The organism is Coleofasciculus sp. H7-1 (assembly GCF_057473865.1).
In genome coordinates this window covers 1-57,671 of record NZ_JBYCCT010000070.1, presented here as the reverse complement: position 1 = coordinate 57,671, position 57,671 = coordinate 1, and the positions used below count along the sequence as shown (strand labels likewise).

Annotated in this window: 48 protein-coding genes and 1 pseudogene (1 of these 49 running past the window's edge); 25 read left to right on the top strand and 24 right to left on the bottom strand. The window is 44.9% G+C overall.

Annotated features, from left to right (window positions below; genetic code table 11):
• Together AC2VDX_RS19605 and AC2VDX_RS19600 are read left to right on the top strand one after the other, a co-directional pair.
• Positions 1-3,933: the 3' portion of a trifunctional serine/threonine-protein kinase/ATP-binding protein/sensor histidine kinase gene (locus AC2VDX_RS19605; protein WP_378184734.1), read on the top strand. Its footprint begins 1,602 nt before the window's first position; the window shows 3,933 of its 5,535 coding nt (coding positions 1,603-5,535); its start codon lies off the left edge, out of view; its stop codon occupies positions 3,931-3,933.
• Positions 3,934-4,106: 173 nt separating this feature from the next.
• Positions 4,107-4,835, top strand: a complete 729-nt coding sequence (locus AC2VDX_RS19600) for an iron-containing redox enzyme family protein (protein WP_378184736.1) — start codon at positions 4,107-4,109, stop codon at positions 4,833-4,835.
• A gap of 123 nt (positions 4,836-4,958) precedes the next feature.
• On the opposite strand, the gene AC2VDX_RS19595 is transcribed toward AC2VDX_RS19600, so the two are convergent.
• The 7 genes from AC2VDX_RS19595 to AC2VDX_RS19565 all read right to left on the bottom strand — a co-directional run bounded on the left by AC2VDX_RS19595 (position 4,959) and on the right by AC2VDX_RS19565 (position 17,221).
• Positions 4,959-8,981: a non-ribosomal peptide synthetase gene (locus AC2VDX_RS19595; RefSeq protein WP_378184738.1), complete on the bottom strand. Its 4,023-nt coding sequence runs from the start codon at positions 8,979-8,981 to the stop codon at positions 4,959-4,961.
• 1 nt (position 8,982) lies between these two features.
• On the bottom strand, positions 8,983-9,168 hold the full coding sequence (locus AC2VDX_RS19590; RefSeq protein WP_378184740.1) for a hypothetical protein: 186 nt from the start codon (positions 9,166-9,168) through the stop codon (positions 8,983-8,985).
• Positions 9,169-9,341: 173 nt separating this feature from the next.
• Entirely contained in the window at positions 9,342-10,211 is an 870-nt protein-coding gene (locus tag AC2VDX_RS19585) for a DUF3800 domain-containing protein (RefSeq protein WP_378184742.1), read from the bottom strand.
• A 291-nt stretch (positions 10,212-10,502) separates the two neighbouring features.
• Positions 10,503-10,922, bottom strand: coding sequence for a hypothetical protein (locus AC2VDX_RS19580; protein ID WP_378184744.1), 420 nt, complete (start codon positions 10,920-10,922; stop codon positions 10,503-10,505).
• 12 nt (positions 10,923-10,934) lie between these two features.
• Positions 10,935-11,354: an EndoU domain-containing protein gene (locus AC2VDX_RS19575; RefSeq protein ID WP_378184746.1), complete on the bottom strand. Its 420-nt coding sequence runs from the start codon at positions 11,352-11,354 to the stop codon at positions 10,935-10,937.
• A 115-nt stretch (positions 11,355-11,469) separates the two neighbouring features.
• Entirely contained in the window at positions 11,470-16,431 is a 4,962-nt protein-coding gene (locus AC2VDX_RS19570) for a condensation domain-containing protein (RefSeq protein ID WP_378184748.1), read from the bottom strand.
• 157 nt (positions 16,432-16,588) lie between these two features.
• Positions 16,589-17,221 carry a restriction endonuclease subunit R gene (locus AC2VDX_RS19565; RefSeq protein WP_378184750.1) on the bottom strand — a complete coding sequence of 211 codons (633 nt, stop codon included), beginning with the start codon at positions 17,219-17,221 and terminating at the stop codon, positions 16,589-16,591.
• Positions 17,222-17,378: 157 nt separating this feature from the next.
• On the opposite strand from AC2VDX_RS19565, the gene AC2VDX_RS19560 reads away from it, so the two are divergent.
• A complete protein-coding gene (locus AC2VDX_RS19560; RefSeq protein ID WP_378184752.1) occupies positions 17,379-18,488 on the top strand; it encodes an alpha/beta fold hydrolase in 1,110 nt (369 codons plus the stop codon).
• A 43-nt stretch (positions 18,489-18,531) separates the two neighbouring features.
• Here the strand turns inward: AC2VDX_RS19560 and AC2VDX_RS19555 are convergent, their stop codons facing one another.
• The 4 genes from AC2VDX_RS19555 to AC2VDX_RS19540 all read right to left on the bottom strand — a co-directional run bounded on the left by AC2VDX_RS19555 (position 18,532) and on the right by AC2VDX_RS19540 (position 24,970).
• Positions 18,532-22,062, bottom strand: a complete 3,531-nt coding sequence (locus AC2VDX_RS19555) for a non-ribosomal peptide synthetase (RefSeq protein ID WP_378184754.1) — start codon at positions 22,060-22,062, stop codon at positions 18,532-18,534.
• Between the two features lie 151 nt (positions 22,063-22,213).
• Entirely contained in the window at positions 22,214-22,939 is a 726-nt protein-coding gene (locus tag AC2VDX_RS19550) for a cyclase family protein (RefSeq protein WP_378184756.1), read from the bottom strand.
• A 456-nt stretch (positions 22,940-23,395) separates the two neighbouring features.
• Positions 23,396-24,457, bottom strand: coding sequence for a ribosome small subunit-dependent GTPase A (gene rsgA, locus AC2VDX_RS19545; RefSeq protein WP_378184758.1), 1,062 nt, complete (start codon positions 24,455-24,457; stop codon positions 23,396-23,398).
• 219 nt (positions 24,458-24,676) lie between these two features.
• Positions 24,677-24,970 (bottom strand): hypothetical protein, encoded by a 294-nt coding sequence (locus tag AC2VDX_RS19540; RefSeq protein WP_486928230.1) that lies wholly within the window; start codon positions 24,968-24,970, stop codon positions 24,677-24,679.
• A gap of 210 nt (positions 24,971-25,180) precedes the next feature.
• On the opposite strand from AC2VDX_RS19540, the gene AC2VDX_RS19535 reads away from it, so the two are divergent.
• The 6 genes from AC2VDX_RS19535 to AC2VDX_RS19510 all read left to right on the top strand — a co-directional run bounded on the left by AC2VDX_RS19535 (position 25,181) and on the right by AC2VDX_RS19510 (position 30,179).
• Complete coding sequence (locus tag AC2VDX_RS19535; protein WP_378184762.1) at positions 25,181-25,363, top strand: hypothetical protein; 183 nt, start codon at positions 25,181-25,183, stop codon at positions 25,361-25,363.
• A 217-nt stretch (positions 25,364-25,580) separates the two neighbouring features.
• Positions 25,581-26,141, top strand: a complete 561-nt coding sequence (locus AC2VDX_RS19530) for a CDP-alcohol phosphatidyltransferase family protein (protein ID WP_378184833.1) — start codon at positions 25,581-25,583, stop codon at positions 26,139-26,141.
• Positions 26,142-26,543: 402 nt separating this feature from the next.
• Positions 26,544-27,770, top strand: a complete 1,227-nt coding sequence (locus AC2VDX_RS19525) for a hypothetical protein (RefSeq protein WP_378184764.1) — start codon at positions 26,544-26,546, stop codon at positions 27,768-27,770.
• 180 nt (positions 27,771-27,950) lie between these two features.
• Positions 27,951-28,412: a DUF7980 family protein gene (locus tag AC2VDX_RS19520; protein WP_378184766.1), complete on the top strand. Its 462-nt coding sequence runs from the start codon at positions 27,951-27,953 to the stop codon at positions 28,410-28,412.
• Between the two features lie 108 nt (positions 28,413-28,520).
• Positions 28,521-29,315 carry a sulfite exporter TauE/SafE family protein gene (locus tag AC2VDX_RS19515; RefSeq protein WP_378184768.1) on the top strand — a complete coding sequence of 265 codons (795 nt, stop codon included), beginning with the start codon at positions 28,521-28,523 and terminating at the stop codon, positions 29,313-29,315.
• A 117-nt stretch (positions 29,316-29,432) separates the two neighbouring features.
• Positions 29,433-30,179: a phosphatase PAP2 family protein gene (locus tag AC2VDX_RS19510; RefSeq protein ID WP_378184770.1), complete on the top strand. Its 747-nt coding sequence runs from the start codon at positions 29,433-29,435 to the stop codon at positions 30,177-30,179.
• A gap of 16 nt (positions 30,180-30,195) precedes the next feature.
• On the opposite strand, the gene AC2VDX_RS19505 is transcribed toward AC2VDX_RS19510, so the two are convergent.
• The gene (locus AC2VDX_RS19505) at positions 30,196-31,392 is read right to left on the bottom strand and encodes an AbrB family transcriptional regulator (RefSeq protein WP_378184772.1); all 1,197 of its coding nucleotides are present in this window, start codon (positions 31,390-31,392) and stop codon (positions 30,196-30,198) included.
• Positions 31,393-31,894: 502 nt separating this feature from the next.
• Positions 31,895-32,053, bottom strand: coding sequence for a hypothetical protein (locus tag AC2VDX_RS19500; RefSeq protein WP_378184774.1), 159 nt, complete (start codon positions 32,051-32,053; stop codon positions 31,895-31,897).
• Positions 32,054-32,081: 28 nt separating this feature from the next.
• On the opposite strand from AC2VDX_RS19500, the gene AC2VDX_RS19495 reads away from it, so the two are divergent.
• Positions 32,082-33,254, top strand: a complete 1,173-nt coding sequence (locus tag AC2VDX_RS19495) for an RNA-guided endonuclease InsQ/TnpB family protein (RefSeq protein ID WP_378184776.1) — start codon at positions 32,082-32,084, stop codon at positions 33,252-33,254.
• 107 nt (positions 33,255-33,361) lie between these two features.
• On the opposite strand, the gene AC2VDX_RS19490 is transcribed toward AC2VDX_RS19495, so the two are convergent.
• Together AC2VDX_RS19490 and AC2VDX_RS19485 are read right to left on the bottom strand one after the other, a co-directional pair.
• Complete coding sequence (locus AC2VDX_RS19490; RefSeq protein ID WP_378184835.1) at positions 33,362-33,775, bottom strand: YidH family protein; 414 nt, start codon at positions 33,773-33,775, stop codon at positions 33,362-33,364.
• 372 nt (positions 33,776-34,147) lie between these two features.
• Positions 34,148-34,678 (bottom strand): hypothetical protein, encoded by a 531-nt coding sequence (locus AC2VDX_RS19485; RefSeq protein ID WP_378184778.1) that lies wholly within the window; start codon positions 34,676-34,678, stop codon positions 34,148-34,150.
• A 54-nt stretch (positions 34,679-34,732) separates the two neighbouring features.
• Between AC2VDX_RS19485 and AC2VDX_RS19480 the strand changes: the two are divergent.
• The 4 genes and pseudogenes from AC2VDX_RS19480 to AC2VDX_RS19465 form a co-directional block, all read left to right on the top strand.
• Positions 34,733-35,026, top strand: a pseudogene (locus AC2VDX_RS19480) (LysR substrate-binding domain-containing protein); the annotation flags it as partial.
• Between the two features lie 271 nt (positions 35,027-35,297).
• Positions 35,298-35,990: a pentapeptide repeat-containing protein gene (locus tag AC2VDX_RS19475; RefSeq protein ID WP_378184780.1), complete on the top strand. Its 693-nt coding sequence runs from the start codon at positions 35,298-35,300 to the stop codon at positions 35,988-35,990.
• A gap of 147 nt (positions 35,991-36,137) precedes the next feature.
• Positions 36,138-36,791: a peptide-methionine (S)-S-oxide reductase MsrA gene (gene msrA, locus AC2VDX_RS19470; protein WP_378184782.1), complete on the top strand. Its 654-nt coding sequence runs from the start codon at positions 36,138-36,140 to the stop codon at positions 36,789-36,791.
• A 228-nt stretch (positions 36,792-37,019) separates the two neighbouring features.
• A complete protein-coding gene (locus tag AC2VDX_RS19465) occupies positions 37,020-37,805 on the top strand; it encodes a tryptophan-rich sensory protein (RefSeq protein WP_378184785.1) in 786 nt (261 codons plus the stop codon).
• A gap of 340 nt (positions 37,806-38,145) precedes the next feature.
• Here AC2VDX_RS19465 and AC2VDX_RS19460 read toward each other — a convergent pair whose 3' ends face one another.
• Complete coding sequence (locus AC2VDX_RS19460; RefSeq protein ID WP_378184787.1) at positions 38,146-38,361, bottom strand: hypothetical protein; 216 nt, start codon at positions 38,359-38,361, stop codon at positions 38,146-38,148.
• 3 nt (positions 38,362-38,364) lie between these two features.
• Between AC2VDX_RS19460 and AC2VDX_RS19455 the strand changes: the two genes are divergently transcribed.
• Positions 38,365-38,487: a hypothetical protein gene (locus AC2VDX_RS19455; protein WP_378184789.1), complete on the top strand. Its 123-nt coding sequence runs from the start codon at positions 38,365-38,367 to the stop codon at positions 38,485-38,487.
• Between the two features lie 113 nt (positions 38,488-38,600).
• On the opposite strand, the gene AC2VDX_RS19450 is transcribed toward AC2VDX_RS19455, so the two are convergent.
• The gene (locus tag AC2VDX_RS19450) at positions 38,601-38,756 is read right to left on the bottom strand and encodes a DUF1614 domain-containing protein (protein ID WP_378184791.1); all 156 of its coding nucleotides are present in this window, start codon (positions 38,754-38,756) and stop codon (positions 38,601-38,603) included.
• Positions 38,757-38,967: 211 nt separating this feature from the next.
• Here AC2VDX_RS19450 and AC2VDX_RS19445 point away from each other — a divergent pair, with 211 nt between their 5' ends.
• Positions 38,968-39,210 (top strand): hypothetical protein, encoded by a 243-nt coding sequence (locus tag AC2VDX_RS19445; protein WP_486928229.1) that lies wholly within the window; start codon positions 38,968-38,970, stop codon positions 39,208-39,210.
• Positions 39,211-39,867: 657 nt separating this feature from the next.
• A complete protein-coding gene (locus AC2VDX_RS19440) occupies positions 39,868-40,950 on the top strand; it encodes a glycosyltransferase family 4 protein (RefSeq protein ID WP_378184795.1) in 1,083 nt (360 codons plus the stop codon).
• A gap of 211 nt (positions 40,951-41,161) precedes the next feature.
• On the opposite strand, the gene AC2VDX_RS19435 is transcribed toward AC2VDX_RS19440, so the two are convergent.
• Entirely contained in the window at positions 41,162-41,374 is a 213-nt protein-coding gene (locus AC2VDX_RS19435; protein WP_378184797.1) for a hypothetical protein, read from the bottom strand.
• 466 nt (positions 41,375-41,840) lie between these two features.
• Here AC2VDX_RS19435 and glpK point away from each other — a divergent pair, with 466 nt between their 5' ends.
• The 4 genes from glpK to AC2VDX_RS19415 all read left to right on the top strand — a co-directional run bounded on the left by glpK (position 41,841) and on the right by AC2VDX_RS19415 (position 45,055).
• Positions 41,841-43,361, top strand: a complete 1,521-nt coding sequence (gene glpK / locus AC2VDX_RS19430; RefSeq protein ID WP_378184799.1) for a glycerol kinase GlpK — start codon at positions 41,841-41,843, stop codon at positions 43,359-43,361.
• A 165-nt stretch (positions 43,362-43,526) separates the two neighbouring features.
• Positions 43,527-43,655: a carbohydrate-binding protein gene (locus AC2VDX_RS19425; RefSeq protein WP_378184801.1), complete on the top strand. Its 129-nt coding sequence runs from the start codon at positions 43,527-43,529 to the stop codon at positions 43,653-43,655.
• 96 nt (positions 43,656-43,751) lie between these two features.
• Entirely contained in the window at positions 43,752-44,483 is a 732-nt protein-coding gene (locus AC2VDX_RS19420; RefSeq protein WP_378184803.1) for a pentapeptide repeat-containing protein, read from the top strand.
• 5 nt (positions 44,484-44,488) lie between these two features.
• On the top strand, positions 44,489-45,055 hold the full coding sequence (locus AC2VDX_RS19415; RefSeq protein ID WP_378184805.1) for a DUF4126 domain-containing protein: 567 nt from the start codon (positions 44,489-44,491) through the stop codon (positions 45,053-45,055).
• Between the two features lie 224 nt (positions 45,056-45,279).
• Here the strand turns inward: AC2VDX_RS19415 and AC2VDX_RS19410 are convergent, their stop codons facing one another.
• Complete coding sequence (locus AC2VDX_RS19410; RefSeq protein WP_378184807.1) at positions 45,280-46,257, bottom strand: ARPP-1 family domain-containing protein; 978 nt, start codon at positions 46,255-46,257, stop codon at positions 45,280-45,282.
• Positions 46,239-47,612, bottom strand: coding sequence for a VWA domain-containing protein (locus AC2VDX_RS19405; protein ID WP_378184809.1), 1,374 nt, complete (start codon positions 47,610-47,612; stop codon positions 46,239-46,241). The genes AC2VDX_RS19410 and AC2VDX_RS19405 overlap by 19 nt, the downstream gene beginning before the upstream one ends.
• Positions 47,613-47,996: 384 nt before the next feature.
• Here AC2VDX_RS19405 and AC2VDX_RS19400 point away from each other — a divergent pair, with 384 nt between their 5' ends.
• From AC2VDX_RS19400 to AC2VDX_RS19390, 3 genes are all read left to right on the top strand, one after another.
• On the top strand, positions 47,997-48,779 hold the full coding sequence (locus tag AC2VDX_RS19400; protein WP_378184811.1) for a Mut7-C RNAse domain-containing protein: 783 nt from the start codon (positions 47,997-47,999) through the stop codon (positions 48,777-48,779).
• Between the two features lie 200 nt (positions 48,780-48,979).
• Complete coding sequence (locus AC2VDX_RS19395; protein WP_378184813.1) at positions 48,980-49,450, top strand: regulatory protein RecX; 471 nt, start codon at positions 48,980-48,982, stop codon at positions 49,448-49,450.
• A gap of 86 nt (positions 49,451-49,536) precedes the next feature.
• Positions 49,537-49,809: a hypothetical protein gene (locus AC2VDX_RS19390; RefSeq protein ID WP_378184815.1), complete on the top strand. Its 273-nt coding sequence runs from the start codon at positions 49,537-49,539 to the stop codon at positions 49,807-49,809.
• Between the two features lie 239 nt (positions 49,810-50,048).
• Here AC2VDX_RS19390 and AC2VDX_RS19385 read toward each other — a convergent pair whose 3' ends face one another.
• Both AC2VDX_RS19385 and AC2VDX_RS19380 read right to left on the bottom strand, forming a co-directional pair.
• Positions 50,049-50,597, bottom strand: coding sequence for a GAF domain-containing protein (locus tag AC2VDX_RS19385; RefSeq protein WP_378184817.1), 549 nt, complete (start codon positions 50,595-50,597; stop codon positions 50,049-50,051).
• 12 nt (positions 50,598-50,609) lie between these two features.
• A complete protein-coding gene (locus AC2VDX_RS19380) occupies positions 50,610-54,035 on the bottom strand; it encodes an alpha-mannosidase (RefSeq protein WP_378184819.1) in 3,426 nt (1,141 codons plus the stop codon).
• A gap of 68 nt (positions 54,036-54,103) precedes the next feature.
• Between AC2VDX_RS19380 and AC2VDX_RS19375 the strand changes: the two genes are divergently transcribed.
• Positions 54,104-56,158, top strand: coding sequence for a hypothetical protein (locus AC2VDX_RS19375; RefSeq protein ID WP_378184821.1), 2,055 nt, complete (start codon positions 54,104-54,106; stop codon positions 56,156-56,158).
• Here AC2VDX_RS19375 and AC2VDX_RS19370 read toward each other — a convergent pair.
• Together AC2VDX_RS19370 and AC2VDX_RS19365 are read right to left on the bottom strand one after the other, a co-directional pair.
• Positions 56,120-56,362, bottom strand: a complete 243-nt coding sequence (locus AC2VDX_RS19370; protein WP_378184823.1) for a hypothetical protein — start codon at positions 56,360-56,362, stop codon at positions 56,120-56,122. The genes AC2VDX_RS19375 and AC2VDX_RS19370 overlap by 39 nt on opposite strands.
• Before the next feature lie 56 nt (positions 56,363-56,418).
• Complete coding sequence (locus tag AC2VDX_RS19365; protein WP_378184825.1) at positions 56,419-57,384, bottom strand: tetratricopeptide repeat protein; 966 nt, start codon at positions 57,382-57,384, stop codon at positions 56,419-56,421.
• Positions 57,385-57,671 lie beyond the last annotated feature (287 nt).

The following is a 57,671-nucleotide window of genomic DNA, read 5'->3' as shown; positions in this document are numbered from 1 at the left end:
ATTACCCACTTGATTGCTGATACCTTGCATAAGGATAGGGAATCAGTAAGACCCTTAGCCTCCCTCATCCTGCGTAAAACAGAAGGTAATCCCTTCTTTGTCAATGAATTTCTAAAAACTCTGTATCAGGAAAACCTGCTTACCTTTAACCCCCCTCAGACCCTCCTTACTCAGGGGGAAAAAGAGGGAAGTAAAGCCCTGTGGCAATGGGACATCGCTCAAATTGAAGCGCTGGGCATTACTGATAATGTTGTGGAGTTGATGATAGGAAAATTAAAGAAATTGCCAAATTCAACACAACAGGTTTTACGTTTAGCCGCTTGTGTCGGCAATAGTTTCGATTTAAATACGCTGTCTATCATTTATGAAAAATCAATTTCTGAAACTTTTAAATACCTTTTACCAGCCCTGAAAGAAGAATTAATTAGACCCACTTCTGTGTTGGAAACAACCGAAAATGAAGGGATTAATTCTCAATTGTTAGTTTTTAATTATAAATTTTCACACGACCGCGTGCAACAGGCAGCTTATGCACTGATTGATAACTCGCTCCAAAAAGCAGTTCATCTCAGAATAGGCAATCTCCTGTTAGCAAATACGCCATTGGAAGAACAGATAGAAATAATTTTTAAATTGGTCGATCATCTAAATATTGGTTCAGACTTAATCGCCGATGAAGAGGAAAAAATTGAATTAGTAATATTGAATTTGGAAGCAGCTCGAAAAGCGAAAGATGCGACCGCATACAGCTCAGCACTTCACTATTTGACTGTTTGTATGAAGATTTTACCGAGCGATATTTGGGTAAAACGCTACGAGCTGGCTTTCTCATTGCATAAGAAACGAGCCGAAATTGAGTATTTAAACGGTAATTTTGCTCGTTCTGAAGCCTTACTGGAGCTAACGCTATCTCAAGCGAAATCAGTCCTCGACAAAGCTGAAGTTTATAATATGCTGATTGTGCAGCATACCATGCTTGCCAAATACCAAGAGGCAATTCAAGCAGGGCGTAATGCTCTCAGTCTGCTAGGAATTGACTTACCTGAAGAGGAATTAAAAACAGCAGTTGCTCTAGAACTAGGCGAAGCTAGTAAGAAATTAGAAAACCAAGAAATTGCGTCTTTAATTAATGTAGAAGAAATAAAAGTTCCCGAAATAAAAGCAGCAGTCAAATTATTAGCAAACATGGGGCCACTGTCATATTTTGTTAATTTAGACCTTTGGCAGCTAGTTACTGTTAAAACAATTAATCTTTGTCTCACCTATGGTTATGCATCAGGAGCAGCGTACAGCTACTCTTGTTATGGAATGATACTTAGCGCAATTTTAGGAAATTATCACTCTGGTTATGAGTTTGGGGTGCTAGCAACTAAACTAAGTAATAAGTTTAATAATGTGGCTCAGAAATGTGTAGAACTTGTGGTTCTTGCCAATTACTTGAGTAATTGGGTGAAGCCAATTAAATTTAGTCATGCAATTAATGATGAGGCATACAAAACGGGACTAGATTTTGGAGATTTGCAATGGGCAGGTTATACTCGTCTTCACAAAGTCATTGGTTACTTCCATCAGTGTAAAAGTTTAGAACAAATTTTAAAACAGATACCTCAGTCTTTGCTATTTTGTCAAAAAAGTAAAAATCAATGGGCAATTGATATAATTTTAGGTTATAACCTGGCAGTGTCGAATTTGATAGGCATAACTGCCGGAACATTATCTTTTGAAAATGATGAGATTATCGAATCAAACTTCTTGACAAGTTGCGAACAACATCAAAGTTTGGCGGCAATTTGTGAATTCCATATTTTAAAAGCCCAAATTCTCTATTTATACGAAAAACCGGATTTAGCTCTGAGCAGTAGCTTGTCAGCTTCAAAGCTACTTACTTCTATTTTCGGTCATATCTCAGTATCTACACATAACTTTTATCACTCACTGATTCTGATTGCTCTCTATCCGACTGTTTCAGAATCAGTACAAAAACAATCTTGGGAGACGTTAGCAACGAATCAAAAGCAGATGAAGATTTGGGCAGACAACTGCCCAGAAAATTTTCTACACAAGTACCTGCTGGTAGAAGCTGAAATTAGTCGCATCACTGGCAATGATTTAGAGGCGATAGACTTGTATGAACGCGCCATTGAATCAGCAAAAGAAAATGAGTTTATTCAGAATGAAGCTTTGGCTAATGAACTAGCTGCTAAGTTCTGGTTAGCTAAAGGAAAAGAGAAGTATGCTAAAGCCCATATTATAGAAGCTTATTACGGCTATCAACGTTGGGGATCTAAGCGCAAAGTAGAATATTTAGAAGAAAAATATCCGAACCTTCTTACTAAAATATCTATTTTGCCTCGCGTTAAAGATACTCCAACTACTACTGGACATTCGTCTACGGGTAGTAGTTCTAATGCGCTGGATTTAGCCACTGTGATGAAAGCTAGCCACGCGATCGCTGCTTGTATCGTGCTGGATAAGTTACTGGCTTCTTTAATGAAAATATCCATCGAGAATGCTGGCGCACAAAAAGGTTTACTGCTCTTGGTAAGAGATGAAAAACTGCTGATTGAAGCTCGCTCATCGGTTGAATCTAAAGAAGTAATCGTTCGGCAAGCAACTCCGCTTAAAGATTGTCAAGAATTGCCTCTGACCGTGATTAATTATGTAAGGAGAACTCGCTCGGATGTGGTTCTAAATGATGCGGCTAGCGAGGGAAAGTTTATCAATGACTCCTATATCGATCTAAATAAATTGAAGTCAGTTCTCTGCACCCCCATCATTAATCAAGGCAAATTAATCGGCATTCTTTATTTAGAAAATAATCTAACGATTGGAGCTTTTACTCCCGATAGAATAGAAGTTTTAAAACTGCTTTCGGCTCAGGCAGCTATCTCTCTGGAAAATGCTATACTTTACGCTTCGATGGAACAAAAAGTCCAAGAGAGGACGCAGGAATTAAATGAAAAAAATGTGCGTTTATCGCAAACTCTACAAGAACTTAAACACACTCAGACTCAACTAATTCAGACCGAAAAAATGTCTAGTCTGGGTCAATTAGTGGCTGGTATTGCCCACGAAATTAATAACCCGGTTAACTTTATCTACGGCAATCTTGTCCACGTTAATGAATATACTCAAGACCTACTGAACCTAATGCAGCTATATGCTAAGCATTATCCGAGTCCGGTGTCTGAGATTCAAGACGAAGCGGAGGCGATTGAAGTAGATTTCTTGGTTGAAGATTTGCCAAAAATGCTGTCGTCGATGAAGGTGGGGGCTGACAGAATTCGTCAAATTGTCCTGAGTTTGAGGAATTTTTCGCGCCTTGATGAGGCAGAGATGAAGGAGGTCGATGTTCACTCTGGGCTAGATAGTACGTTGTTAATTCTGCAAAACCGCCTGAAAGCTAAAACAGACATTCCCGCTATTAAGGTGATTAAAGAGTATGGTTCGCTGCCGCTAGTGGAGTGTTATGCGGGTCAGCTCAACCAAGTATTTATGAATCTCCTAGCTAATGCGATTGATACTTTGGAAGAAGTAATGAGTAATGATTCAAAGACGATAGGACATTACCAGGAAGTAGCCCAGGCATCTTGTTTATCTTCCTGGGAACGACGAAAAGAACAAAATTCTCATAACCAATTGCCAATTAGCGATTACCAATTACCTACAATTCGGATTCGCACCTGTGTCGTAGACAAAAGTCGGGTTCTTATTGCCATTGCCGATAATGGCCCTGGGATGACAGAGGAAGTAAAAAAACGTATATTCGACCCTTTCTTTACTACAAAACCGATTGGTAAAGGTACGGGACTAGGGTTAGCAATTAGCTACCAGATTGTGGTGGAAAAACACGGCGGTCAATTGCAGTGTTTTTCAACATCTGGGCAGGGAACTGAATTTATGGTTGAGATTCCCATCCGTCCGCAAAATTAGCCTTTGTCTTAAGAAGTCGATCTCCTTTATTAGATAGAAAACAAGCAGCATTCTCAGTAATTTTGCCGAGGCATTTATTCATACAAAATTCAGAATTACGCAGATTCACGGTGGACTAAGAATTTAGAGAAAGGCTACTACTAAGGCGTAAGGTTAGCGGAAAGAAGTAAGTCATGCAGCTCCTAGACAATTGCTCTATTGCTACCGAGAGAAAAGTAGGACTTCACCAATTGTATGTAGAAGACATCGTGAGATGTACCACACTATCAGAAGCAGTGCTGATGGTAAATAATGCTTATGATTTTCACCGTCATCCTTACTTTATTTGGATGCAGACACCCTCTACCTCACGGTCGCAATTTCTTTGTACACAGCTACCAATTTGTTTTGCAATTGAGTCATTTTCGCAATCATTAGCGGCAGTTTTGGCTCGGACTCCAGTATTAGAACGGCGACTTTCTGTGATGGAAAACGTGGCTGAAGAACATGGTCACGGCAATTTATTAAACTCTCACAAATACACCTTCCGCCAATTTTTGCGTGCTTTAGGTGCCACGCCAGAGGATTTAGAAATACCCTGTCCTGCATCAGTTTTAGCTTTCAATCATTCACTTCTGGGCTACTGTCTGACACAATCAAGTGAAGCGGGTGCAGCCGCTTTGGGGATGCTTGAGCATCTGTATTCCAGTGTTAGTGGGATGATCGGTCGCACGATTAACGAGCGAGCTTGGGCAGCACCGGGTAGCCAGTCACACTATACTGTCCACGAGGAACTTGACGTAGAACACGCACGAGAACTGCTGACTTTGGCAGAACCTAGTTGGGAGGAGCCACGCAACCGCGCTCATGTTGCTCAAGGGCTGGTGCTGGGTGCCCACTACTTATGGGCTTTGTACGAATAGTACGCCACGGTAAGAGCGATCGCTGTACTCTATGATGTAGCGATCGGTCTTGCCGTTCAACATCTTCCGGATTCTACCTATTTTTGGGTTTTTTCTGATTTTCTATGACAAAAGAGGTTTAATTTAACTTCCGACCTGTGCATTCTCAATACAGGTTCTTAACTGTTCGGTGAGAACCTGTATATGGGGTTTCTTTAGCATGGTTAGGTGATTGCCAGGAATGTTATAAATTTCCACTCCTCCAGCTAGATCGCCCCAACCCATACTCGGATCTTGATTCGCAATGATATTTTGTTCGCTATTTTTCAAAAGAGTAATTTTGCTGGGATAGACTTGCGGCACATAGCTGAGAGCGGCTTGACTATTCGCTTTAAAAACTCTAAGGATCGATTTACTTTTTAGCTCTTTTAATATTCGTTTTCTAGACTCTTGAGAGATTAGCTTGCTTTGGTACTTTTCGGTAGCAGCGATAAGATAAAAATAATCCATAAAATAAGGCCATATATATCGCGCTCCTGTGGTCAGGAGAAACTTTAAACCGCCCCAGAAAGAAGGTTTGTTTTTGGAAACTGGTGCTGAAGTATCCAGCACAGCAAGTAGAGCTACTTTATGCCCAGCTTTTTGCAATTGTTGAGCCATTTCAAAAGCAACCAAACCTCCAAAAGACCAACCTCCTAAAAAATAAGGACCATTCGGCTGCACTACACGCAAGGCGTCAATATAATAAGCCGCCATATCCTCAATACGAGTTAATGGGGATTGTTCTCCATCCATACCCAGAGGTTGTAGCCCATAAAATGGTTGCTCTGTCCCCAAATGATATGCGAATTCATAATAAGGAAAGACTACTCCAAAAATGGGATGAACGCAAAAGAAAGGTGGATTTGAACCTTTAGGCTGAATTGCCACCAAGGGCGACCAAGACGGAGAATCGATTTCTGGAGATAGAGTGTTTGCTAGACCTTCAATGGTTGGATTTAAGAAGAGAGTGGACAGCGGTAATTCGCGTTCAAACTGCTTGTGTATCTGCTCCATGAGGGTTATACTCAGCAGCGAATTTCCCCCTAAATCGAAGAAGTTATCGTGAATACTTACACGCTCGATGTTAAGAACTTCAGACCATATTTTTGCGAGGGTTGACTCAGTAAGATTACGAGGCTCAATGTAAGTTTTATCTATGGCTAGGCTAGTCGAATTATCGGGATCGGGTAAGTTACGACGATCGACTTTGCCATTAGGTGTTAAAGGCAGAGATTCTAGCACGACAAAAGCTGAAGGAACCATGTACTCTGGCAACTTCTTCTTTAGAAAATCACGGAGTTCAATGATTGTAGGGGTCAAATTTTGGTGTGGCACAATATAAGCGACTAAACGCTTATTACCAGAAACTTTCTCTGTAGCAATTACCACCGTTTCTCTGACTGTCGGATGCTGAGTCAGTACTGTCTCAATTTCTCCCAATTCGATGCGGAAGCCGCGAATTTTTACCTGGTCATCAAGACGACCTAAAAACTCAATGTTGCCGTCTGGTCGATAACGAGCTAGGTCGCCGGTTTTATAAATTGTAGAGATGTGACAACCTTTGTCTATACAAGAATTAAAAGGATTAGGAATAAACCGTTCAGCAGTTAATTCGGGACGATTCAGATATCCCTGCGCCAGTCCATCCCCACTGATGTACAATTCGCCAGTAATCCCGATGGGTACAGGCTGTAAATGGGTATCTAATATATAAATTTGAGTGTTAAAAATTGGGCGACCAATGGAGGGTTTTTGGCTGTCGTAGCTAATTTCTGCAATCGTAGCCCAAACAGTTGCTTCAGTTGGCCCATAAGCGTTAAAAAATCTGCGACCAGAAGCCCATTTGTTTACAATATCTTTAGAACAAGATTCGCCTGCACAAATTATAGTTTGTAGTGCGGGAAGTTCTTCTGTTAATACTGCTAGTACAGCAGGCGGGAGCGTGAGGTGAGTAATCGCATTATCGCGCAATAACTTTATTAAAGGTTGTCCAGGCAGAAGGGATTCTTTTTTGGCTAAATAGAGGGTTGCTCCCGATCGCAATGCCATGACAATCTCGAAGATTGAGGCATCAAAACTCAAGGATGCAAATTGCAGTATGCGATCGCTTGGCTGTACATTGAAAACTTCAATCTGAGCTTCTGCTAAGTTAGACAGTCCTCTGTGCTGCACTAAAACGCCTTTTGGTTTTCCGGTTGAGCCAGAGGTGTAGATGACATAAGCTAGATTTTCAGGTGTTACGCTGCTGGTTGGGTTGTGTTGGGGATGGTAAGCGATCGCATCCCAGTCCTTATCCAAACAAACTACAGACAAACCGTGTTGGCGATCCCCCCAACCCCCCTTCAAAAGGGGGGCTAATATGGATTGCGTTAGTAAGATGGATATTTGAGCGTCTTCCAGCATGAAATTAAGACGTTCTTGCGGATAGCTTGGATCTAAAGGTAGGTATGCTCCACCTGCTTTGAGGATGCCCAATAGTCCCACTATCATATCTACAGAACGCTCTACACAAATGCCAACTATAACGCCTGTAACTACCCCCAATTGTTGCAGATAGCCTGCAAGTTGATTGGCTCTGATGTTCAATTCGCGGTAGGTTAATTGCTGATTTTCAAAGATTAGCGCTATCGCATCTGGAGTCTGCTCCACTTGTGCCTCAAACAACTGATGAAAACACTGGTTTTGTGGGTAATCTCTTCTGGTATTATTCCAATCAACTAATAACTGTTGCCGTTCGGCTGCTGTCAATAAAGGCAACTCGCAAAGGCGTTGTTCTGGATTTGCAACAATACTTTCCAGCAGCGTTTGAAAATGCCCCAGCATCCGAGTAATGGGAGCGTCATCAAATAAATCAGTGCTGTATATTACTTGTCCTTTAAGACTTTCCGGCGATTCCCACAAGTGGAACTCTAGATCGAACTTGGCGCTGGGGTTGTCAAACTCCAACTGCGAGAGCGTTAATCCAGGCAACTCTAGCGCCTCGATTGGTGTATTTTGCAGGCTGAATGCAACTTGAAATAAGGGATGCTGGCTCAGGTTGCGCTCTGGGTGCAGTTCCTCTACCAGCTTCTCAAAGGGTAAGTCCTGATGGGCATAGGCTCCTAGCGCCACCTCCCGTACTCTACCCAGCAATTCCAGAAATGTTGGATTGCCTGATAAATTAGTACGCAGCACCAAACTATTGACAAAAAAACCAATTAACCCCTCAATTTCGCGGCGGTTGCGGTTAGCAATTGGTGAGCCGACAACAATATCTGATTGCTGAGTGTAGCGGTAAAGTAAGGTTTGAAATGTCGCTAAAAGGGTCATGAACAGAGTAACACCTTGGCGCTGCGAAAGTGCCTCTAGTTCCTCATTTAGGCTTTTCGATAACTCTAAAAATTGCGTTGCGCCTCGGTAGGTTGGAGTAGCTGGGCGAGGTTTGTCAGTGGGCAAGTTCAGTGAGGGAATATTGTCCAGCTGCTGCTTCCAGTAGGCTAACTGAGTCTCCAGAACTTCACCCTGTAACCATTGGCGCTGCCAGTCGGCAAAGTCTGCATATTGGATAGGCAGTTCTGGCAAGGGCGATCGCGTGTTGTTGGCAGCTGCATACAGCGTTCCTAGTTCCCGAATTAGCACTCCAATCGACCAACCATCACAGATAATGTGGTGCAGATTCAGCAAAAGTACGTGTTCTGACGAGTCTAGCTGTAGCAGCATTACGCGCAGTAACGGTTCCTGAGATAAATCAAAAGGACGCGATCGCTCCTCGGTAGCTATTCGTCGAGTTTCAGCTTGTTGTTGAGTTGCTGAGAGATTTTGCAAATCTACAAGGGGCAAAGGTATGGTTAAGCTGGGAGCAATTACTTGAACGGGTTGCCCATTAAGCATCCTAAAAGTGGTACGCAAAGCTTCGTGGCGACGCACAATTTCGTTGAACGTCTCCTCCAGCGCCGAAGCGTTGAGCGAACCCGTTAGGCGAAGTGCAGTCGCTACATTGTAGAAGGTATTGCCTGGGAACAGTTGGTCGAGAAACCACAATCGCTGTTGGGCAAAAGATGCCGGAAATACAAAAACTTCTTCTTCAGGAATATTCAATTTTTCTTCAGCCGCTGCATGGGAATTGTCGAAAACATACTGTGTCATTTCATTCAATGTTTTGAGCGCGCTCATTTCGGCGCTCACTCAATTCTTTTTCTACGTCTTCCCACCCCAGTAAAGATTGACCACTCGCCACAATTTTTTGGCGAATTTCCCAGAGTTTACGTCCGAGGGGTGTTTTCGGCTTGAACAGTTTATCCTGAATGGCAGTTTCTGTCGTTTCAGTTTCCATCGAATTTACCTTGGCTCTATTACGAGTCTAAGATAACCAGTATTCAAGCAAAAGCGATCGCCTGCTCTGGTTGCCCCTCTATCATGACAAAACCTTGACGTTTCAGTTTTAATGATTCATAATCAAGTTGGAGGCTTTGAAGCATAATATGCTGCATTGCCTTTTTTTTATTCCTAGTTTTGCTGTTCTTTCGTGCGTAAGTCGGTGATTACCGCAAAGCTCCATATAGCAAAGTTTGGATTGTCTTCTACTTCCCGAATAGCACGATACCGTATCTGACAAACCTGGTTAACTAAATTATTAAGCTCTAGCCGCGCTGGTTTGCTCATATCATTAGTACGAAATCCCCAGGAAACGATATAAGCAACTAGGTCTGCAATTTGTATCCCCGTTGTCAAGTCACTATGAACAAAAAACGGTTCTGGAATGATTTGACCAGATCGTTGTCTTCCTTTGGTTGAATGCTTGAAGTAACGATCCATTTGTTGTACCAACAGGTGACTCTGACTTTTGTCGAGTTCATCAAAGACGACGATACCAGATATTGAAGGATTAATATCTTCAAGGAAGTAGAAGAAGCGCTCAAAAAGGTAAGCATAATCCTTCCGCAGAAACTCCGGTGAGCGCAGTACGGGGGCATTTGTACTCACAATACTAGCAAACGCTTTACACCGGAATTGTGAACAGATATCAAATACCTCGCTAACGTAGGCTAGCTTGGCTTGAGCTAATGCTGTCAGTTCACGTTTTCCGGCAGTGGCTCCTGCTTCAAGACAGCTTCTGGCTAATACCTGTCTTTCATCCTCTGGAATTAGTTCTAGCTGCGCTGCAAGTCGATACACCTTCTTCTTGAGAAGCTCTCTGGCTTTAAGTTCTCTGTCTCCGTTACTATATCGCGTACCAAAGTGGCGAATTTCTGCTGCTTGGATTGCTTGGATTAAATTCCATAAGTCACGATCCTCGATTGCAACACCAGCTAAAACTTCATAAGGTGAATTCCGATGATCTTGTCCACTCTCATCCACAAAAAGGAAGTACGCCATTACAAATAATCCTTAAATCCTGACAGGCTAAGGAACCTATCTGATTCCAATGATGCTTGCAGCAAATAATATCTTCTACCAATTTTAGGCTGCCCGTCATCTCTCTTTGCTTTCTCTATTCAGCGATGATAGCTTCATCCGCCGACTACCACTAGAAATTGGGACTAAAAGTGGGGCTTTACTTTTAGCATTGCTGTCTTCAAAACTTTCAACCACTTTTGAGAGTTGCGCGATCGCTGACCCTCGTTCCTCGCTTTGCTTCACGCAAATCTACTAAGGACAGGTGTAGGCTCAGGGTAAGAATGATTGAACTTGTAATTGTTTCAGTAGCTCATTGACAATGCGTTTAGCGATGCTACCCGTCTGAGCTACCGTTTGCAAGCGTTCCAAGATATCCTCACCAGGCAAATCTAACTCTACACCTATCGACCTCAAAGAATCAGCCGCAGTTAGTGTCAACTCGTCATCTTCCTCCCGAATCATCTCCAGCAGCAAAGGAACTGCCTGACTCACCTCTCCCCAGTCGAGAATTTCGGCACAGCGCACCTGCCACTCCTTAGAGCGATTTTGCCAAGAGGCGTGAAGAGCATCCCAATCCTCTGTTGTCAGTTGTTTAACTAACTCACAAGCATATAAACTAGCGTCATCAGCCCAATAGTCGTCTGAGAAATTTTGGCTCAAATACGCATCTAGCTCTTGGAAAATCGTCATACTACCACCACCTCAAAAATTTGTGGTCGGAGTGCCGCCAGTGGGGTAAGAAGATGTCACCTTGCCCGATGAATCCTTCATTACTTCCCACTCTACGCCATCAACAATCTGCCGATGCAAGGTTGAACTATCACCCCGCAAACTTGTTGCAAGAGGAGTACAAGCTACTTGGTTGGTTACATTGATAATCTTGTCATCACTCCAACTGTCCGGAGCTAAAGTGGATTTCTTAAATTTGGAGATGCTGCCATCTGGAAACTGTTTGACTAACTTCACAGTTGTCGTGCTATCGGCATTATTGCTAATAACTTCGACATCGAAATCGGGACGTATCTTAATTCTAGGTGAGTGTGCGCCTATCAATTTGTTAGAAAGAACAACCGGCGAGTTGGGGTTGGGAACTCGCTCCCTGTAGAGAATTTTCTCTCGCATTTAACAAACTGAAGATTGTTTGCCCTCGGTGAGACGCGCTAATAATTCACTATGCAAATTTGCTTGCCTTGCGGTGACAACATCAACCACAATTCAACCAATTCCCTTGTTTAATTCAACTTTCTTTGCTTTCTCGGTTCAGAGAAGATAGCTTCATGCGACGATTTTCACGAGAAATTGGCACTAAGGCTGGGGCTTTGCTTTGAGTATTGGTCTGCTTAAAGATAGCGATCGCTTTCGATAATTCTGCAATTGTCGGTGCCTCAAATACGCTACGCAAAGGTAACTCCGCCCCGAAGGCATCGCGCACTCTAGAAACCAGCTGAGTCGCTAGTAATGAATGTCCTCCTAATTCAAAGAAATTGTCGTGAATACCTACCCGTTTAACTCCCAAAACCTCTGCAAAAATTTTCACTAACACTTCCTCAACCGGAGTTTGAGGTGCAACATAACTTCCTGCCAATTCTAGTTTGACTGGTTCAGGTGCAGGTAAGGCACGGCGATCGACTTTGCCATTAGGCGTAAGCGGTAGAGATTCTAGCACCACAAAAGCTGAAGGCACCATGTACTCAGGCAACTTTTGGGTTAGATAAATCTGCAATTGAGGGATTAACTTACGAGCTGCTTTAGCTTGCAGGGGATTATTCGCATAAGAACGCCAAGGACACACGGCAATGCTGGCGGGGGAAATAGTTTTTTTGCCTGTTAGTTGCGAGACAAACACTACATTGTAGCGTCCATCAGTGCCGGAATGTGACCAGCTAATATCCACGTTGTAAGGGACATCTAGAGTATAAAAATCTTCTGGATCTACTCCTGAATTTTGGAGTGTTTGCAAAGCTTCACGCATCTGTCCAGCAGTTTTAAATTCTGCTGCGCCTGACAGCCATTCTGCTGTTTTAACTGCTGCCATTACCCGCGCATTAGGCACATTGGTAATGCTTAAAATTTCTGGTTGATTATTAACTAATAACTGACGTACAGCGGACACGGTTAAGTTATTTTCGTGCCAGTCTAGCAACTCTATGGAACCCCTCCCCAGCCCTCCCCGCAACGGGGAGGGAGCCGGATTCTTCTTACTTCCCCCCGTTTCGGTGGGATTGAGGGGGGTTCTTCCAGAATTTATTTCAGCCCCAATATGGAGAATCGCATTATAACGAAACTGCGTTAATTCATTGTGAGAACAACCTCGTATCAGTTGAATTTGTACGTCGCTAATCTGGGGAAATTGCTGTTTTAATACAGTGAAGAAAGCTGGATCGATTACCAACTCAGTTTCTTGGAACATTTGCATTTGTACCCGTTGCTGCAACTGTTCGCGGGTGAGAGAAGGTTCGGCTTGAGCCAGTTGCACTGAGGCGTGGAAAGCTTGCAGTAGCGGGAGACTACGCACATCGCCGATGAAGATGAAGCCACTGGGAGCGATCGCATTGATTGCCCCTTCCAGTACGCGCACCAGATAATCAATACTGGGAAAATATTGCACAACCGAGTTCAGAATCACCGCATCAAAAGCTTCTGACTCTACTCCCTCAAAGTCAGTCGCCATCTTTTGAAGCAATGTTACTTGAGGTAACTCTTGTGTCAATTGCTGCTGGATGTAGTTAAGTGAAGCCGAGGAAAAGTCTGTCCCACAATATTTAGTACAGTGAGGCGCAATTTTAAACAGCAATAAACCTGTTCCACACCCAATTTCTAACACTCGGCTGGGTTGCAAATCCAGAATTTGCGCCACTTGGTTATCTACCCATTCACGCATCTGTTCTACTGGAATCAATTGATTAGTATAACTGCTATTCCAACCCACAATATTGAATGTTGGATCTATATCAGCAGCAGATTGATTGTAAGTTTCGTTGTAAAGTATTTGCCATTGCAAAATCTGCTCATCTTGCATCATTGCTGAGTTAGAATCTCCACTCAATTGAAACTCAGTATTCAAAGCCACATAAGCCACCAAACGGTTCTCGCCTGCTGCATCCTCACGAGTCATTACTACCGTTTGCAGCACTGCTGGATGCTGACTCAATACCGCTTCAATTTCTCCCAACTCAATGCGGTAGCCGCGAATCTTCACCTGATCGTCGAGGCGACCTAAAAATTCGATATTGCCATCTGGTTGATAACGAACTAAATCGCCTGTTTTATAAAGACGTGCTTTTGGTTGATTGCTAAAAGGATTAGAAATGAATCGTTCAGCAGTTAAATCGGGACGGTTTAGATAACCTCGCGCCAGTCCATCACCGCCAATGTACAATTCACCAGTAACACCAATCGGTACAGGTTGTAAATGACTATCCAGCACATAAACTTGAATGTTAGCAATGGGACGACCAATTGCAGGCGCGATCGCATTTCCTGATTGTGTTATTACATCTGCGCTCCCTTCTTGCCCCCCTTTAAAAGGGGGGTTGGGGGGATCTTCTTGCCCCCCTTTTAAAGGGGGGTTGGGGGGATCTTCTTGCTCTCTAACAGCAACTATCCCGGAAGTTGTAACAACAGTATTCTCAGTTGGCCCATAATTATTCACTACCTGGAAAGGATACTCAGCCAAAGGATACTGATGTAATTTGTCGCCCCCTGTTAATAAAATTCGCAAACAGGTATCTCCAGACCAATCTAACAACAAAACTTTCTCAGCTAAAGGCGTCGGCAAAAAGCTAATTGTTATCGATTTTGACACTAAAAAATCTCTCAGTTTTTCAGGCGATCGCCTGATTTCATCATCTGGAAAATAGACGCTAGCTCCTGCACTCAAATAAGGCAAAATTTCCCACCCGCAAGCATCAAAAGCAACTCCGGCAACCTGCGTTACTCGGTCAAGCGGTGAAACTGCAAACGCTTGTTGATGCCAAAATACTAGATTTAATAGTCCACCATGTTCAATTTGAACTCCTTTAGGCTTTCCGGTGGTGCCAGAAGTGTAGATGACATAAGCAAGGTTTTCTGCAGTAACGTTGCTGCTAGGATTATCTTCGCTTTCTTGAGCAATCGTTTGCCAATCTTGGTCTAGACAAACAACAATTGGATTATGGATTTGGCAATCTGCCTGTATTTCCACATCTTGCACCGCACTCTCACTCGCCAGAAAATTAATTCCCTGGCGGGTGAGTAACACGGACACCTGAGCATCTTCTAGCATCAAGTTCAAGCGTTCAGGGGGATAAATAGGGTCTAAAGATACATAAGCTCCACCCGCTTTGAGAATGCTTAACATCCCGATTACCAGATCGAGGCTTCTCTCCACACAAAGTCCCACTAAAACTTCCGCACCAACACCCAGTTTCTGTAGGTAATGTGCAACTTTGTTGCTCCGTATATTTAACTCTCGATAGGTTAGAGATGCGATAACCCTTGTCTCTACGTCTTCAAAAACTACCGCTATAGCATCAGGATTCTGCTCTACCTGAGCCTCAAATAGCTGATGAATGCACAAGTTTTTGGGATAATCTACCTGGGTATTGTTCCATTCAACCAACAACTGATGTAGCTCAGATTGACTGAGTAGCGATAAGTTGGCGACTCGTTGCTCTGGATTCGCAACAATTTCTTCTAGCAGCGTTTTAAAATGCCCTAACATCCGATTGATAGTGGCTTTATCAAATAAATCGGTGCTATAAATTACAAAGCCGCTAATTCCTTCTGAGCTATCTACCCATAATCCATTATTTTGCCCTTTTTCCCATAAGTGAAACTCTAAATCAAAGCGGGTTGTCTGACTATAAAATTCCATCGGGCTAAGCGTTAATCCAGGTAGTTCTAGCGCTGACATTGGCGCATTTTGTAGCGCAAATACCACTTGGAACAGGGGATTTTGGTTCAAGCTGCGTTCTGGATGCAGTTCCTCTACTAGCTTCTCAAAAGGCAAATCTTGGTGAGCATAAGCTCCCAAGGCAACTTCTTTCACTCGACTCAATAATGAGCGAAAAGTTGGGTTTCCTGATAAGTCGGTACGCAGCACTAAACTATTGACAAAAAAGCCAATTAAACCTTCAATTTCGCTGCGATTGCGGTTGGCAATCGGCGAACCCACAGCAATATCTTCTTGCTGTGTGTAGCGGTATAATAAAATCTGGAATACTGCCAGCAGGGTCATGAATAAAGTTACTCCTTCCTGCTGGGAAAGAGCCTCTAGCGCTTCACTTAAACTTTTCGGTAGTTGCAAAATTTGCGTTGCACCCCGGTAAGTTTGAACGGCTAGTCGCGGTCTATCGGTGGGCAAATTCAGCATAGAAATGCCAGCTAATTGTTGCCGCCAGTAACCAAGTTGCGTTTCTAAAACTTCCCCTTGCAACCACTCGCGTTGCCAGTGTGCAAAGTCTGCATATTGGATGGGTAATTCTGGCAGGGGGAAAGAGACGGGATTAATCCCATCTCTACAAGAAGCAAAGGTTGTGTAGAGTGCTGCTAACTCCTTAATTAGTACCCCGATAGACCAACCATCGGAGACAATGTGGTGCATATTCAGCAGCATTATATGTTCTGTCTCATCCAACCGCAGCAGCGTTACTCGCAGCAATGGGTCAGTTGATAAATTAAAAGGGCGTTGAGCCTCCTGGGTTGTTAGCTGTTGTGCTTGGGTTTCTCGTTCGGCTGCTGGCAGTTCTCGTAAATCTATTACTGGTAAAGATATTTTTAAGTTGGGATTAATTGCCTGAATGGGTTGCCCTTCCACTGTGACAAAAGTGGTACGCAAAGCTTCGTGACGGCGCACAATTTCGTTAAAAGTTTCCTCCAGCGCCGAAGCGTTGAGCGAACCTGTTAGACGCACTGCTGCCGGGACATTATAGAAGGAATTGTTAGGAAATAATTGGTCAAGAAACCACAGCCGCTGTTGAGCAAAGGAGAGGAGGAGATTTCTATTGTGCGAGATAGGTACCAGGGATGTAGAAGCGTGGCTGGTAGTAGAATTAGCTGCCCTTAAAAATGAAATAATTTCTGCTTTGCGTTCTTGTATTTCTGCACGCAGTTCGGATGTTAGGGTTCCTTCTGGGGCGTTACAGTGAAGGCGTTCTCCATCGACAAAAACCTGAATATCTAAGCTACGGAGGTAAGATAAAAACTCAACTGTCTTCAAAATCACACCTCTTTTCGGCTATTTATCAAGCAATACCGTGCAGTTAAGAATAATTGTAGGTTGGGTTGAGCTTAGATTAACTCAAAAAATGCTTAGAGACGTTGGGTTTCGTTACCTTAACCCAAACTACAATTACTATTTATCAAGGCGATAGTTATTAGTTGTTAGTTGCCAATTGACCTAAGCGTTTTAACACTCTCAAAACGTCATCTAATTTATTTTCAGGATTGAAAATGTCGAACAGCTTAGACAATGCGTATTGATGGTTATGGAGTTTTGCTAATTTGAAGAATCTAAAAGTTGCGCCATTCGTTAGCAGTCCAAAAGTAGGTTTATCTGGATTAGAATTTGCCAGCATATAAGCTAGTAACTGCGCTCTCCCTGATTCTAGAGAGAAAGCCGCCTGCTTAGACTCGATGACCATTATCCAAAGCTTTTGAAACAAAACCAAGACATCCATTTGTCCTTTGTAGATGACTCCTTCATCTTCAGCAGAAATTTCCACAGAAGATTCTGATTTGATATGAAAGGGAGGTAGATAAAATCCGGCTAAATCTAACAGTGGAGATAGCACCACCATTTTGACAGTATTTTCCAGCATGGGAGGGTACTCAAGTAAGTTGGAATAACTCTCCTTAACTCGGTCGAGTCTCTGTTTTTCTAAATCTGTGATTTCTGACAAGTTATCTTGCCATTCTTGAAAAAATTGGTCATCCTCAACTAGCTGGAGTCCAAATTTTTTTCTTAAGTCATGCAGGGTAACGTTTTTAGCTTGAATTGTTTGAACCATAATGTGCAAACTGATAACGGAAATCAATAACTGGATGGATAAAGAGATTACCTAACCTGCTAGAGGAGTGTACTTGCTATTGAGCCGACTGTAGTCTAACCTCGGTATGACGTTGGAAAACAACGCAGTCAACATCCTACCGCGAAGGTTTCTGCTCATGATGTTCATGCCCCTCAATTTCCTACTCGTATGGCTGGTTGGATTGCTGTCCATCGGGATACTTGGCGGAGGGATTTACATTCTTTATGAGTGGTATGAAGGGGAACTGGTGGGGATGTCCTACTTGATAGGCGGACTGGCGATGGTTTTGTGGTCTTGTGGCGGTCGTTTTATCAGCTTGCCGCTGCTGCGTCGCCAAGGTGCTGACGAACCTAAGTTGATGCGTACCGGAACTGTACAGCGCGTGCCACGACCGGATGGTAGCGTCCTGCAAGTAGAGTTCTATGGGCCTGAGGATGGTCAACCGATTATCTTGTCACACGGTTGGGGACCGAACAGTGCGGTATGGTACTATGCCAAGCGACAACTGAGCGATCGCTTCCGAGTGATTGTTTGGGACTTGCCAGGGCTAGGAAAATCCTCTAGACCCAAAAACAATGACTACTCGGTGGAAAAATATGCCCGTGACCTGGAAGCGGTTGTTGCCATAGCGGGAGACAAGCCTGTTATCCTGCTCGGACATAGCATGGGCGGTATGATTAACCTAACATTTTGTCGGCTATTTCCAGAACATCTGGGGCGTCGGGTGGCAGGCTTAATCCTCGTAGATACAACCTACACAAATCCACTGAAAACTTCTATCTTGAGCGGTGTGTTACGCAAATTGCAGAAACCGCTGCTCGAACCACTACTGTACCTCACCATTTTACTGTCACCCATCTTTTGGCTGATGACTTGGCTAAGCTATCTCAATGGTTCGCTGTACATCAGCGTAGAAATTTCTGGATTTAAGGGGACTGAAACACGCGGTCAGCTGGATTTCGCCGCTTTCTTATCGACTTTAGGTTCGCCTGGTGTTCTTGCTCGCGGTACATTGGCAATGTTCAATTTCGAGGAAACAAGGACACTCTCAACGATTAACGTTCCGGTGTTGGTCGTTTGCGGTGCAACAGATATAGCGACTAAACCTGTTGCAAGCGATCGCATGAAAGCCGAATTGCCTCAAGCTGAACTCGTCACGATTAAGCCGGGTGGACACATGGCATTGATGGAAAAGAATCAAGTGTTTTCCGAAGTTGTCAGTGCGTTTTGTGCTAAATGCGGGTAACGCTCAGAACCTTGAGTATTTGCAAATGAGATTGTAGAATCACTTAAAATTCCATTTCTTCTCGCTCATTTCCCGTAGAACTTGTGGTATCCAAACCTTCCGCTACCCAACACATTGTTTCAATGTATCTAGCCAAACTAGCTACAGTTGGAGATTCAAACAAGTTGCGTACAGATAACTCTATTTGAAATGCGTCGCGGATGCGGGAAGTTAGCTGAGTTGCTAGTAGAGAATGACCGCCCAATTCAAAGAAATTGTCGCGGACACCTACCTGCTGTTTTCCCAAAACTTTAGCCCAAATTTCGACTAGCGCTTCCTCAACGCGATCGCGCGGTGCGACATAATTTTCTTTAATATCAAAACTGAGCGTATCTACCGCAGGTAAGCCACGGCGATCCACTTTTCCATTCGGTGTCAGCGGTAGAGATTCCAGCATCACATAAGCTGAAGGCACCATGTATTCTGGTAACTTTTCTTTCAGGAATTGTCGCAGATTTATGCTTGTCGGTGTCTGTTTCTGGTTGGGAACAATATAAGCGACCAAGTGCTTATCCCCAGGTATGTCTTCGCTAACAATTACCACTGTCTCCCCCACTGCTGGATGCTGATTGACTGCTGCTTCAATTTCGCCCAATTCGATGCGGAAGCCGCGAATTTTTACCTGATTATCAATGCGACCTAAAAACTCAATATTGCCGTCTGGTAGATAGCGGGCTAAGTCACCCGTCTTATAAAGTCGTGCTTCTGGTTTATTACTATAGCGGTTCTCAATTGGATCGAACACAGAACCTAACCCCCCAACCCCCTTCCCTTGTAGGGAAGGGGGAGCAAGACTCCCCTCCCCACCGCTTCGCGGAAGCAAGCTACGTAGGGGAGGGGTTGGGGGAGAGGTCAGCCCGTACTGCATCGAACTGCAAACCGCTACAAAAGGATTAGAAATAAAGCGTTCAGCAGTTAATTCAGGGCGATTGAGATATTCTCGCGCCAGTCCATCACCGCCGATGTACAACTCGCCGACTACGCCAATTGGTACAGGTTGTAAATGAGCATCCAGCAGATAAATCTGCGTATTCGTAATCGGGCGACCAATGGGGATAGATGTTGCTGATTCTGCTAATTTCTCCACGCAGTAATAAGAAGAAAATGTTGTACTCTCTGTTAGCCCATAAACATGAATTAATTGCTTTGGCGCTCCTTGTTTAAGAACCTTTCTGACCCACCTAATATCAACAGCCTCGCCTCCAAATAGCAAATAGCGCAAGTCAGCGAAAGCTTGCGGAACATCTCTGGCAATCTGTTGAAATAAGGCGGTGGTCAAAAATAAAACGCTGATGTCTTTTTGTTGGAGCTGTAATGCAAACTCGTGGGGCGAAAGGGTGACATCTCTGCTAATTCCAACAAGTTGAGCGCCGTTAAGCAAAGCTCCCCAAATCTCGAAGGTTGCTGCGTCGAAGGAAGTGTTTGAGGCTTGGGCAACTTTATCATCAGATGACAATTTTACATAATTTGTGTTGCACACCAGCCGATTTACAGCTTTGTGAGTAACAGCAACTCCCTTGGGCTTTCCTGTAGATCCAGAAGTGTAGATTACATAAGCTAAGTTATCGCTTGTTACGCCGCTTTTCGGGTTTTCTTCACTTTCTTGGGCAATGATTTCCCAATCCTTATCGAGGTAAACAACTGGGTTCGAGAAGTCCCCAAAATGCTCAACAAATTTTTCTGTCAGCAACAGTACGGGCGAAGCATTCATGCCAGTAATTTCTGGATTGGAGCCAAGGTTTTTCTTTACGAATGCTTCGTCCCTACAAGCATCATCAAGCATGAACTTCAAACGCTCTTGAGGATAACTAGGATCTAAAGGCACATAAGCCCCTCCTGCTTTCAGAATGCCTAGTAATCCCACAATTATGTCTACAGAACGCTCCATGCAGATGCCGACTAAAACTTCCGAACCTACCCCGAATTTTTGTAAATAATGTGCTAATTGGTTGCTGCGTATGTTCAACTCTCGGTAGGTTAGAGACTCGATAACCCTTGTCTCTACATTTTCAAAGATTACTGCTATGGAATCAGGATTCTGCTCTACCTGATTTTCAAACAACTGATGGATACACTTATTTTGAGGATAATTTGTCTGGGTGTCGTTCCATTGAATTAATAATTGCTGTACTTCAGCTTCACCCAATAGCGGTAAATTTGCGATTCGTTCTTCTAAATTATTAACAATACCTTCAAGCAATGTTTTAAAATGTCCCAGCATTCGGGTAATTGTGGCTTCATCGAATAAATCCGTGTTGTACACCACTACGCCTCTAATTCCCTCAGAATTCTCCCATTTACCGCCCCATAAACTCCGGAAATCTTCGGAACAGTTCCACAGATGCAACTCCAAATCGAATCGCGTTGTTTTAAAGTCAATATCCATAAAGCTAGGCACTAATCCAGGTAGTTCTAGCGCCGACATTGGCGCATTCTCAAAGCCAAATACTACTTGGAATAACGGATGAATATTTAAGTTACGCTCTGGATGTAGTTCCTCAACAAGCTTCTCAAAAGGCAAATCTTGATGGCTGTATGCGCCTAGTGTTACCTGCCGGACTCTGCCTAAGAGTTCCCGAAAAGTTGGGTTTCCAGATAAGTCGGCGCGTAATACCAAGCTGTTGACAAAAAAGCCAATTAAGCCTTCAATTTCGCTGCGATTACGGTTAGCAATTGGCGAACCTACCGCAATATCTTCTTGATGCGTGTAGCGATAGAGTAAGGTCTGAAATGCTGCCAGCAAAGTCATAAATAGGGTGACACCTTCTTGCTGCGAAAGCGTCTGTAGCGCATCACTTAGCTTTTTCGGTAACTCTAAAGATTGCGTTGCTCCTCGATAGCTTGCAACAGCTGGTTTCGGTCGGTCAACGGGCAAATTTAGCACGGAAATACCGTTTAATTGTTGCCGCCAGTAAGTTAACTGGGTTTCCAGCACTTCCCCTTGCAGCCACTCGCGCTGCCAATGGGCAAAGTCGGCGTATTGCAGGGGCAATTCCGGCAGAGGAGAAAGCTGCTTCTGAGTAAAAGCTGTGTATAGTGTTCCCAGTTCCCGAATCAGCACCCCAATCGACCAATCGTCGCAGATAATGTGGTGCATATTCAGCAATAGAATATGTTCTGTCTCGGAAAGCTGTAGCAGCATCACTCGCAGCAATGGGATAGAGGACAAATCAAAAGGACGCTCGATTTCTGCTGCTACCAATTGCTGTGCTTGGAGTGCGCGATCGCCTACTGGGAATTGCCGCAGGTCGAGTACGGACAGAGGTATGGTTAAGCTGGAAGCGTTAGCGCCGCTTTCCGCAGGAATCGCTTGTACGGGTAGTCCCTCTAGCACCTTAAATGTAGTCCGTAAGGCTTCGTGGCGACGCACAATTTCGTTAAACGTCTGCTCTAATGCCGAAGTGTTGAGCGAACCTGTTAAGCGAATGACTGTCGGCACATTATAGATGGCATTGCCAGGGATCAACTGGTCAAGAAACCACAGCCGCTGTTGAGCAAACGATGCAGGAAAGACAAAAACCTCTTGTTCAGACATATCGATCCTTTCTTGTGCAGCTATCGGGGAGTTGTCGGCAAGATCCGGTGTCATCTATCTTTGCTTTCACCACAAGGGATAATAGCCTGTCAAGGTTGATTTAATAGGAAGGCGCGATCGCCTAAAGTCAATGCGATTTTTGGTGCAGGCATCAAGGCACAAAAGCTAACACGGATACAGGTGTCCCAGAACCACCCCGTAGACGTAAAATCCCAATGACTAATGTAGTTCCACTGGGCGATAACCGATCGAGATTTGTCAAATTTTCCAATACAATTCCAGCCTTTTCTAGTACCAGCCGATTGGTGCTAAAGGTTTCATCTTGTCCGGCATCGACGCCATGAGTATCAATTCCCACGCCAGCGATCGCGCGTTGTTCGATTAAGAATCGGCTAGTTTCAGCACCAAACCCCGGAAAGTGAAATTTGCCTTGTTCGTCCTGATTAAAAAAGGCTCTTCGATCGCCCCACTTTTCTTGCCAACCCGTATATAGAAGTACAACACTGTTAGCGGAGATAGGATGGTGTTGCTGTTCCCAGTTGAGGACATCGACTGTTGTTAAAGCATAGTCAAAATTAGCAGTAGTTTTGTCGCAAATATCGATAACAATCGCTGGTACAACGAGCGACTGAGCTGGATAACTCTCAATCCCAACTCCATCTTCATAAAAGCTATTCGGTGCGTTAATATGAGTCCCGCTATGTTCTCCCATCGAGAATCTTCGTAGATAGTAACCATCTTTTTCTAACTCGGCGACTGTCTCAAATTCAACGAGTGGATCGTTTTGCCAAATAGGCATATTTGGATCGATGATATGGCTCAGGTCTACAATTTGGGTGTAGGTAATCGTTTTAGGATTATTTGAGTTAGGGTTCATGGCATCTGTTTGCTAAAAATATGCGACGCCTCAAGTAGGATGTGTAGGCTCTCTTTGAGGTCACGAAACCCAGCACTGGTGATATTTGTTGGGTTTCCCTTACGCTCAACCATTCCCTACGATTTTTATTCATGTTTCAGGAGTTTTTGATAGTCTTTCAGCATGGCATCTGTTTACTAAAAATATCTGACGCCTCAAGTAGTGTCTATACAAACAAACCTGCCTATTTAGCTTTCACCTAATTTTACTTTGAGCTACCTTTAGCTATCCCAGCAACTCTTGATAATAGTTTTCTGGGTCATCGGCAAGAGAAACGGTCGTTCGCATCGCCCTATCTTGGATTTTCAAGACTTTGGTTATCTAAATGCGACTGAGAAAGTCCAGAGCGTGAGAAATTACCAATATAGCACCTTGATAATCCTCTAACGCTTCGACAATTTGAGTAACGGTTTCTAATTAGCGTTTTGGATTGTTCCTCAGAGCTTTATGGATTTTTTTCCATTTTTCCTTCTCGGCTAAAGACGCTTTTTGATCTTGTTTCCGGTTATTGTATTCAAGCTCTTGTTGAAGTTTTTGGTAGTTCCGAAAACGCTGCTTATCTAGAGTGCCATCAAGCAAAGCTTGTTGCACTGCACAACCGGGTTCTGTTTCATGTTGGCAATCGCGGAAGCGACACTCTGTAGCAAGCGTATTGATATCAGTAAAGGTTTCTTGAAAGCCTTCACTTCCATTCCACATCTGAATTTCTCGCATTCCCGGAGTATCGATCAGCAAACCCCCAGAAGGCAAAATAATTAACTCTCGATGTGTTGTGGTGTGGCGACCTCGATTATCTCCTTTGCGTACTGTTTGAACTGCTTGAATGTCCTTTTTAGCTAATTGATTGGTAATGGTCGATTTCCCGACTCCCGAAGAACCAATCAGCGCTACCGTTTGTCCTGTGCTGAGATAAGGAGTCAAGGCATCAAGTCCTTGGTTCTCAATCGCACTCAAGCTAATAATGGGTACGCTAGGAGCGATCGCTTCTACTTCCGCTTTTCGTTGCTCAACTTCATCGCACAAGTCGGCTTTATTCAAAATGATGACTGGATTCGCTCCACTTTCCCAAACCAAAATTAGATAACGTTCGATTCTTCTGAGATTGAAATCCCGATCCAATCCCGAAACCAAAAACACCGTATCAATGTTGGTGGCAATTATTTGCTCATCTGTTTGTGCGCCTACAGCTTTTCGAGAAAATTTGCTTTTTCTGGGCAAAATTTCATGGATATTTGCTCTTTCTTCATCGTCAATGATGCTGACGACTACCCAATCTCCTATCGCTGGAAAATCTGTTCGTCGCTCGGCTTGGTAACGCATTTTCCCCGTTACTTCTGCCGACAATTCTCCAAACTCGGTGTAGAGAAGGTAGGTATTTTTTTGCTCTAGAGCAACTCGACCAACAGTATATCCTTGTTGAAAATAGCTGTCAAAGTTTTTCGCAAAAAAACGATTCCAGCCTAACAACTCTAAATTCATTGAAGTTTCCTCTATGGGTACGGTTATTGACCGCCAAACTCACAGAGGAATCGCGTAAATTATTCGCGTACATCAGAATAATTGAATGAAAAGCTCTGTGAAGATGGGGTGTTGCGTCTGAATGGTTGTGGCGGTCTTAACGGCTACACGCTCTAACATCACTCTTCCTCCTTAGATACTTTTCAATAATTTCCCGGTCAAGGGAACTGTAGTATAATACTACAAGTAGTTGCAATTGGCTGAAGGTAGTTTACAAAACTTACCAACGCACGCCGAACCGTTGTATTCAATCGTGTTGTTTGCTGAGTTTATCTTAATCGCTCTTGAGTTCTGAGAAATCACCCGGTCGGGTGAGCCGGGAGGAAGTCGGGGATCTGAACTGCTGGCATACAACTCAAATAGGATTGCTATATCAGAGAGGGCGATCGCTCTCCTGGTGATGAAATTCGTTCGTGTAGAGAAAGCCTCATGGAGAGGCTCCGGAAGCGATCGCCTTTGCCAAAGCGTAGACAAGGCGAAAAAGACTTCGCTATTTTCGCACGCAATGCGTCAGCCAATTTTGCAACTGACCCCTTCTCAAGCCGCAGCCACTACGAAAAAACTAGGTTTACAGCCACCAAGCGGGCGCACTTTTCAAAAACTGGTAAGCGATCGCTCCCTCTAAATCTGGATTCCCATAAAACTAAGGGTAATCGAGAACTTCACCCCCACAGGCATCTACCAATGATGGAAATCCTAGCTTACATCCACACCGCGATCGCCTACGAAACTGCCACCAGCACACCCCTCAACCGCCTGGAACGCCACGAACCACTTCCCTTGCCTTTGGGGACAAACGCGAGATCCAGTCATGTAGCAGCGAATCAGCAGTACGAGATGCAAGCGATAACGGTGCTTCCTTTTTAGCGATTACCCATTCATTTTCTAACCGCTACACATAAGCTTCTTCTTAGCCTCCTTTTTTAAGGGGGGCTGGGGGAAGCTGATGTGTAGCTTCACAAAAGTGAAATGGGATGAGCGATCGCGTCTTTATCATCACACGCCTACTGATTACTTCAATAACATGAACAACATAAATACAATCGAACACTCCCAACGCGATCGCCAAAAATATTCATCCTTAATGCTGCAATCTATTCCCTTTTCACTGGTCATCATCCGCCTTTTTCTAAGCCCTTTGCTATTATGGGATGCCATTGATGGCACAACCAGCACCTGGTTCATCGTTGGCTTTGTACTTGCCTTTCTTTCAGATATTTTTGATGGCGCGATCGCCCGTCGAATAGGTGTCAGTACCGCTTCTTTGAGGCAAGCCGATAGTTTGGCTGATGTTTGTCTTTATCTATGTATCGCAATCAGTGCATGGCTAGTGCATCCTGATCTAGTAACTGCATTCTCAATCCCATTGAGCCTAATAATCTTGATGCAATTAATCTGGTTGGTAGTCAACTTGGCGAAATATGGAAAACCTGCCAGCTATCACACTTATTCAGCCAAAGCTTGGGGAGTAACGCTGTTCATCGCCACAATTGCTCTATTCGGTTTTAATTATGCCGGAGTTACTCTATTCATCGCAATTACTGTAGGTTGCATTCACACGGTAGAAGAAATTGCTATGACACTAATTCTTCCCACTTGGACGCATGATGTACTGAGTATTGTTCATGCGCGAAAGCTACTTTAGTGTAAAGAATAGTGCTTTCAGCCTGAGAAGATAGGTAATTGATAGGACTTTTGAAATCCCTGTAGGCGGGTTTCGTTTATATAGCTGCAACTTCAGTCGCCCAGATAATATCAGTGGTTTCAGTTTTTGAAACCAACTCTTTAGATACCCTAATCCCAATGCTATAAAAATAGGAGGTTATGGCAATCGGATTTTAGTCGTGATTTTTTTATAATAAAGTGCGTTAAGTGCGTTCAAAACCTAGAAACGCAAAACGGCACTGCGCTAACGTGCCTCTACGAATCAGAGAAAACTCAATTTGGAACATAAGTTTTGCAGTCACGTCTCAAATAATTGTAGAAAGTTCAAGCAAGCATCAAACTTCTAAACTTGAATTTTATGAGCTTTGGAGCAGCATTAATCATGGAAAAAATGACTCAAAAGATAAATCATAAAAAATGGGTGATTGCTACTTTAATTTTGTTAACTAGCAGCTTATCTTTATCTTTATGTACTGCTTTAACCCTAAAAGAAGCTGCTGTCGCCGATCCCGCCAGACAACTATCCAAGGAGGAAAAGTTACCTTCTTCTGTTGCCAATGCCGTTTTGCGAATGGCATCTCAACGCACGGGGTTACAAGCGTCGCAACTACGCATCGTTAAGTATAAACAGATTTACACGAACGGCTGTTTAAATCTGCCGCGTCCGGCTGAAGGTTGCACCAAAATTAATATGCCTGCTTGGGAAGTCACTGTAAAAGCTAGGCAACAAAGCTTAGTTTATCGTAGCGATCGCAACGGCTCTCAGATTAGATTAAATGAAGCCGCTAGCAGCATCGTTGATGCCAATTTGCCTAAATCTGTTGTTAGTGCCGTTTTGCAAGATGCCACCCAAAACTGGGGACTACCAGCAAACACCGGACGCATTATTAATGCTAAACAGGCAGAGTGGGCGTATGGTTGCGAAGTTTCAACTTTTCCCTATCCTTGCGATCCGATTGTAGTGGAAGGTTGGCAAGTCACCATTGAAAGCGGACAAAAACGCTGGATTTATAATACTGACAAAGTGGGTTCCCAGGTTCAGCTTTATCAAAGGCAGATCCCGACAAATGACGCGAAAAAATTGCCTCCTGCGGTTGCCGAGCAAGTTTTAAAGTTAGCATCTGAGCATTTAACCTTACCAATCTCTCAACTTCTGATTACAAAAACTCAACAGCAAACTTGGTCTAATGGCTGTTTAGGTCTTCCGAGTCCTGTAGAACGATGCAGAGGCGATATTACACCAGGTTGGCGCGTGACGGTGGAAGGCAAACCGAAGCAATACCAAGTTTATCGTACCGATAAATCTGCTGACCAAATTAAGACAGAAGCAATAGGCGAAATGCCGCCACGCAAAGACTCTTTACCTAATTTCATTGCCAAGGTGGTATTGCAGGATGCTAGTAAGCGGTTAAAAATACCAACTTCTCAGTTATACATCCTCGAAGGTCGAGGGCAGACGTGGTCGAATACCTGTTTTGATTTGCCTGGTACGGAAAATAGCTGCGCTCAAGCAATGATCCCAGGTTGGCAAGTCGCTGTGGATGGCAACGGGAAAACCTTAGTTTATCGCCTCGATCGATCGGGTTCTCAGTTCAAAGTCGAACGGTGATGAGTGTAGTTGATTTGGAGAGTAAGTAGGCTACGCCCCGCTACGCTAACACGCCTCACTTTCACACCATAGTTAGATATTTCCAAAAAACTATAGCTGGTGTCCCTTCCGTACTAGACTTTTGATCCGTATCAGATTAAATTAAAACTACGGCAACTCTAGCGGGATAGTGGACTTTGCATGGACAACGCTAAAAGACCCAGTAGTGAGCTGACCCTAGCAGGGCAAGTAACTTCTGAGCATTTGCAACCAGCGGCTCAACAAAGTTTCCAGGAAGGTTGGTTCAAAAAGCTCAGAGGCGGATTCCTTCTGGTCATTGGATATATGCTGTCACCACTCTGTTGGTGGAATGACCTGTTTTTCAATCTGCCAATTGCTTATTTTTTTGGGTATATCTGTAGTTGGCTTTCCCCAGATTTACTTCTGCCTTGCTCAATCGTCGGGTACTGGCTTTCTAACATTGCGGGAATTCTCTTGATGCAAGTAGGGGCTGTGGATGTTTTTAGTGGGGAACCCAAAGAGCGTAACTTTAAAAAAGAGTTATTGACAGGTGTAGTCTCCTCAAGCGCCTACACTCTGGTCATTCTGGCATTGATACAGTTTAAGATTCTTGATGCTCCTGTCTTATTCCCCGGTGGCTAATGGGGATTTATGGGCGGCGAATGTTGCTTAATCGCCGCTAGCACTAATGTCAAAGTTTACCTCTAGTTAGAGATTCAGCATTTTAACCACCTGTGTAAGGACAGCAGTATGGACTATCTATTACTACCGTTCCTCAGTTTTGTCGTGGGTATCATTGTTGGTTTAACGGGAATCGGTGGAGCATCTCTGATCACTCCGATGTTGATTTTTGTGTTCCACGTTCCACCTGCGATCGCAGTGAGTTCCGATGTAGTAGCTGCCACATTGATGAAGGTGATCGGCGGCTTTAAACACTGGAAACAGCAAACGCTTGACCTGCAAGTTGTCAAATGGTTGGCTTGGGGAAGTGTTCCTGGTTCACTAATCGGAGTAGGAATTTTATACCTGATTAAGCGTAATGGAACTTTAAACTTAGATTACATTCTGCTACGTGCGATCGGGCTAATGATACTGCTTGTCACCTTGTTGGGATTCGCACAATTGTCGCTGAAAAATTTTGTCCCGAAGTTGAAGTTACCTGAGCCGCCTAAGTTTGACTTAAACACTCAGTTGGGTCGAATTTTGACCCTCAGTGTAGGAGCAATTTTAGGCTGTCTGGTAGGATTAACTAGCGTGTCTTCTGGTGCGATGTTTGCAATTGTCTTGATTACCTTTTTTCGCCTCGACGCGCGTAAATTGGTTGGCACAGATATTTCAGCAGCGATTTTATTAGTGTTTACTTCCCTTGGATACCTCTGTCTTGGGACAGTAAATTGGAGTTTAGTATTGCCAATTTGGTTAGGGACAGTACCAGGGGTTTTGCTAGGTGCTAAACTCTGCAAGATTACTCCTCAAGGCGCACTCCGGCTGGTAATTTACGTGATTTTAGTAGGGGTAAGTTGGAAGTTAGTTTATCAAGCGTGAGCTGAGTTTTATTTGATAGATGATAGCAAGTGGTCTTCACCATTAGGGTGCTACTATCTCAAAACACAATCAATAATTTTTTTTCGGTTTGTACACATTTAAAGCTATTTTTTGTGAATGTTTAGTTCTAATTTGTGGAAGCTTTCTTTATCTTTCCTAAGTTTTCTCGAAAAGCTGCTCGTCGCTTATTGGCGTTCTTTGCTACTGCTGTTGATAGGAGTGTGTTTACCAATGCTGGTTTTTGAGGAACTTGCATTAGTGGTATGGCAGAATCAAGGCGGTTTCTCCTGGGATGAAAGTCTCCTGCTAGCAGTTCACAAGATAGCACAGCCACAACTAGACGTTTTTGCGGAAACGTTAACCAAGTTCGGAGTATTTTGGGGCGTATTTCCAGTTGCTACTTCAATCTCATTAGTGTTGCTGCGCCTTAAAAAGTGGCGATCGCTCGCCTATTTGCTAACCACTCTATTAGGGAGCATTTTGATCAACCGCACCGCCAAACTGTTACTGCATCAAGTGCGTCCCAACCTATGGGAGTCAATCTCCCCAGAGTTTGATTACGCATTTCCCAGCGGTCATGCTATGTCCAGTATGACCTTGATCGCTGCTTTAGTCATTTTGACCTGGAATAGTAACTGGTGCTGGTTGGTGCTGGTTGTGGAGAGCGTATTCGTATTAGCGATCGGTTGGACGCGACTATATCTGGGGGTTCACTTTCCCAGTGATATTTTGGCAGGATGGATGGTTTCAATTGCTTGGACAATTGGTGTTAGTCTGCTAATCAGACCACATTTAACAAAACCGAGTACTGTTCGTGAAGATGAGCTAACTGTGGATGAAGAGCAATCAATAGCCCAAGGTTAACACCGTAGCAAAGGAATTATGGCATTGCTGATTTGGGTGATATAGTTTTAAGCTGATCTGCTACGCTATCTTGATTTTTTGTAGAACGGCGTTCTAGATAGCAAATTAAAGACACCAAACCTGGAAGACATATATTAATAGTCATTAGTCGAACTAGATGACCTGCGGTTACAATCTCAACATTGTGATGTAAAGCCAAAGAGATCAATATCATTTCTGGAGAGCCTCCTGGAGATGTCACCAGCAAACACGTTAGCCAGTCCCAGGGCGCGATCAACATAGCAATTCCTGCTGAAATGAATCCTGCCAAAAAGGTCATGGCGACAGGAACCGAAGCATAGGCTACTGTAAGCCTTCCCAGCTTTGGGTTCATTCCCCAATATTCACCGATTGTAATTCCCAATAGAATTTGACCAATTAAATTAAATAAAGGGGGTAGATTAAAATCGATATGGGATAAAAATGGCAGTAAATTTAGCAACGAATCAAAACCAGCACCAACTATTATTGAACAAAAGAAACCAGCAACAGGAATTTTTAAATAACTGCCTATTTTAACTGTTGATAATGTTATAAAGAGCAATAAGAATAGTAAAGATAAGTAGTTTAAATCTATAAAAAATAAATTTTCAGTAACGGAATGAATTATCGCACTAATGTCATGAGGATTAGAAACATTAGCAACGATCGGTATAACAATAATAATCGCCGTAAACCGTATTAACTGAACGAGAGAAACAAGTGAAATATTTCTACCATAGTCTGCTGCTATACTTGCCATAATTCCTATATTTCCGGGAACCGTAGCAAGCATGGCAGTTAGTAAGTCTGTTTTTTCAATACGTGAATATATATAACCAATAATTCCACCACTGAATAGTAAGAATAACGTTAAAAATAGAAAAATATGTAATTGAGAATAAATAGTTAGTAGATTACTGTGTTTGAGAGAAAATCCTACAGTAAGACCAACAATAATCTGTCCAAATTTCCTTGAATTACGATTAGGTTTAGATTGATTGTTATATAGATGATAGAAATAAAACACCAAGGCACCAGCAGCAATACCCCCAAGTATCCAAGCCCCTCCACCCGCCCCAAGTGCAATCAAGGTCAGACCACTTAATAAAGCAATAATTATTTCTATACCAACAATCAAATAAGTGGTAGTAAATTTACTAACCCTAGATTTCTCCAAACTAATTTTTATCACAAAACCTCCAATTTTTAATCATTACTTTCTTAGGCTTTGAAGTACAAATAGCATCCCAGAATGCCTATGAAAAGTGCATTTATTACTAGACATTAGAGCCTATCCTAAAAATAATTGACGGTGAAAAATATCTGCGTAGCGTGCGGTAAGGTCTAAGGCGCTATATCTCAGGACTTACGCAACATCAGACATCTGGGGACAACCACAGGGGGATTGAACCCGAAAAAACGCTATATGTATAAGCTTTGCGTAAGTCCTGATCTGCATTTATCTGCGGTCTAAAACTGCTAAAAATGACTTTTCCCATAGGCTCTCAATGGGTTACTTAAACTCACATCTTGCACCTGGCGGTTGAAACCGCAGCTACACAAACTCGCACCGGCTCCCGACAGGTTACAAAACCCTTGATTTTCGGTTAGTCCGCGCTTTTGGGACGAGGAGATGCAATAGCCTCAGAATTCCATTCTGAAGGCTTGGTGCAAGATGTGAGTTAAACAAAATCTCAGTTATACTCCACGCTGGCGGTGGGATGAAAGGCTTTCGCGATGACGAACTGTGCCCTTGACCAAGGTGAAGCGTAGCTGAAACGCGAGATTGGGCAGGCGTGAGGAATTGTCAATCCCTGAGAACTTAAGGGTGCAGAGTTGTCGTATACTTGCATTATTTACGTGAGTGAGTAGAGCGTAAATATGTTGGTACTGGAGGCAAAACTGAAGGGCGAAAAACAGCAGTTCGAGTTGCTCAATGATGCAATTCGCACGGCTCGATTTGTCCAGAATTCTTGTCTGCGGTACTGGATGGACAACCGGGGCACCAATAAATACCACCTGTACAAACTCTGTGCATTGCTTGCTGCAAATGTCGAATTCCCCTGGTGCAAGAAGCTCAACTCCCAAGCCCGTCAAGCTCACGCCGAACGTGCCTGGGGAGCCATTTCGCGCTTCTTTGAAAACTGCAAAAAGCAGATTCCCGGCAAGAAAGGCTATCCCCAATTCAAACGCCCTCAAATCCGCGCTTCTGTGGAATATAAAACCACAGGCTGGAAGCTGTCCGAGTGCCGACAGTTCATCACCTTCACCGATGGATTCAAAGCCGGAAGGTTTAAGATGTGGGGCACTCGTGATTTGCACTTCTACCAGATTGATCAGATCAATCGAGTCAGAGTGGTGCGGCGCAGTGATAGCTATTATGTTCAGTTTTGCCTGGACGTAGAGCGCACTGAAGACCGAGAGCCAACCAAACACACAGTTGGATTGGATGTAGGACTGGCTCATTTTCTGACCGACAGTGACGGCAATCAGGTCGAGAATCCACGTCACCTGCGTCATGCTGAGCGGCGATTGAAAAAGGTTCAGCGTCGCGTGTCTCGCAAGCAGAAAGGGTCTGCAAACCGCAGAAAAGCCGTCAACCGTTTGGGTAGAGCGCATCTCAAAGTTCAACGTCAACGTAAAGACTTTGCCTGTAAGTTGGCAAGGTGCGTAGTGAAGTCTAACGACCTCGTGGCGTATGAAGATTTGAAGATTCGCAACATGGTCAAGAATCATCACCTGGCTAAATCGATTAGTGATATGGCTTGGGGTGAGTTTCGCCGTTGGGTGGAGTATTTTGGCAAAGTGTTTGGAGTCGTCACCGTGGCGGTGTCGCCCCAATACACGAGCCAAGACTGCTCGAACTGTGGTGAAAGAGTCAAGAAGGCGTTGAGTCAGAGAACGCATCTTTGTCCGCACTGCGGATATGTTGCAGACCGTGACCATAATGCTGCTATCAACATCTTGAATAAAGCAATCAGTACGGTGGGGCACATCGTAACTGCTGCGCCAGACGCAGAAAACGCCTGTGGAGAGTCCGACCTCTCTCGTTGAATTGGCAACAATTGAGCATAAGTCGTCTCGTTGAAGCAGGAATTTCAAAAGAGCAATCTTTGGAATCCCCCGCTATATCGGTACGCCGAGCGAGCGGTGGGAGGATGTCAATCAAGTATGACACTACTTAATGATTCAATTGGAACTGTGAAGACGTAGTAGATAACCCCAGCTCCCAAGGTGAGTACGGCAAGGCTAAACAGAATCACCCAGCGATCCGCAGGTTCGTATGTATCCTCATCAATGTCATGTCGAACAGCGAAGTAGTGCTGGGTTGACAGCAATACCGTTACCAAACCAACTAAGGAAAACACTAAACCTAACTTCCACCCATTACCAGGGGGTTGAGGCGCAAGAGGTGGACGGAGGAGACGAAGACGGACGATCAGAACACCAAATCCCATCAGCGCGATCGCACTCCGCATCCATGCTAGGTAGGTGCGTTCATTTGCCAAATGATCCCGCACTCGCTCGGAAGTCCGTCGTTTCGGTTTCTCTAGTTTTTCTGTCCTCACATTTATAGGTTTAAACAATAGCTGCACACGATACCACCCTTAATTATTAGTTTAGATGTACAAATATGCACAAGCTTTATCGCTTCAGAAGCACTTTGAACCAGAACCCAATCTTCCAGAAAATTTTATCAGGTCTATAACAATTCTCGTTTGGATGCAGTACAGTTTTTTAACCCCACCCCAATCCCCTGTTCGCTTGCAAAGAGGGGAACAGGGGGGTGAGGTTCCGAGTATATTGCAACGAAGTGAGAACCGCTAGATTAGCCAGAGTATGATAGCTGTTCAACAGTTTATCTCTTGTAGCTTTTCATACCCTGGCGGTCATTCTGCTACTCTTTAGAGGAAAAACGCCTAAAGTGCTAAACAGGCGTGAAAAATTTAATCCTCGATTGGTGCGTTAGGAATTTGCGCTTCCACATCCGCTGACGACAAGTTAGGAATAGACCAAGTACCCTCACCTGCTTTGAAAACTTTCGCAGCAGGAACGTTGAATTCAACTGCACCAGTTTCTGGATTAGTTTTAGCCACTAATTGGGTTCCAGCGACTATTTTGAGAGCTACAGGCTCCCCTAATTCTTGTCCTTGGGTGTCACCAGGGGTTAAGCCAGCTACTTTGACACCACTTGCCAAGTAAACGCCATCACAGTTCCAATCATCGTCCGTGACTTTACCATTCCCCAGGTAGTAGAGAGTACTTGCTTGGGAAAAGTTAGCTTTTTTGGCTTTATGAGCATAGACAGCCAATGTCTTCCCGGTTTCATTGCGGCACTGCCCCCAGTCTGCTGCTGTCTCTAAGATATATTTTTGCAGTTGCAACTCACCGAGCTTCTGTTGTATTTCCTCTGGTGTATAACCGGAATTATCGGGTGCGTCCTTTGCTTTCAAGAGGCTGTCAAGAGATTGAGTCACCTCAGTGTAGTCAGGACTCTGGGTAAGTTTCGGTCTGTCTGCCCAAGAAGGTTGAGCGATCGCTTACAAATTGTCGTGGGAAAGTCTCACCCCTGGTTTGGGCTTGCAGAGATTTCCGTAACAGAACTTTCTACAACCAGTTGGGTAATGCGAGAGTCTGGCTCTGGAGCGCAGCAAATATTTGAGCAAGCCTTGCAAAATTGGGGAATCGATCCCACCCAGTTAAATGTAGTTTTAGTATTGAACAGTAGCGAGATGGTGAAGGCAGTGGTTGAAGGCGGTGTCGGTGCAGCCGCGATTCCTGAATCAATGGTGGAAAAAGAGCTACAACTCTCTACACTGCACGCGGAATTTCCCCTTCCTTAGGGGGGATGAGTGCCTCTCGCTAACTTTTACAGCAAGAACGCGACAAGTAAGAGCAAACAGCGCTTCGCTACAGACTCAATACATTTCGGTTCAGGTTTTGATGTATTGCAACCCAAGCGACCAGCAATTTTCAGTCATCTAATACTGGGAAGGGCAACAGGAGCGCGATCGCCCCTAGAGGTTTCGGGGTCTAATTATTTCACCCCAAAAGAAGCATTCGTTCAACGGGCAACGCCTGCTAGGGTAGTGATAGATGAGCGATCTAGATCGATACTACAAAGTGCTGGGACTAGAGCCTGGAGCGTCACTCGAAGAAGTGAACCAGGCTTATAGGGACTTGGCTTTTATTTGGCACCCCGATCGCATCCCGAAAGATAATCCTCGGTTACAGCAAAAAGCTCAAGAAAAACTCAAAGAGATTAATCAGGCACGCGATCGCTTGCGGTCAATTCGACCGAGCGAAAAGAATCGAAATGCCGAAGCTCCGCCACGCGATCGCGCTCATCCACCGAGTTCTTACTATCAATCTAGTTACTCCTATCAATCACCGCCTCAATCTCCCCATCAGACTCCTAAGCCGCATTCCGACTTGAGCGGAGCCAACTTGAGCGGAGCCAATCTCAAAGAAAAAGACTTGTCAGGAAGAAATTTGAGCAATGCCAACCTCAGCAACGCCAATTTGAGCGATGCCTTTTTGCATAAGGTGAATCTTCAGGGAGCCAACCTAGAAAAAGCGAATCTTTTTAGAGCCAACCTGCTGCAAGCGAACCTAAGCAATGCTAATTTGCGGGAAGCTAACTTAATTGGAGCCGATCTCAGTGGAGCCGATTTGAGGGGAGCCGATTTGAGGGGCGCTAAGGTTGGCTCGCAAGACCGAATCCTGGTTAAACTGACTGGAGCGAACTTAGCGGGAGCAATCCTACCCGATGGCAGCATCCACGCTTAGGAAATTGCCCCCTCTGTGTTAACACAGAGGCGTTTGGGGGGTGAGGTTTCGGCTAACCCCACCTCCTCCCCGCTCTTCAAGGGACGCCAAACTCTTTACAATATTAAGTAAGGTTAAAACGTTTATCACAAAATAGAGTCAGAATCAATGGCGTTATTCGGATTTGGTAAAAAGCAAAGTCTGCCCACGATCGAGCAAGCATTGCCGGGACGCGCAGAACCCATGCAAGTCCCCGCTATTCACTATGTAAACGGTAATCCGCTGAAACCTCCTTATCCCGATGGGATGGAGATGGCGATGTTTGGCTTGGGGTGTTTCTGGGGAGCAGAACGTATATTCTGGAAGCAACCCGGAGTTTTCACCACCGCAGTTGGCTATGCAGCAGGAGTCACCCCAAACCCCACTTATCACGAGGTTTGTTCGGGCATGACAGGTCACAATGAAGTGGTTTTCGTTGTGTTTGACCCGAAAGTGATTAGTTACGAAACACTCCTGAAACTCTTCTGGGAAAGCCACGATCCTACCCAAGGGATGCGCCAAGGCAATGATACCGGCAGCCAGTACCGTTCCGGAATTTATGTGTATTCAGACAGCCACAAGAAGCTGGCTGAAGCATCAAGAGACGCTTATCAGCAAGCCCTGAAAGCCGCCGGGTATGGGACAATTTCTACTGAGATTCTTGATGCCCCTGAGTTCTATTACGCAGAAGGCTATCATCAGCAGTACCTTGCCAAAAACCCAAATGGGTATTGTGGGCTAGGTGGGACGAACGTTGCTTGTCCGGCAATGACGAACGCTTGAAATAGAAGTTCTGTCTTTTAGCGATCGCTCACCAGAAATCAATATCTTTACCCGGTATGCTCTGAAGCGGGTTGGTGCGTTCGTGGCACTGGTTCCTTAAAGCGTGATGAACTTGTTTAACCTAGAATTTGCAGTGGTTTGAGCAGTTCTCACTCTTTAGCAAATCAGTGCCACAATTTTTGCTGCTTGAATTGTCAAACAAAGCCTTGAAAAAAAGGCGGTAACAATATGAAATCTGTCAATCAGCGCTTCGACTCAGATTTCCTGCGGTCAGTTGCTAACTTCATCGCTATTCTTGCCGCATTTGCGATTAATGTCTATGCAAATGTTGCTCCTCCCAATGGATTGACAATTGGGGAAATTTCTAATCGCTTCTTCAGTGAAGTCCCAATCATCCCCGCCAACTATGCTTTTGCGATTTGGGGAGTCATTTATTTGGGTTTGATTAGTTTTGGAGTCTATCAAGTTCTACCCGCTCAAAGACAAAATCCCTATCTGCGTCGGGAAGGGTATTTTTTGGTATTAGCAAGTATTGCACAAATCGCTTGGGTGTTTCTTTTCGAGTACCAACTGTTTACACTCTCAGTTGTGGCAATGCTGTTCATATTACTGCCCCTGATTGGGATTTATCTACGGTTGGGAATTAGTTTAGAACGATCGAGGACACAAAAATGGTTAGTTCACATTCCCTTGAGCATCTATCTAGGCTGGATTAGTGTTGCGACAATTGTGAATGTGGCGAGTACGCTTGACTATTTGGGTTGGAATGGTTGGGGCATCAGTCCTCAAATATGGACGGTAATTCTGCTGGTTGTAGCGGCAGCGATCGCTGCTACGATTACCATAAAACGGGCAGATATTGCCTACCCCTTCGTAATTATCTGGGCATTCGTAGCGATCGCGGTACGTCAAGCCAATCAACCTTTAATTGCTGCCACAGCGGTTGTACTCGCGATCGCGTTAGGGTTATTAATTTTATGGCGTCAACTGCGCCGTCCTGATGTGGCAATTTAATCTATAAAATCCGGTTGATTACAGCCAAAAAGAACCTTCCCCCTCTCCGTTAACAGAGAGGCGAAGATGCAAAAGGTTTTCTGGCTCGCCGCTCCTTTGAAGGAGAGGAACTGGGGGTAAGGTTTTTTGGGGGACGATTTCTTGCTGGCAAAGGTTTTTTCTGCATCCTACTCCCAAAAAGACCGGAACCGAAGCTTTACCGGGGAGCGTAATTCAAACTCCAACGTTCACCAAATCGGAGCTACCAAAAGCAAAAAACCTCAGTACCCATCGGGGATGTACTGAGGAGCTTCTTTCGAGTCCTATTGTTTTTTATCTGAAGTCCCGTTCGCTTTGTTCTCTACATTACAGCCGAAATTTGCTCCACCAACGAAAGCCGTCCTTTACACACGGCGCGAAGCAGACGGTCGATGACATCTCTCTCTTCTTCACCCAGCGAATCATCTAATAGCGCTGCCATAAGTCCGTAGCGGTCAGCCAGCGTCAGGGAACCAGAGTAAGTAACCTGAGCGAATAACTCGGAGAGGGCGGTGGGGAGAAGTTGGATAGAAGGCATCGCTTGGGACTTGAACTCGATATCTATAATATCGGTGAATTTCCGGTTGTCATTGGTGATGCGATGGGATATCTAAAAGTGATTCTTTTGGGCATCTTTTGCGATCGCGATCGCAAAAACTTGTGACTGAGATCGCACAATTTGTGCGATCTCAGTCACTTAATGGCTTCCTGGCTAAAACTCCACTTTTGTGCTGAATTGAGACTCAGAGCGGCTTCAGCCTTAGGAGTCTCAAGATTTCAAGTCAACAGCAAGGTCAAGGGAGCCAATAAGGGACTCCTTGGAATACCAATTCCCGGCACCACTTTCGCCCCGTAGTAGCTAACAAGTGTGACAATTACTCTCACCAAGACAATGAAGAGCGAATCTGCACGGGTAAATTGGTACAGCGCCACAACTATCGCAATCCTAAATGATTCGTGAAGGCGAGATCCCCGACTTCGTAAGAGTTGTCGGCGATCTGAAGCGCTGGCTCACAACTCAAATAGGGTTGCTATAGACGAAAATCCAGGGAATAATTAGAGAAATACAGATGAGGAAAATTTGTAGTTCGATAGAAATACTATGCTGAGAATTGCGATCGTAGCTCTATTAACTTTGGAGATAGTGTTACTGTCTGCATTAGCGCTATCTCCAGCTAATGCGACTAGCAGCGACTTTGAAAATTACATCTGGAGCTTTGCGGATGTAGGCACTCATCAAGTTGTTTGTAAGAAAATTGTGATGCATCCGGAAAAACAGTTGCACTCCGGAGAATCTCGCAGACAAGTTGTAAAGATGTCTTCTACCTCTACAGTTGTGAGTGATAGTTATTGTGCTTCCTCAACGAAACCCGATGCGGGAAGCTAAGTAGATGGATCTAATTATTTGTAGGATGGGTAAAGCGTAAGCGTTACCCATCAAACCTGTGTCATGCGTTGGGTAACGTTGCCTCAACCATTCCCTACATTAGATGCGCGAGTTTAATTATGTCTACCTACTTAATCAGTTACCTCAATACTAAGGTGACTGGAATGCACCTCGCATCTTAGTTTTCTTTATTCCCAGGCTGGAGTCTAGGAAAAAGAAAATTGCTTTTGTCCAACATATTTGCTCCCCCTCAACCTCTTTTTAAGGGAGGTTACGGGGAAGCAAGGGCATCATCGCGGCATAACGCGATCGCCTTCCCCTATCTAATTAGACACTCCTGAGCAATTCGATGAGAGCGATAGTTACAGGAAGATAGCGCCCGCTACCAAGAGATTATTACCCGCAAAACTCGCATAATGCCAATATTTTAATCCTTAAACCTATATCTCAAACTTTATATTTTTAGGTTCGGGTATCTCTACCTTCCTAATTCCAAGTTTCCGTCTAAAGTAGCATTTACAAAGTTAAAAAAATTCTATTAAAATTTTGTTAAGTAATTTTTCCTTAAAAGAATGAATTACTTCACAAGGCAAGACATCAATAGAACGGAGCCTCTTCTAATCCAAATTTTACCTTACTACAATTAGGAGGTTAGTGATGAGAATTGCACAGGTGGCCCCATTATGGGAGCGAGTGCCACCTCCAGCCTATGGCGGCATTGAATTGGTTGTGGGTTTACTCTGCGATGAATTAGTCCGGCGCGGTCATGAGGTCACTTTGTTTGCATCTGGTGATTCCATCAGTTTGGCTAAATTAGAATCTGTTCATCCGCAGGCAATCCGTTTAGACCCCTCAGTTAAGGAATATAGCGTTTACGAAATGCTACAACTGAGTCGAGTTTATGAGCAGGCGGATAAGTTTGATATCATTCACTCTCACATGGGCTGCGCTGCCTTGCCTTATGCCAACCTGGTAAAAACGCCCACCGTTCACACGCTGCATGGCATTTTCACCCCAGACAATGAAAAGCTGTTTATGCACGCCCGCCGTCAACCTTTCATTAGTATCTCCAATGACCAGCGGGAACCCAGACTAAATCTGAACTGCGTTGCTACAGTTTACAACGGCATCGATCCATCTATTTATGAGTTTTACCCTCAGCCGGATAACCCCCCTTACTTGGCTTTTCTAGGTAGAATCTCACCTGAAAAAGGACCACATTTGGCAATAGAAATTGCTAAACGTTCTGGCTGGCACTTAAAGATGGCTGGGAAAGTGGATGTCGTTGATGTGGAATATTTTGAGCAGGAAATTAAGCCCCACATTGATGGCAAGCAGATCGAATATTTAGGTGAAGCAAACCACGCTCAAAAAAATGCATTGATGGGAAGGGCAGCTGCAACCTTGTTCCCAATTACCTGGCGCGAACCGTTTGGGTTAGTAATGGTTGAATCGATGGCAGCGGGGACGCCAGTGATTGCAATGCAGATGGGTTCTACACCAGAAGTGATTGCCCACGGAAAGACAGGCTTTTTGACCCACAACGTTGAAGAAGCGATCGCGGCAATTGATAAAGCTGCCCAATTGAACCGCTACGCTTGTCGAGAACACGTACTAACCTACTTCAGCGTGCAACGGATGACTGATGGTTACGAAGCAGTTTATCAACAAATCTTGGCAGAGCGCTTTTCGCAAAATGGTCACGTCCGCAGTCAATCTAGATTGTGTAGCACGCATTAATCGCAGGATCGCTAATCGTTTTGAGGAATCTTACAGGGAGAAGGAAGCTTTTGCCTTTGTAATTGCTCTTGTACTCAATGGCGGGTTTGTCATTGTTGAGGCAGTTTATGGCTTCCTAATTCATTATCAGACTCTGCTTGCTATTCAGGTAGAGACTGGCAAGCAGAGTCACCCTTGTGCCTTGGCTCCAGACAGCCTCGTTTAGCAACAGTTACTTTTGTTCCTTACCCGATTCGGGTTGATTAGTTCGTTGAGTCGCAGCCGGATTCTCCATACTTTCTGCTTCGGCTCTTCTAGCATCAACACCTTCATCCAGAAGCTCCTGTGGATCTACTGAGAGGTCAGCAGCAGTATCAATCCGACCATTAGCATTAGTGTTGGGTTTGATTGAAGAACCTTTATGATTGGCGTGACCACTAGGCATCAGTTTTTCCTCAATTTGAATGAATCAATCTATTTCAGCTTAGACTCGTTGTTTGAGGGAAATACCCTATCCTAAGGCTTAAATTCGACTGAAAAAATCAACATTTTTGGTGAGTTTCTGCCTAGCCATTTTGCGTCAATTTGTACTCAAGAAGTATAGATAGAGACGCGATCGAGGCTCCCGCAATCCTTTAATTGATCGGTCACTGTCGCGTAAGATGAGCAGGAAGCGCGGCAGACTCGTGTCGTGACGCACGCTTCATAACTGTCTCAGAGCGCCGGACGGACGCGCTAGCGGTCGGTGCGCCCCAATTTGAGGCGGCGGTGACGGTTCCCGTGTAGGTCAGGACTTACGCAAAGCTTATACATATAGCGTTTTGTAGGGGCAATCCCCTTGTGGGTGCCCCCAGATGTGGTGATGTTGCGTAAGTCCTGAAACTCTCAATTTATTACTGATAAAGCTTGCAATGACTGCATTGACTCCTGCCTACGTTCTCGCCCTAGACCTCGGTACTACCGGCAACCGAGCGATCTTATTTAATGCTGAAGGGACGGTTGTTAGCTCTGCTTACAAAGAACTGACTCAGTATTATCCCCAACCGGGTTGGTTAGAGCATGACCCCAGAGAAATTTGGCAAGATACGTGTTGGGCGATGCAGAGTGCATTGCAGAAGGCGGGGATAACGACAAAAGATATTGCTGCAATTGGGTTAAGCGTACAGCGAGAAACTTGTCTGCTGTGGGACAAAACCACGGGGCGACCTTTACATAATGCAATTGTCTGGCAAGACCGCCGCACCGCACCGCTGTGCAATCAATTAACTCAACAAGGTCACGCAGCAGATATCTACGATCGCACGGGGTTAGTGTTAGATGCCTACTTTTCTGCAACTAAATTAGCTTGGTTGTTGGAACACATTCAACGAGAATATCCCCCCATCGACTTAGAGAATGTTTTAGCAGGCACGATTGATACCTGGATTCTCTGGAACCTAACCGGCGGTAAGGTACACGCCACCGATGATAGTAACGCCAGTCGCACGATGTTGATGAATTTGGCTTCGCGGGAGTGGGATGAGACGCTACTGAAGTTATTTGGAATTCCCGCTCATTTGATGCCGAAAATTCAGGCAAGTTTAGGCTTATTTGGTTACACTCAACCGGAATTATTAGGCGGTGAGGTGCCAATTACGGCAATTTTGGGCGATCAACAAGCTTCCTTATTTGCTCATGGTTGCGATCGCCCTGGTTTATTAAAATGCACCTATGGTACTGGCTGCTTCTTAGTTACACATACCGGAGAAAACATGCAGCGATCGCGCAATCAACTCCTTTCTACCGTCGCGTGGACGCAGACAGACAAGGACGGAAAAATCCAAGTCGGCTATGGCATGGAAGGCAGTATATTCACCACTGGAGCCTGCATACAATGGTTGCGGGATGGGATTAAACTAATTACGGCGGCGAGCGTTACAGAACGAATGGCGCAGCAGGTGGCGGATAACGGGGGTGTTTACTTCGTTCCCGCGTTGAGTGGTTTGGGTGCGCCGCACTGGGATATGAGTGCCAGGGGGGCATTTTTCGGCATTACGGGCGGGGTGCAGCGAGAACATATTGTCAGGGCAGTGCTGGAAGCGATCGCCTTCCAAGTCAAAGAAGTTGTACAGGCAATCAACCAAGATAGCGGCACCAATATTGCCTTGCTAAAAGTAGATGGTGGAGCTTGTCAAAATGACTTTTTAATGCAGTTTCAAGCTGATGTTTTAGGTATTCCCGTAGAACGTCCAGCCGTTCTCGATGCTTCTGCACAAGGTGCCGCTTTTGCTGCTGGTTTGGCAGCTAATTTTTGGCAAGATTACGCCACATTAACAGCGAGTCGTCAAATTGACCGAACTTTCCAACCTGGTGCGGGAGTCACCCAGGCGCAGGCGAATTTTACAATATGGCAAAAAGCAGTTGAAAGAGCCAAACATTGGATAGATGAATAGGGCATTGCTTACCCTGAAATGAGGAATTTTTAACGCTCTCGGTACGCTAAGGAGAACAAATATCTCTGCGTACCGAGAGCGCTTTCCTTTGGGAACCGAGAGCGTTTAAAAATCAAGTTAACTGATTATTACAAAGGGTTATTGACAAATTTAAAATAAGTCAAATTGCGCTGTAAATACGATAATTGGCAGCGAGTTACTGACAACCTGATGCTCCAGCGAGGGGATGGCTTCTGGGAGACGACGCTCTCTGTCCCTCCGGCGGGAACTACGCTGAATATATCTATTGATTGATGTCCAATCCGGTTGTGTTAGCTAGGGTATTTATAAGGATATACAAAAGTTTTATCGCTTTGAATGCTCCTTGAATAAAATTGCTTAAAACACCGGATGAAAGACTTAATCCGAAAACTATCATCATTCTCCAGCAACAGAGTTAGTAGTTTTGGAGGCTGGGTAAGGCAAGATGTTCTATTGTTTGACTCATTATATGCTGCCCAAGAGATTGCTTTTATCCTCGGTGGTGAATGGGATGGCTGTAATGGGGTTACATTGCTGAAAAAGGATGAAGTAGCTGTTAACACGGCTGCTAAATTATTGGGTGCAGAATGGTGTTATAGCGAAGATAAAAGTACCATTTTAATCAGATTTGCTGCTGATGAGCTGAAGCGGCGTTATGCAGCCGGAGAAAGGTATTTTATCAATGCTAACTTAAGAGGTGCTTGGCTTTGTGAGTGTTTACTTAGCGAAGCGAATCTGAGTTGGGGAAAACTGAATTTAGCGAACTTAAGTGGATCTAACCTAAGTAAAGCGAACTTAAGTGAGGCGGATTTGAGTGAAGCTAATTTGAGCGAAGCAAATCTGAGTGCAGCCAACCTAACTAGAACGAATCTAGCTAAGGCTAACCTGCGGCTGGCAGATTTAAGAGGGGCAAATTTGAGTAAAGCTTTCTTAAGTGAAGCTAACCTCAGTGAAGCTGATTTAAGGGGAGCAAATTTAGAGTTGGCAGACTTAAGAGGCGCAGATTTGAGTGGAACGAACCTGAGTGGGGTCAACTTGAAAGGTGCCAAGGTAATTGAAGCGGATTTGGCGAGAGCAACCCTATCGAATGATGAAATTTAAGTAGTATGGATACATTATTAAGCATTGCAATTGGCATTGGTTTGAGTGCGGCTTGTGGCTTTCGGATTTTTGTACCGCCGCTAGTGATGAGCATGGCAGCACTTTTTGGACATCTGCCACTAGCACCGAATTTTGAGTGGATGGGAACTTATCCGGCGTTGGTGACATTTGCAGTGGCGACTTGTATTGAAATTGCCGCTTATTACATTCCGTGGATAGATAATTTGCTAGATATCGTTTCTACACCAACCGCGATCGCAGTCGGCACTTTCTTGACTGCTGCCATCTTTCCACACAACGATCCTTTAGTTCAGTGGACAATCGCAGTGATTGCGGGTGGAGGTTCGGCGGGTATCGTGCAAGCCTTAACGGGAATGGTTCGCTTTTCTTCAACCGCACTCACCGGAGGATTCGGCAATGCGGTGGTTTCCAGCCTGGAAGCAGGCAGTGCGATTATTTTATCAATCCTGGCGATTTGGTTGCCTGTCGTGGCTGTCGCCTTGGTAATCAGTTGTGGGATCTTGTTTTGGAGGAAAGGATATCTCAGGGTACCTAATCCAAGGGAGTCTTGAAAAGCGACGCTTATGGCATAAAATACCCCCTTCCCGGATAGAGAAGGGGGTTATATTTTCTGTATAAAGTTTAGATATGACGGGAAATTACAGTTGGACAGGCGGTTAGCGCGGTGGCGTTTCTTAACCATGACATGGAATCATCAAGTAAGCGCCAATGCCTAACTCAGTTCCAACTATAATTTATTGTAGTACAAATTGAGCTATCGCGTCAAGTGTTGGCTTCAATAAATTGCGAAAGCAAACAACGAAGCATACACCAGTTGTCCTGAATCTTCGACCAACTGACCCGCAAAGTTTTTCCCTTTACAGGTATGCAACCGCAGACTCAAGAAGCGTTCTTCTTCTTTGAGCCGAAATCTTTCTGCGGGTGTTTGACTCAGCCAATCGCTAACTTGTAACTGTTTTTCCTGACGGCTTTTGTGCAACTGCTGGCGCAGTTCTTGCAGATTGCTGGCTGCAAAAGGAAGCACGGATTTGTCGCTTGCTTTTGCGTGCTTTTGGGCATTCATCGCCGCCACACCATAGCAGAAGCAAACCAGAGGCATCCACACTTCCTGGAAGTAAGCCGCAGTTGGAGCAATTTCCACGCCAACTAACTGATTCCGAATCCAGAACAATGCCCCCGTTTGCTGGGGAAGCAATTCAAATCGGCTTTGATATTGGGTCAGAAAGGTGCGTTTTTTACTGAGAATTTGCTCTAAGTGACCGCGTTGAGGTAAATCAAACCGCTGATTTAGACGCTCAATTTCTTTCCAGAGTTTGCTATAGTCTTCCTGACCCCGGAATTGCAATGCTTGAAAGCGCAATTGTAGGGGGAGAATGAAGAACCATTGTTCTCGACCTTCTAAATAACCGCCTTGACCAGATTGCACGCAGCAGGCATCTTTAAACATGAGTTTCTGTCCCGCAGCAATAAATGCTGACCGACACAAAGCATGATTTTGTGCTTGGTCTTGGATATAACCCATGTGCAGGGGAACAATCGCCACACCTGTTGATGGGTTATGGAGTTCTACATTTCCATAGCCGTGAACTCGACTGAGTTTCAATCCAGAGAGGGGACTGGTAAATTGACCTGGGCAATCTGGACTGAAGATGGGGACTACAGTCATTGCTCCAGACTGTTGAGGAATTCCAAAGCGGTAAGGAGAGAGATCGACTTTGTTGGGGATTATTAACTCTAATTGATGGTAGTCCATGTGGCTAACTCCTTTTCTTGGAATATGAGTTTTTGGCGTAGGAATTCCTGCAAAGATGCTTCGGTTTGCTTTGCACTGGCGATCGCAAATAGCGAATTCAGCAAGTCTTCAAAATCGTCTTGATGCCAGAATTCTCTCTGGAGGAGGTTAGCCGCAGGTCGTCTCAATTCCAGGTCATCCAGTGCGGTAAACTTGCTATGGCAGAAGACAATTGGAGTATGAATACCCAATTGCGGCAAGGTGGCAACGACTCTTTCTAAGTCTCCCGGATACATATTTTCGTAACCATCAGAGACAATGGCGACTAAATCGGGTGAGTCTTCTAAAGCATCCACTAAAGCACCTGCCAAGTCGGTGTAACCTTCTGGCATGGGTAATTCGCCAACTCCCCCAACTGTATGAACTTTGAGGTTAGCGCAGCATTTTTCGAGTACCAATTTGAGGGCGACTGATTGTGCCAGATAGCAGTATTCGCGATCGCCATAACTTCTCGTCGAAGCAGACGCATCCAACACCAAAGCCAATTGACCTGAAAATTTCGGCAGGTTTACCGCAGCTTGTTCGACATAATGCTGCAAAGCTGACATTAATTCCGGCGATTTTCCACCCCGATACAAATGCACCAAGGTTGCGGAAATATCACCGCGATTGGTTGCCGTTACTGTCTTGGGACGCTCTGGAAGCGCTTCAAATTGACTATATTGTTGATGAACGAGGGTATATTTAACTTCGCCTACCGCCGGAATTAAACCTGTTCCCAGAGGAGAATGATACAGAAAAGGTAGGATTGCTTTTACCGATTCTGGATTATGGGCATAACGCAACAGATAGCGACGCAAATCGCTTTTATCAATTGCGTCGGACAGCTTCACAGAACCCCGCGCCACATTCTTCCCCAGCGCGTGTTCAATTGCATCCACAACCGCAGGACGACGGCGCAAAGCCATATCCTCAAATTGGGGATGATTGAGGATGTACTGGAGAATCGCCTTCGCGGTATGTTTGTGATTAGCTCGTACCCGTCGCAGTGCTAAAAAGACGGTCAAAACTTGGTCTGGGTGCAAAATCGCCAACAAAAAATTAGTGACGCGATCGCTAGTTTGACGCGCTTCCTTCGACATCCCCACACGAGAGCGTTGCAGCAACTGAAACAAAATCCGCAGGCGCTGCCCCGTTGTAACATGGGTGATGAGAGCCAAAAGCGCGTACAATTCTGGATTTTGTTCGTAGGCTTCCCGATGCAGAGATTCATCGCTCCAGCGTGGGGGTTGTCCGTTATAACGCAGGAGAAATGGCTCATTACAAGAGCGCAGATGCACAATAATATTCAAGATGGCTGGTTGGGTTGCATCCATTATTTGACTCCTTGCATTACAAAGCTGGAGCGTATCTCCGCTGATGTTTAGGAACGCTCTGATTACTTTGATGAATTCTCTAGTGGCAACAAGCGACTCGACCACTTGTATCTTATATACTACATATATATTACACTTTAAATTGAGTTGCCACAAGAGGGCAACAAGCGATCGCAAGCATCTCACTTGTGAAAATTTGCAAAGACCTACAACTATTCCCCCGCAGACAGAGGGAAGACAAGGAAAAACTTTTTTTCATGGGGAAGTAGAATTTCAGGATATCGCCCTCCCTATCCCCCGCTTTTAGGAGGGAAGATCAGGAATAAATTTTTATTCCGGAGGGTTGAGGTGGGGTTCCGAACGGCGATGTATTAATTTCTCAATATGGCTAAAGCAGATTTTCATTTTTACGCGGAATTGAATGATTTCTTGCCACGCAAAAAAAGGCACGTAACCATTACTCATGTTTTTGAGGAACGAGCCTCGATTAAGGACACGATCGAATCTTTGGGCGTCCCTCATCCGGAAGTGGATTATCTCGAAGTCAACGGCAAACCAGTCGATTTCTCCTATATTGTGACTGATAGCGATCGCATCCATATTTATCCGATTTCTGCGGCGACTGAAAACACACCTATCGTCTCTCTCGTTCGTCCTCAACCGTTAAAATTTCCTCGCTTCGTTCTAGATATTCATTTAGGGAAGCTAGCGACATCTTTGCGAATGTTAGGCTTTGATACCCTGTATCGAAATGACTATGACGATCTAGAGTTAGCTCAAATTTCTGCAACTGAAGAACGGATTCTCTTGACTCGCGATAAAGGTCTGTTGATGCGTAGTTTGGTAACACATGGATATTATGTTAGAGAAACTAATCCAGAACGACAAGTGGGAGAGGTAATGCGACGTTTTGAGCTGATTAAATTTGTCAAACCGTTGCAACGATGTTTGCGTTGTAATGGATTATTAGAACCTGTGGCTAAGGAATTGATTCTTGACCAAGTGCCACCCAATGTCCAACAATATATAAATGAATTTTCTCGCTGTCGCGAATGCGCTCATATTTATTGGAAAGGCACGCATTATGAACGGATGCAGCAGTTTATCGAGGAACTAATTTCCTCAGATCGAGTTGGAGTAAATTCTGTAAAAAAGCCAGTTTTTTGAGCCTTGAATTGTTTATTTTAACGGCAATTATAGCAATTATATTTTATTAGTTAAATTATTTCTTTCTTTGTGTTCTTAGTGTCTTTGTGGTTCACTAACATTCTTTTAAACGCCAATCTTTTTTAAACTTCTATAGGCGGTAAACAACGAGCAAAGCTTTATATGTGTTAAGATAAATATAAATAATAGCTGTTTAATGAATGAGTTGTATTGACTATTTTTATCGCCTGATATCCCGCCGAGACTATAGCGCTTACGAACTCTTGAAGAAAGGACAATCAAAGGGATTTGAGCCAAACGAAATCTCCGAGGCTATCAATGATTTGCAACAGAAAGATTATCAATCCGACACGCGCTTAGTCGCCAACTTGATTGCATACTCTCAAGGTAAATATGGGAAATCTATGGTAAGGCGCAAGTGTATGGAAAAAGGGATTTCCTCGGAGGTATTCGAGCAAGTCTGGAGCGAACAAATTGAAGCAGAGGGAAGCGAGGATACAGACGAGTTGGATGGTTTAAAGACAAAGGTTATGCGAAAGTACAAAATTGATGATTTTCAAAGTATCGACCCAAAAACCAAAGCCAAGTTATTGAATTACTTACAATACAGAGGTTTTAATGCTTTTGAAGTTTTGAAGCAATGGCAGAGGCAACAAGCAGAAGCTGAGTAACCAATCGGGAATTTGTTATCGCTAGATTATTCTAGAAACTTGTAATTTGCGGTTCCCTTATCCCTCACCTGAAGTTTGCAGCCAGTATGAAAGAGATTGTCACATTCTTTTTTGGATTGGGCATGGTGTTCAACGCCAGCTTGTTTATTCCACAAGCAATAAGAATTGTTCAGACTAAGAGTTCTAAGAATGTAGCCTTGATTACTTTTTTAGGTTTTAATTTTATTCAGCTTAATGGGGTTCTCTACGGCTATTATCAAAATGATTTAGTTTTGATGTATGGAAACTTGATTAGTTTTATTAGTTGTGCAACCGTAACAGTTTTGGCAATTATATACCGAGACAAGGAACCTAGGTAAAGAGTAGGAACGTATAGTTGTGTGTTTTTACCTCCGTGTTAATTTATATTCGGCTATGGAGACAAGCACTATTTAGTGTTGGGTTTCCTCCGTCAACCCAACCTACCAAAATCTATATGCCCCTACATTCGTGTTAATTTATATTCGGCTATGGAGACAAGCCATATTTAGTAGAGACAAGGGTTATCGCGTCTCTACAGGGTTTCACCAATCATTTAGGATTGCTATAGCCAGAGAATTTATTCCACGGCGGGTATCGAAAACTTCGCTGCTAACATATAGGCAACAGCAAGGGGTGTTAATTTCTCTGTAACTGTGGCAATAATAGAGCGGTCTTCCGGCGTCCATACTCTAGGCTGACCAAAGACACAAGGTTGCAGAATTCCCCACAACAAATTATCTTTGCACAAGTGAGCGTGAACTAATGCTCGATGTCTAAATTCTTTTTGCTCGAAAGCTTTGTTAACGACTTCCGGATTCGCTGTCTCTACATCTTCGACAAAGACAGAAGGTTTTGTATGCAGTGCCGCAGCAAAGAGCGGATCTTCTTTTGGCAAAGATTCTGGTTCTTTCTTCCAGTCAGCGTCAACAATATTGGGATATTCTTGAGTGCGACGCCAACAGTAAGGAACTTTACCGATAGAGGTATGCGGATCTCGTAGGTAGAGAAAAATGCGATCGCACTGCAATACTTCACCCAAAGCTGGCAGCAAGACAGAAAAGACAGCATCGGGTATACTGTCGTCGCTGAAAATTTTATCTAGAACTGGCGGTATTTGGTTGCTCATAAGCTTATTTTCTCAGCCGTCTGTTCGTTCCACTACAAAACTAGCGATTTTCCAAGGCTGGATGCTGGCTGTTTGTCCAGTAGCCAACATTTCGGGTGCATCAATAGGACGCTCTAACAAATCAACTGGGTGCGCGATCGCTAAATCTAAATCGCTCGTTATCTGCATCTGCGCCTCTCCCCCGTGACACTCATAACACCGCAAAATCCACTGCTGCAAATTATCTTCTGATTGTTTTAACGCCATCAAAATTAGATTTTCAGCTTGTAAGTCTAACAATTGACCAACGGCGGGTAAGGACAAATTCTGTTCGCCTACTGATGGCAGCAGCATCACTTGTAGCGGTAAATTTAGCTCATAGCCTCGCCGCACAGTATGCGCTGACTGCCAGCTACCTTGATGAGGATAGAGGGCATAGGTGAATTGATGCCAACCTCGATCTGCTTCTGGATCGGGCCAACTAGAACTTCGTAACAGGGTGAGGCGTAATTGTGAGGGTTGGGCGTCGTAACCGTATTTACAATCATTTAGCAAACTGACGCCATAGTCATTGTCACTTAAATCCGCCCAGTGCAAGGCAGGAACTTCCCATTTGGCGGTTTCTGCGGGTGTTTGAGGCTGAGTAGGACGCCCGTTAGCGTAGCGTGTGCTTCGCACAATCGCGCCGCAGGGAATTTCGTAAGTGGCACAATCCGCCGTCAAAGTAAGCGGGAAAGCAGCTTTTACGAGTACGTGGCGTTCTTGCCAATCTACAGTCGTGACAATTTTTAGTAGCGGTGAATCTGCTTGCAGTACGTAATCTTGGCAAAATTTAGACTCGCCTAGCTGTCGCACAACCCGCAGACGAGTTTGCACCGCCCCCTGTTCTACCCATTCAATTGACTTTAGCTGGGTGGGAGGTAAGGGGTGTTGGGCATAGTTGGGGTCAATGTTCCAAGCATCCCAATATTGACCGCTATCTTGGAAGGCTTGGAGTTGATTTCCTCCAGCTTGATTGAGGATCTCTCGATGATTAATTTTGTCAAAAACACTACTTAAATCGCCTGTTTGAGAATCAACGATTACCCGCAGTAAGTCATTTTCTACGATGCAATTTTTTTCGCTAAATCTGATATTATCTTGATTAGGCGCATTAGAATCCGGAAAGCTAGTGCTAGGATGCCCGTATTTTTGCCTTTTTGAGGTCAATTCGTCTTGAGGACATAGCCAGAAGAGGCGATAACCTACCGATGGGATATTCTCGGCGAGAAATAGCAGCGTCGTGCCTTCAGAAAGCTGGGATGGCAGCCAATCCTTTTCAGATAAGCCAGACCTAACCCCCCAGCCTCCTTCCCGATTTGGGAAGGGGGAGGAAATCTCCGTTCCTGTCTCACCCCACTTATTAAGGGATTGAGAGGGGTTGGAGGATAAGTTAACCGAAGAGTATTGGGATGGCAGCAGTTGCCCTTCTAAGTCGTAAACTTGCCAGTTATGTTCAGACGCCGGTAAGGGGACGGTAACGACTTCCGAGCGTTGCCAGTTCAGGGAGTTGAAGACGATAACTGGCAGGGCATCTGGTTGCGGCGGCGGGGGAAGGGCGATCGCACTCGCGATCGCGCTTAAGGCTAGCTGTAATATTTCCGAACCCGCTTGTTCCACCTCTTGCCAAGCTTCATTTGCATCTACAAAGACTTGGGGAATTGAGGAACCGGGGAGAATATCGTGAAATTGATTAAATAGCACCTTTTTCCAAGCAGATTCTAACTCTTGCTGGGGATAAGTTGCACCCGTGCTGATACTCGCCAAGGAAGCGAAAAGTTCTGCTTGGTAAAGCAAGCCTTCACTGCGACGTTGAAAGCGCTTTTGATCGGCGTGGGTGGTGTAGCAACCCCGATGGAATTCTAGATATAGTTCATCGTCCCAAACCGGGAACAGTTTTGAGTTCTGTAGGGACACGACACTGCCGTGCCCGGATTTGGGATTCTGAGTGCTAATCTGAGTGCTAATTTGTTGTAAATAGCTCTCAGATGTAGTAAATTCTAGACGAGGAAAGAAGGGGGATTTTTCCCAGCGCGCTTGCACTTCCAACATATCGCGGGTGGGACCACCGCCGTGATCGCCCACACCTGGAAGCCAGAGGGCTGCTTTTAAACTTGTTTGAGTTTCCCAATCACAGGCATAAGACGCCATTTTAATTGGGTCAATGCCTTCACCAATCGGAGCAGACATGAGGCTGAAGATTTGGGAACCATCGGGCGATCGCCACCAAAATGTTTCATAGGGAAACTTCGTGGTATCGTTCCAGCGCAATTTTTGGGTGACAAAGTATTCAATCCCGCCAGATTTCAGAAATTGGGGCAACGTGGCACAAAAGCCAAAACTATCTGGCAACCAGGCGACTGTACTCAATTGCCCAAATTTTTCTAAGACGTAACGCTGACCGTAGAGCAACTGGCGGACAATCGATTCGCCATTAATCAGATTCAGTTCCGGTTCCACCCACATTCCGCCTACAACTTCCCAGCGTCCAGCCGCAACTTGTTGTTGAATGGCGGCAAATAAATCCGGGCGATGTTGCTCAATCCAAGCATAAAGTGCGGGTGTAGAATGGCAGAAGGTCAGGTTGGGAAATTCTTGCAAAAGTTTGAGAACCGATGCAAAAGTGCGTTGAGCAGCTTCCCAAGTGTCGCTGACAGGCCATAGCCAAGCCAAGTCTAAGTGAGCATGACCTAGCAAACAGATTTTAGATTCTATTGACCCTAAAGTGTTAAGCAGGTTTTGGCGGAGGGTGGAAAGCGATCGCTCAAACTTTTGTCCGTCAGGCAGTGCTGTCCAGTCAATCTCAGCCACAGCAGATGCTAAGATATCCAGTTTTTCCGGTTCAAAGGTTTTTAAATACCGCTGTAAGACAGCTAACTCGTCAGCGACAAAACCGGGTTCAATCTTATCATCGGTGGTAAATTCGTATATACAGCGCGATCGCACTAATGCTCCATCATCATGTCCGGGACTTACCAGGCGCAAGGCAACTGTAATCTCCTCACCAGGAGTGACAGCGGGACTCAGCAGTACCCTCGTTGAGCAATCAAATAAATCTCCCGCTTGCACTTTGACGCCATTTACAAAAATTTGCGCGTCTTGTGCCCACCAAGTTAACACCAGCCGCAACGCCAACCCCGATAAAGGATATAGGTGTAAATCTTGGGGAATAATCAATTTTTGACTAAGCCATAATACCTTTTGTCCCGCTTGCCAAGCAATATGTCCCTTGGGATTCAACTCCACAGATGACCAATCATTTCCTAAATCAGACTGGTTAACTGTATCTGCTGTCAAGTCTGCGGCACAGTAGCGCCAGCGTGTCTGAACGTTAACCTGAGTCATCGCGGAGAGTTTTTCAATCGCTTCGCTCAGGAGGCTGCATGAGGGCGTTACAAAAGGTGTCTTGGAATCGGTCATCTTTTCGATAAAATCAGGGCATCTACTATTGTTAGCAATTAGCAATTAGCAATCCTTCATTTAGCAAAATGTCCTCCCCTCCCAATGGTCGCTATAAAAGCCAATTATTTAATTTCCTCTCCCGAAAATCTCGCCGGTTGAAGGATGAGAGCGATCGCGCCCTGCGAAAGCTGAAAGTCGCAGCGGTTTGGGGAGCGCAAATTCTCCTCTATCCGGTGTACCTGCTGGCTCAAACTTCCCAATTAGCTGGGCGTCAGTTACAACAAGCGACAAAAGAGAAACCTCAATTACAAACTTCTGGGAAAAAAGACCGAGCAAAGCGTCCTGACTCGCCGCCAACGCCTCCACCAGCAGACACGCCAATTCAGCAAGTTTTACGAGCGATCGCGGGTCAGGAAGAGTCAGAATTGGTTTTAAATTCGGCTGCAAATTCTGTTGGTGTTTCTACTAACAAAGCGGGATTTTTTAATCAAGTTGCAGATGCGATAACCTTTGTCTCTACGACATATTTTGGATTCAAATTTTTTAATCATAACTCGGCGAGTGGATCGAGTCATTCTAGCTCCTCAAATTTAACTCTGCACCCTCTCAATCTCCCGGAAACAGTGGTGGTGCAAACGCTACAGCCTAAAGAGGCGGCTGAGGGAACCAGAAGCGGACAATCCTTGGCGGCGGCGCTACACAATCAAATTGTCGTTCGGGGAGTTGCTACACAACTTGCTACCCGTTCCGTGGTACTCGTCACCGCCGAGAATCAAATTTTAGATATTCTTACCCCTCAACAACAGCAAAAATTACAACAGCGAATTCGTTGGGAATTGGCAAACTACTGGCGTCAGTGGCGGTTAGCGCAGGCGTCGGCGAAAGGCATTGTAGCACAACTGCGCCCTCCTGTCAATCAGCGCCATTTGTTACCACCCGTGCGCCTCTTCTGGGGAGTGATGGCTTGGGTGCAAAAAGGACCAGTGGCGATCGCTGCCAATCTCTTCCAAGAATCAACGCTGGTGCGGTGGCAAGAAACAAGAGAAGACGAGGAGATGGGAACGGGATTTAGCGCGTCTGGAGAGGGGATCGGAAGTATCCCACCCTTTAGGAAGAACAAAGCTCTACATCCTTCTTCCTCCTTACTTCTTCAGCCATTAATCTTCCTCGATCGCACGCTGGTTGCCATCGAAGTGCGGCAAAAAGACTTTTTGGCGAAGCTGACACCCCGTTCCGGGGAAATTAAGGCAATTGAGCGATCGCCTTTACAACGGATACAAGCTGTATTCAGCCAGCCAATGCAGCAACCGGCATCTGCCGATGTTAACGCCCAAGCACACACCCAAGCACACAATATCCAAGCGCTGATTCAGGCAGCAATTGACTACTTTTTTGGCAGGCGCGATGGGAAATTATCCTGGGAATCAACCCCAGAAATCGATTCTGATTCCCACAGCCAAACGAATCAGATATCAGGTGGCGCTTCTGCCTCCTTAGCATCTGCTCAACGCCACAATCCAGAATTAACCGCAACAGGCATTGCCGATCCCTGGCTGACAATGAATGATTTATTCGGTGAGTCAGATGCACCCACAGCCAGCAAGCAGCCAGCGCCAACCGCCCCTAATCGCCCTCTACCAAGGGTGGCAGGCAAAGAGCAACCCTCCGCTCATCTGCCTGGAAAGAAGACCAGGATTGCCCTCCCTGGAGCCAGCCAGCAGGCATATCCGGCTGGGGATTCTCTCTGGAAGTCGATTAAGCTTCGCCTGAGTTTCAAACAGACGATTTTGACGCCCCGCAAACCCACTGCGCCTGAACAAATGGCGGCGCGTCCAACACAAACCCCTTCTACAACCAAAAAATCTCGCAAAAAAGACATTTCAGGCAAAATTACCAAAGCCCCAGCTTTCCAGACGCCAAGGGTGGAAGCCGAAGAGGCGCTTCCAAGTTCATCGAGTGCGATCGCTCAAAACAATAGGACAAGCTTTGCCACCCATTCGCCAGACTGGATCGAGGCTGAGGTAACTCCATCCGGATACGTCAAGCACCCCCTAGAGTATTTACTGGAATGGCTGGATAAGGCGATGCTGTGGCTGGAAAATCTACTGGTGAAAGTTTGGCGCTGGGTGAAGAGGATGTGAGGAGTGAGGACGGAGTAGTGAGGGCTGAGGGCTGAGGGCTGAGGAGTGAGGAGTGAGGAGTGAGGAGTGAGGACTGAGGGCTGAGGACTGAGGACTGAGGACTGAGGACTGAGGGCTGAGGAGTGAGGACTGAGGACTGAGGGCTGAGGAGTGAGGAGTGAGAACTGAGGAGTGAGGACTGAATCTCCTTGATTGATGGTTCATGGTTCCTTGTTGATTATTCGTTGCGATAAACCATGAACCCCTCTTCCGGCTGCGGTTTAAATTGGCAAATTAGATGCTTGGCAATTTTCACAAGCAAATGCCAAATTATTTTGGATTGTCGCCCATTCGTCGGGACTCGCTTCGCGGGTGTAGATTTCCAATGCTTGCCTGTAACACGCGATCGCTCGTTCTAGATTATCAGCACGATTGCCCCGTATCCGGTCGCGGTAGGCATTGCCCAGATTATTTTGCGTCATTGCCCAATCTTGGGGAAAGGCTGGGCGGGTATAGATTTGCAATGCTTGCTTGTAACAGGCGATCGCTCGTTCTAGATTATCAGCGCGTACTGCCAATCTATCTTTGTCAGCCAAATCGTCCTGTATCCGGTTGCGGTAGGCATTGCCCAGATTATTTTGAGTTGTCGCCCACTCGTCGGGACTCGCTTCGCGGGTAAAAACTGTAACCACGATCTCGTAACCTGCGATCGCTATCTCCGAGTTTTTCGCCTTGTCTCCCAGGGGAAACTGCGCGATCAGATTGCTGAATCCGCCGATTGTAGCAGCAATAAATTTTGCTTCTTGGGATTCAACTTGCGGCAAAATTGCCATTGCCCAATCGTGCAATATCTCAGCTAGTTTCTCATTCAGTTGGTCGAGATTTGCTTGTAACAGCGGATACACTACTTGGCGATCGCTATTACTATCTGCGGTTGCCTGCAACACCTCAGTTAAGAATTCGAGAGGCGATTCGGGAATCATCTTGACGACAGTGGGTGCCGATGATGAATTGCCCATTTCTGTAACCATCGGTGCTGCAACATTCCGCAACCACTCCGCCGCTTCTCCATCGCCCCGTTCTGCCAGCATTGCGGCTACCGCTTCCATTGTCTGCACCAACCCGGCATCAATTAGGGCTTGGTTCGTCTGCAAAATCTCCATTTCCTCGCCACTAGAGGAACTGAGTAGCACTTGGATGAGATTGAGATAGGCTTCGAGGCGTTCTTCTCTCATGGGACGATTCATCTATCTATTGATAGATTTATTGTTGCCTACTCTGCCTCTGCACTGCCACTTAAAAATCGGTTCTTTTTGGGGGTTAACGCCGGAAACCCCAGAAAAGCTGAACTAAAGCCTGAATTTTCAGGCTTTAGAAATCTCCTGCTATGTCAGCAAATTTATATAGCGGGACTTAAACAGATTTCAAGCCCAAATAAAGCCCAAAGCAGCTTGATAAGCAACGAATACGTCGTGATTGTGGTGCAACCACTCCACGAAACGGAAAGACATCGCTGTCCGAAACGCTGATAAGG

Excerpts from the sequence above, each read along its gene's own strand:
- AC2VDX_RS19600 (WP_378184736.1), top strand. The coding sequence starts at position 4,107 with ATGCAGCTCCTAGACAATTGCTCTATTGCTACCGAGAGAAAAGTAGGA.
- AC2VDX_RS19595 (WP_378184738.1), bottom strand. The coding sequence starts at position 8,981 with ATGACACAGTATGTTTTCGACAATTCCCATGCAGCGGCTGAAGAAAAA.
- AC2VDX_RS19590 (WP_378184740.1), bottom strand. The coding sequence starts at position 9,168 with ATGGAAACTGAAACGACAGAAACTGCCATTCAGGATAAACTGTTCAAG.
- AC2VDX_RS19585 (WP_378184742.1), bottom strand. The coding sequence starts at position 10,211 with ATGGCGTACTTCCTTTTTGTGGATGAGAGTGGACAAGATCATCGGAAT.
- AC2VDX_RS19580 (WP_378184744.1), bottom strand. The coding sequence starts at position 10,922 with ATGACGATTTTCCAAGAGCTAGATGCGTATTTGAGCCAAAATTTCTCA.
- AC2VDX_RS19575 (WP_378184746.1), bottom strand. The coding sequence starts at position 11,354 with ATGCGAGAGAAAATTCTCTACAGGGAGCGAGTTCCCAACCCCAACTCG.
- AC2VDX_RS19565 (WP_378184750.1), bottom strand. The coding sequence starts at position 17,221 with ATGGTTCAAACAATTCAAGCTAAAAACGTTACCCTGCATGACTTAAGA.
- AC2VDX_RS19560 (WP_378184752.1), top strand. The coding sequence starts at position 17,379 with ATGATGTTCATGCCCCTCAATTTCCTACTCGTATGGCTGGTTGGATTG.
- AC2VDX_RS19555 (WP_378184754.1), bottom strand. The coding sequence starts at position 22,062 with ATGTCTGAACAAGAGGTTTTTGTCTTTCCTGCATCGTTTGCTCAACAG.
- AC2VDX_RS19550 (WP_378184756.1), bottom strand. The coding sequence starts at position 22,939 with ATGAACCCTAACTCAAATAATCCTAAAACGATTACCTACACCCAAATT.
- rsgA (WP_378184758.1), bottom strand. The coding sequence starts at position 24,457 with ATGAATTTAGAGTTGTTAGGCTGGAATCGTTTTTTTGCGAAAAACTTT.
- AC2VDX_RS19535 (WP_378184762.1), top strand. The coding sequence starts at position 25,181 with ATGATGGAAATCCTAGCTTACATCCACACCGCGATCGCCTACGAAACT.
- AC2VDX_RS19530 (WP_378184833.1), top strand. The coding sequence starts at position 25,581 with ATGCTGCAATCTATTCCCTTTTCACTGGTCATCATCCGCCTTTTTCTA.
- AC2VDX_RS19525 (WP_378184764.1), top strand. The coding sequence starts at position 26,544 with ATGGAAAAAATGACTCAAAAGATAAATCATAAAAAATGGGTGATTGCT.
- AC2VDX_RS19520 (WP_378184766.1), top strand. The coding sequence starts at position 27,951 with ATGGACAACGCTAAAAGACCCAGTAGTGAGCTGACCCTAGCAGGGCAA.
- AC2VDX_RS19515 (WP_378184768.1), top strand. The coding sequence starts at position 28,521 with ATGGACTATCTATTACTACCGTTCCTCAGTTTTGTCGTGGGTATCATT.
- AC2VDX_RS19510 (WP_378184770.1), top strand. The coding sequence starts at position 29,433 with ATGTTTAGTTCTAATTTGTGGAAGCTTTCTTTATCTTTCCTAAGTTTT.
- AC2VDX_RS19500 (WP_378184774.1), bottom strand. The coding sequence starts at position 32,053 with ATGCAAGTATACGACAACTCTGCACCCTTAAGTTCTCAGGGATTGACA.
- AC2VDX_RS19495 (WP_378184776.1), top strand. The coding sequence starts at position 32,082 with ATGTTGGTACTGGAGGCAAAACTGAAGGGCGAAAAACAGCAGTTCGAG.
- AC2VDX_RS19475 (WP_378184780.1), top strand. The coding sequence starts at position 35,298 with ATGAGCGATCTAGATCGATACTACAAAGTGCTGGGACTAGAGCCTGGA.
- msrA (WP_378184782.1), top strand. The coding sequence starts at position 36,138 with ATGGCGTTATTCGGATTTGGTAAAAAGCAAAGTCTGCCCACGATCGAG.
- AC2VDX_RS19465 (WP_378184785.1), top strand. The coding sequence starts at position 37,020 with ATGAAATCTGTCAATCAGCGCTTCGACTCAGATTTCCTGCGGTCAGTT.
- AC2VDX_RS19460 (WP_378184787.1), bottom strand. The coding sequence starts at position 38,361 with ATGCCTTCTATCCAACTTCTCCCCACCGCCCTCTCCGAGTTATTCGCT.
- AC2VDX_RS19440 (WP_378184795.1), top strand. The coding sequence starts at position 39,868 with ATGAGAATTGCACAGGTGGCCCCATTATGGGAGCGAGTGCCACCTCCA.
- AC2VDX_RS19435 (WP_378184797.1), bottom strand. The coding sequence starts at position 41,374 with ATGCCTAGTGGTCACGCCAATCATAAAGGTTCTTCAATCAAACCCAAC.
- glpK (WP_378184799.1), top strand. The coding sequence starts at position 41,841 with ATGACTGCATTGACTCCTGCCTACGTTCTCGCCCTAGACCTCGGTACT.
- AC2VDX_RS19420 (WP_378184803.1), top strand. The coding sequence starts at position 43,752 with ATGAAAGACTTAATCCGAAAACTATCATCATTCTCCAGCAACAGAGTT.
- AC2VDX_RS19415 (WP_378184805.1), top strand. The coding sequence starts at position 44,489 with ATGGATACATTATTAAGCATTGCAATTGGCATTGGTTTGAGTGCGGCT.
- AC2VDX_RS19410 (WP_378184807.1), bottom strand. The coding sequence starts at position 46,257 with ATGGACTACCATCAATTAGAGTTAATAATCCCCAACAAAGTCGATCTC.
- AC2VDX_RS19405 (WP_378184809.1), bottom strand. The coding sequence starts at position 47,612 with ATGGATGCAACCCAACCAGCCATCTTGAATATTATTGTGCATCTGCGC.
- AC2VDX_RS19400 (WP_378184811.1), top strand. The coding sequence starts at position 47,997 with ATGGCTAAAGCAGATTTTCATTTTTACGCGGAATTGAATGATTTCTTG.
- AC2VDX_RS19395 (WP_378184813.1), top strand. The coding sequence starts at position 48,980 with ATGAGTTGTATTGACTATTTTTATCGCCTGATATCCCGCCGAGACTAT.
- AC2VDX_RS19390 (WP_378184815.1), top strand. The coding sequence starts at position 49,537 with ATGAAAGAGATTGTCACATTCTTTTTTGGATTGGGCATGGTGTTCAAC.
- AC2VDX_RS19385 (WP_378184817.1), bottom strand. The coding sequence starts at position 50,597 with ATGAGCAACCAAATACCGCCAGTTCTAGATAAAATTTTCAGCGACGAC.
- AC2VDX_RS19380 (WP_378184819.1), bottom strand. The coding sequence starts at position 54,035 with ATGACCGATTCCAAGACACCTTTTGTAACGCCCTCATGCAGCCTCCTG.
- AC2VDX_RS19375 (WP_378184821.1), top strand. The coding sequence starts at position 54,104 with ATGTCCTCCCCTCCCAATGGTCGCTATAAAAGCCAATTATTTAATTTC.
- AC2VDX_RS19370 (WP_378184823.1), bottom strand. The coding sequence starts at position 56,362 with ATGAACCATCAATCAAGGAGATTCAGTCCTCACTCCTCAGTTCTCACT.
- AC2VDX_RS19365 (WP_378184825.1), bottom strand. The coding sequence starts at position 57,384 with ATGAATCGTCCCATGAGAGAAGAACGCCTCGAAGCCTATCTCAATCTC.